Annotated in this window: 43 protein-coding genes and 1 pseudogene (1 of these 44 only partly in view); 20 read left to right on the top strand and 24 right to left on the bottom strand. The window is 69.9% G+C overall.

The window, feature by feature from the left end:
- Positions 1 to 149: 149 nt before the first annotated feature.
- Together ACZ5CR_RS01895 and ACZ5CR_RS01890 are read right to left on the bottom strand one after the other, a co-directional pair.
- Complete coding sequence (locus ACZ5CR_RS01895; RefSeq protein ID WP_468852583.1) at positions 150 to 362, bottom strand: DUF6243 family protein; 213 nt, start codon at positions 360 to 362, stop codon at positions 150 to 152.
- A gap of 476 nt (positions 363 to 838) precedes the next feature.
- Positions 839 to 1,732, bottom strand: coding sequence for a LysR family transcriptional regulator (locus ACZ5CR_RS01890; protein ID WP_468852580.1), 894 nt, complete (start codon positions 1,730 to 1,732; stop codon positions 839 to 841).
- A gap of 101 nt (positions 1,733 to 1,833) precedes the next feature.
- Here ACZ5CR_RS01890 and ACZ5CR_RS01885 point away from each other — a divergent pair, with 101 nt between their 5' ends.
- Both ACZ5CR_RS01885 and ACZ5CR_RS01880 read left to right on the top strand, forming a co-directional pair.
- Positions 1,834 to 2,922: an alcohol dehydrogenase catalytic domain-containing protein gene (locus ACZ5CR_RS01885; protein ID WP_468852578.1), complete on the top strand. Its 1,089-nt coding sequence runs from the start codon at positions 1,834 to 1,836 to the stop codon at positions 2,920 to 2,922.
- 470 nt (positions 2,923 to 3,392) lie between these two features.
- Positions 3,393 to 5,399: a GxGYxYP domain-containing protein gene (locus ACZ5CR_RS01880; RefSeq protein WP_468852576.1), complete on the top strand. Its 2,007-nt coding sequence runs from the start codon at positions 3,393 to 3,395 to the stop codon at positions 5,397 to 5,399.
- A 197-nt stretch (positions 5,400 to 5,596) separates the two neighbouring features.
- Here ACZ5CR_RS01880 and snpA read toward each other — a convergent pair whose 3' ends face one another.
- Positions 5,597 to 6,277, bottom strand: a complete 681-nt coding sequence (gene snpA / locus ACZ5CR_RS01875) for a snapalysin (protein ID WP_468852574.1) — start codon at positions 6,275 to 6,277, stop codon at positions 5,597 to 5,599.
- 650 nt (positions 6,278 to 6,927) lie between these two features.
- Here snpA and ACZ5CR_RS01870 point away from each other — a divergent pair.
- Positions 6,928 to 8,046, top strand: a pseudogene (locus ACZ5CR_RS01870) (pectate lyase family protein); the annotation flags it as partial.
- A gap of 249 nt (positions 8,047 to 8,295) precedes the next feature.
- Here ACZ5CR_RS01870 and ACZ5CR_RS01865 read toward each other — a convergent pair.
- Complete coding sequence (locus ACZ5CR_RS01865; protein ID WP_468852571.1) at positions 8,296 to 8,847, bottom strand: helix-turn-helix domain-containing protein; 552 nt, start codon at positions 8,845 to 8,847, stop codon at positions 8,296 to 8,298.
- A 73-nt stretch (positions 8,848 to 8,920) separates the two neighbouring features.
- Here ACZ5CR_RS01865 and ACZ5CR_RS01860 point away from each other — a divergent pair, with 73 nt between their 5' ends.
- The 7 genes from ACZ5CR_RS01860 (at position 8,921) to ACZ5CR_RS01830 (ending at position 16,475) form a co-directional block, all read left to right on the top strand.
- Positions 8,921 to 9,868, top strand: a complete 948-nt coding sequence (locus ACZ5CR_RS01860) for an alpha/beta hydrolase family protein (protein WP_468852569.1) — start codon at positions 8,921 to 8,923, stop codon at positions 9,866 to 9,868.
- 354 nt (positions 9,869 to 10,222) lie between these two features.
- Complete coding sequence (locus ACZ5CR_RS01855; RefSeq protein WP_468852567.1) at positions 10,223 to 11,221, top strand: RNA polymerase subunit sigma-70; 999 nt, start codon at positions 10,223 to 10,225, stop codon at positions 11,219 to 11,221.
- Positions 11,222 to 11,604: 383 nt separating this feature from the next.
- Positions 11,605 to 12,387, top strand: a complete 783-nt coding sequence (locus ACZ5CR_RS01850; protein ID WP_468852565.1) for an MHYT domain-containing protein — start codon at positions 11,605 to 11,607, stop codon at positions 12,385 to 12,387.
- Positions 12,388 to 12,531: 144 nt separating this feature from the next.
- Positions 12,532 to 15,006, top strand: coding sequence for a sensor histidine kinase (locus ACZ5CR_RS01845; protein ID WP_468852553.1), 2,475 nt, complete (start codon positions 12,532 to 12,534; stop codon positions 15,004 to 15,006).
- Positions 15,003 to 15,467, top strand: coding sequence for a roadblock/LC7 domain-containing protein (locus tag ACZ5CR_RS01840; protein WP_468852549.1), 465 nt, complete (start codon positions 15,003 to 15,005; stop codon positions 15,465 to 15,467). Before ACZ5CR_RS01845 ends, ACZ5CR_RS01840 begins: the two co-directional genes overlap by 4 nt.
- Positions 15,464 to 15,898 carry a DUF742 domain-containing protein gene (locus ACZ5CR_RS01835; protein WP_468852546.1) on the top strand — a complete coding sequence of 145 codons (435 nt, stop codon included), beginning with the start codon at positions 15,464 to 15,466 and terminating at the stop codon, positions 15,896 to 15,898. The genes ACZ5CR_RS01840 and ACZ5CR_RS01835 overlap by 4 nt, the downstream gene beginning before the upstream one ends.
- Entirely contained in the window at positions 15,879 to 16,475 is a 597-nt protein-coding gene (locus tag ACZ5CR_RS01830; protein WP_468852545.1) for a GTP-binding protein, read from the top strand. Before ACZ5CR_RS01835 ends, ACZ5CR_RS01830 begins: the two co-directional genes overlap by 20 nt.
- A gap of 124 nt (positions 16,476 to 16,599) precedes the next feature.
- Here the strand turns inward: ACZ5CR_RS01830 and ACZ5CR_RS01825 are convergent, their stop codons facing one another.
- The 5 genes from ACZ5CR_RS01825 to ACZ5CR_RS01805 all read right to left on the bottom strand — a co-directional run bounded on the left by ACZ5CR_RS01825 (position 16,600) and on the right by ACZ5CR_RS01805 (position 21,659).
- Positions 16,600 to 17,640 carry an MASE1 domain-containing protein gene (locus ACZ5CR_RS01825; protein WP_468852543.1) on the bottom strand — a complete coding sequence of 347 codons (1,041 nt, stop codon included), beginning with the start codon at positions 17,638 to 17,640 and terminating at the stop codon, positions 16,600 to 16,602.
- A 125-nt stretch (positions 17,641 to 17,765) separates the two neighbouring features.
- On the bottom strand, positions 17,766 to 18,590 hold the full coding sequence (locus ACZ5CR_RS01820; RefSeq protein ID WP_468852541.1) for a PP2C family protein-serine/threonine phosphatase: 825 nt from the start codon (positions 18,588 to 18,590) through the stop codon (positions 17,766 to 17,768).
- Positions 18,591 to 18,813: 223 nt separating this feature from the next.
- The gene (locus ACZ5CR_RS01815) at positions 18,814 to 19,716 is read right to left on the bottom strand and encodes an NAD-dependent protein deacetylase (RefSeq protein WP_468852539.1); all 903 of its coding nucleotides are present in this window, start codon (positions 19,714 to 19,716) and stop codon (positions 18,814 to 18,816) included.
- A 68-nt stretch (positions 19,717 to 19,784) separates the two neighbouring features.
- A complete protein-coding gene (locus ACZ5CR_RS01810; protein ID WP_468852536.1) occupies positions 19,785 to 20,462 on the bottom strand; it encodes a response regulator in 678 nt (225 codons plus the stop codon).
- Positions 20,463 to 21,659, bottom strand: a complete 1,197-nt coding sequence (locus tag ACZ5CR_RS01805; RefSeq protein WP_468852981.1) for a sensor histidine kinase — start codon at positions 21,657 to 21,659, stop codon at positions 20,463 to 20,465.
- A gap of 230 nt (positions 21,660 to 21,889) precedes the next feature.
- Between ACZ5CR_RS01805 and ACZ5CR_RS01800 the strand changes: the two genes are divergently transcribed.
- From ACZ5CR_RS01800 to ACZ5CR_RS01790, 3 genes are all read left to right on the top strand, one after another.
- Positions 21,890 to 22,129: a hypothetical protein gene (locus ACZ5CR_RS01800; protein WP_468852535.1), complete on the top strand. Its 240-nt coding sequence runs from the start codon at positions 21,890 to 21,892 to the stop codon at positions 22,127 to 22,129.
- A gap of 108 nt (positions 22,130 to 22,237) precedes the next feature.
- A complete protein-coding gene (locus ACZ5CR_RS01795; protein WP_468852533.1) occupies positions 22,238 to 23,692 on the top strand; it encodes an alpha/beta hydrolase in 1,455 nt (484 codons plus the stop codon).
- A gap of 14 nt (positions 23,693 to 23,706) precedes the next feature.
- Positions 23,707 to 24,360, top strand: a complete 654-nt coding sequence (locus tag ACZ5CR_RS01790; protein ID WP_468852530.1) for a hypothetical protein — start codon at positions 23,707 to 23,709, stop codon at positions 24,358 to 24,360.
- 15 nt (positions 24,361 to 24,375) lie between these two features.
- Here ACZ5CR_RS01790 and ACZ5CR_RS01785 read toward each other — a convergent pair whose 3' ends face one another.
- The 3 genes from ACZ5CR_RS01785 to ACZ5CR_RS01775 all read right to left on the bottom strand — a co-directional run bounded on the left by ACZ5CR_RS01785 (position 24,376) and on the right by ACZ5CR_RS01775 (position 27,542).
- Complete coding sequence (locus ACZ5CR_RS01785; protein ID WP_468852527.1) at positions 24,376 to 25,095, bottom strand: peptidoglycan-binding domain-containing protein; 720 nt, start codon at positions 25,093 to 25,095, stop codon at positions 24,376 to 24,378.
- Positions 25,096 to 25,572: 477 nt separating this feature from the next.
- On the bottom strand, positions 25,573 to 25,776 hold the full coding sequence (locus ACZ5CR_RS01780; RefSeq protein WP_468852526.1) for a hypothetical protein: 204 nt from the start codon (positions 25,774 to 25,776) through the stop codon (positions 25,573 to 25,575).
- A 491-nt stretch (positions 25,777 to 26,267) separates the two neighbouring features.
- Entirely contained in the window at positions 26,268 to 27,542 is a 1,275-nt protein-coding gene (locus ACZ5CR_RS01775) for an MFS transporter (protein WP_468852524.1), read from the bottom strand.
- Positions 27,543 to 27,903: 361 nt separating this feature from the next.
- Here ACZ5CR_RS01775 and ACZ5CR_RS01770 point away from each other — a divergent pair, with 361 nt between their 5' ends.
- Positions 27,904 to 29,862: an acyl-CoA dehydrogenase family protein gene (locus tag ACZ5CR_RS01770; protein ID WP_468852523.1), complete on the top strand. Its 1,959-nt coding sequence runs from the start codon at positions 27,904 to 27,906 to the stop codon at positions 29,860 to 29,862.
- A gap of 157 nt (positions 29,863 to 30,019) precedes the next feature.
- On the opposite strand, the gene ACZ5CR_RS01765 is transcribed toward ACZ5CR_RS01770, so the two are convergent.
- Positions 30,020 to 30,634 carry a class I SAM-dependent methyltransferase gene (locus ACZ5CR_RS01765; protein ID WP_468852521.1) on the bottom strand — a complete coding sequence of 205 codons (615 nt, stop codon included), beginning with the start codon at positions 30,632 to 30,634 and terminating at the stop codon, positions 30,020 to 30,022.
- Between the two features lie 109 nt (positions 30,635 to 30,743).
- On the opposite strand from ACZ5CR_RS01765, the gene ACZ5CR_RS01760 reads away from it, so the two are divergent.
- A complete protein-coding gene (locus tag ACZ5CR_RS01760) occupies positions 30,744 to 30,953 on the top strand; it encodes a hypothetical protein (protein ID WP_468852519.1) in 210 nt (69 codons plus the stop codon).
- Positions 30,954 to 31,105: 152 nt separating this feature from the next.
- On the opposite strand, the gene ACZ5CR_RS01755 is transcribed toward ACZ5CR_RS01760, so the two are convergent.
- The 9 genes from ACZ5CR_RS01755 to ACZ5CR_RS01715 form a co-directional block, all read right to left on the bottom strand.
- A complete protein-coding gene (locus ACZ5CR_RS01755) occupies positions 31,106 to 32,233 on the bottom strand; it encodes a peptidase C39 family protein (protein WP_468852518.1) in 1,128 nt (375 codons plus the stop codon).
- 57 nt (positions 32,234 to 32,290) lie between these two features.
- Positions 32,291 to 34,378 carry an iron ABC transporter permease gene (locus tag ACZ5CR_RS01750; RefSeq protein ID WP_468852516.1) on the bottom strand — a complete coding sequence of 696 codons (2,088 nt, stop codon included), beginning with the start codon at positions 34,376 to 34,378 and terminating at the stop codon, positions 32,291 to 32,293.
- 11 nt (positions 34,379 to 34,389) lie between these two features.
- The gene (locus ACZ5CR_RS01745; RefSeq protein ID WP_468852514.1) at positions 34,390 to 35,454 is read right to left on the bottom strand and encodes an ABC transporter substrate-binding protein; all 1,065 of its coding nucleotides are present in this window, start codon (positions 35,452 to 35,454) and stop codon (positions 34,390 to 34,392) included.
- A gap of 135 nt (positions 35,455 to 35,589) precedes the next feature.
- Positions 35,590 to 36,453 carry an ABC transporter ATP-binding protein gene (locus ACZ5CR_RS01740; RefSeq protein ID WP_468852513.1) on the bottom strand — a complete coding sequence of 288 codons (864 nt, stop codon included), beginning with the start codon at positions 36,451 to 36,453 and terminating at the stop codon, positions 35,590 to 35,592.
- Between the two features lie 164 nt (positions 36,454 to 36,617).
- Complete coding sequence (locus ACZ5CR_RS01735; RefSeq protein WP_468852978.1) at positions 36,618 to 37,463, bottom strand: helix-turn-helix domain-containing protein; 846 nt, start codon at positions 37,461 to 37,463, stop codon at positions 36,618 to 36,620.
- Positions 37,464 to 37,841: 378 nt separating this feature from the next.
- Positions 37,842 to 40,631 (bottom strand): glycosyl hydrolase, encoded by a 2,790-nt coding sequence (locus ACZ5CR_RS01730; RefSeq protein ID WP_468852511.1) that lies wholly within the window; start codon positions 40,629 to 40,631, stop codon positions 37,842 to 37,844.
- A 321-nt stretch (positions 40,632 to 40,952) separates the two neighbouring features.
- The gene (locus tag ACZ5CR_RS01725) at positions 40,953 to 42,104 is read right to left on the bottom strand and encodes a M20 family metallopeptidase (RefSeq protein ID WP_468852510.1); all 1,152 of its coding nucleotides are present in this window, start codon (positions 42,102 to 42,104) and stop codon (positions 40,953 to 40,955) included.
- A complete protein-coding gene (locus ACZ5CR_RS01720; RefSeq protein ID WP_468852509.1) occupies positions 42,101 to 43,549 on the bottom strand; it encodes an aldehyde dehydrogenase family protein in 1,449 nt (482 codons plus the stop codon). Before ACZ5CR_RS01720 ends, ACZ5CR_RS01725 begins: the two co-directional genes overlap by 4 nt.
- 83 nt (positions 43,550 to 43,632) lie before the next feature.
- On the bottom strand, positions 43,633 to 45,198 hold the full coding sequence (locus ACZ5CR_RS01715; RefSeq protein WP_468852508.1) for a GMC family oxidoreductase: 1,566 nt from the start codon (positions 45,196 to 45,198) through the stop codon (positions 43,633 to 43,635).
- Between the two features lie 175 nt (positions 45,199 to 45,373).
- On the opposite strand from ACZ5CR_RS01715, the gene ACZ5CR_RS01710 reads away from it, so the two are divergent.
- The 3 genes from ACZ5CR_RS01710 (at position 45,374) to ACZ5CR_RS01700 (ending at position 47,467) form a co-directional block, all read left to right on the top strand.
- A complete protein-coding gene (locus ACZ5CR_RS01710) occupies positions 45,374 to 45,847 on the top strand; it encodes a GbsR/MarR family transcriptional regulator (RefSeq protein WP_468852506.1) in 474 nt (157 codons plus the stop codon).
- Between the two features lie 86 nt (positions 45,848 to 45,933).
- Positions 45,934 to 46,578 (top strand): hypothetical protein, encoded by a 645-nt coding sequence (locus tag ACZ5CR_RS01705; protein WP_468852505.1) that lies wholly within the window; start codon positions 45,934 to 45,936, stop codon positions 46,576 to 46,578.
- A 253-nt stretch (positions 46,579 to 46,831) separates the two neighbouring features.
- Positions 46,832 to 47,467: an SUKH-4 family immunity protein gene (locus ACZ5CR_RS01700; RefSeq protein ID WP_468852976.1), complete on the top strand. Its 636-nt coding sequence runs from the start codon at positions 46,832 to 46,834 to the stop codon at positions 47,465 to 47,467.
- Positions 47,468 to 47,592: 125 nt separating this feature from the next.
- Here the strand turns inward: ACZ5CR_RS01700 and ACZ5CR_RS01695 are convergent, their stop codons facing one another.
- Positions 47,593 to 48,315 (bottom strand): DUF998 domain-containing protein, encoded by a 723-nt coding sequence (locus ACZ5CR_RS01695; protein WP_468852503.1) that lies wholly within the window; start codon positions 48,313 to 48,315, stop codon positions 47,593 to 47,595.
- Positions 48,316 to 48,420: 105 nt separating this feature from the next.
- On the bottom strand, positions 48,421 to 49,167 hold the full coding sequence (locus ACZ5CR_RS01690; protein ID WP_468852500.1) for an IclR family transcriptional regulator: 747 nt from the start codon (positions 49,165 to 49,167) through the stop codon (positions 48,421 to 48,423).
- Between the two features lie 167 nt (positions 49,168 to 49,334).
- On the opposite strand from ACZ5CR_RS01690, the gene ACZ5CR_RS01685 reads away from it, so the two are divergent.
- Together ACZ5CR_RS01685 and ACZ5CR_RS01680 are read left to right on the top strand one after the other, a co-directional pair.
- Positions 49,335 to 50,495, top strand: a complete 1,161-nt coding sequence (locus ACZ5CR_RS01685; protein WP_468852497.1) for an amidohydrolase/deacetylase family metallohydrolase — start codon at positions 49,335 to 49,337, stop codon at positions 50,493 to 50,495.
- 73 nt (positions 50,496 to 50,568) lie between these two features.
- A protein-coding gene (locus tag ACZ5CR_RS01680) for a hypothetical protein (RefSeq protein WP_468852495.1) crosses the window boundary here: on the top strand, positions 50,569 to 50,835 show its 5' portion. Its footprint extends 129 nt past the window's final position; only the first 267 of its 396 coding nucleotides appear in the window; it begins with the start codon at positions 50,569 to 50,571; its stop codon lies off the right edge, out of view.

Raw genomic sequence — 50,835 nt, 5'->3', positions numbered from 1 at the left:
AAACCACAAACGGAACCCAAGAGAGGGGTGGTTAGAAAGAAAAAAAAAAAAAAAGGGGTGGCGGGGGGGAAGGACCCCCCCCCCCCCCCCCCCCCCCCCCCCCCCCCCCCGGCCCTGCCCCGTGCAGTGTCGCCTGTGGCGGCGATGTATCAGCTCTGTGCTGTGGTGTCGTCGCTCGTCTGCTCGGCGCCCTGGGCTGCGCCTGTCTTCTCGCGCATCTTGCGCACCAGTTCCGCCTTCTGGTCGGCGGCACCCTGGCGGTCGAGGTTGCGGTGCGGACCGTTGTTCTGCCGTTCGGCGCGGGACAGCTTCTTGCGCTTGCCGCCGCCCATGCCCACGGGGTTGTTGATGTTCTTGCTCACGGGTTCTCCCGGATTGATGTGAAGTGATCTACGGATTCATCGGCAGAGGGGACAGGCGCGGCGTCGTCGTAGGACGTCAGCAGGCGCCCATCACGCCTCACTCGTAAATCGGCGTCTGGAAGAACATGCCCCAGACGTTACCCGGTTCCATGAGCCCCGCACACCAAATTATCGCCGCCCCGGGATCGGCCGGGCCTTCGACCGTGCCCCGGGGCCAGCCGATTCCTTCCCAGAATCCCAGCACCGCCAGGAGCCGGTGGGGCGGGCTACGGGCGGTGACCGCGGTGACGATCGATCGAGCGGCGCGTGCCGGGCCGCCGGGCCCGCCGCCGGTGTTCTCGCGGAAGGAAGCGCGTGGCGCCGGTGCGGTCTTCAGTCTGCGATTCCAGGGCCGCTTCGGCCCAGGGAAGTCGGTGCCCGCAGGGCACCAACCGGAGGAAAGCGGTACACGCGATGTGTGCGGCCTCGGCGGCGGTTCAGGCGGTCGAAGTGATCGCTTGGGTGACGGCCGTGATCGCCGGGGTGGGGTGGCCGCAGAGGCGTGCCACGAGCACCCGGCGAATTTCGGGGGGTGCGCCGTCAACGCGCAGCACGCTCACCCCGGGCGGCAGCATCGGTGAGAGCCCGGACGGCACCGTGGTCACGCCGAAGCCGCCGGCGACCAACTGGAGCTTGGTCAGCCAGTCGCGCGCGGAGTGGATGACGCTCGGCCGTCCGGGCAGGCCGGGCCAGACGCCGAGCAGCGGCTCGGAGTTCGACGACGGGGTGGCGATCCATGCGGCGTCGACCAGTTCGTCAACGTGCACGGTGGTGCGTCCGGCGAAGTCTCCGGTCGAGGACACGGCCACGACCAGTTCGGTGTCCGCGACGGTCTCGAGGTGCAGGCGCGGCAACTCACTGTCGAAGGGCCGGTGGGGTGGACGGGATGTCAGCACTGTCAGGTCGAGCGAGCCCGCGCGCAGGGCCCGGATCAGGGCGGGCGTGGTGCTCTCGCGGGTGGTGACCGTGATCTGCGGGGCGGCCTTCGCGAGGTGTGCGAGTGCGGCGGGCAGGATCGCCGCGCCCGCGCTCGGGACTGCCCCGAGCCGCACCAGTTCGGTCCGCGGGACGGTGCCGGTGAGTTCACGCTCGGCCGCTGCGAGCGAGGCGAGGATCGTGTGGGCGTGCCGCAGCAGGGTCAAGCCGGAGGGAGTGAGCCGCACCCCGTCTGGGCGGCGTTCGAACAGGGTGGTGCCGGCGCTGTGTTCGAGGGCGGCGGCCTGGCGTGAGACGGCCGACTGCGTGTAGCCGAGTCGGGTGGCCGCCGCGGTGAAGCTGCCGGACTCGGCGATCTGCCGCAAGACCCGCAGTCCCGTGCTGGAGATGTCCATGCGGCATACGCATACCACGAATGCTAGATCGTCGCTTCCCGCATGCTCGCCCAGCTCCTAGTGTCGCCCCCACGAGCACGGACAAACACGGAGGTCATCACGTGCGAGCAGCAGTTCTGACGCAGTTCGGCGCCCCACTCGCGGTGCGGGAGGTGCCCGACCCCGAGGCCGGTAGCGGTGAGGTGGTGGTCGAGGTCCTCGCCGCCAGCGTGGCGCCCTACGCGGCCGAAGTCTTCAGCGGCAAACGGAAGTACCCCCTTGTCCCTCCTGTCGTGCCCGGTGTCGGCGGCGTGGGGCGGATCGTCCACGTCGGCCCTGACGCCACCCGTCTGCGGGTCGGCGACCTGGTGTGGTGCGACTCGACGGTGCGCTCGCGGGACGACGCCCTGACGCCCGACATCACGCTCCAGGGCTGGAGTTCGCGTGGCGAGGGCGGCGCGCGGCTCGCCGAGTACATGCACGACGGTTCGTTCGCCGAGCTCATGCGGGTCCCGACGGAGAACGTCTTTCCGCTGCCGGCCGCGGCCGGGGAGGATCCGGCCCGCTGGGCCGCGCTCACCGTGCACGCCATCTCCTACGGCGGACTGCTGGCAGGCGGGCTCGCCGCCGGCGAGACGCTGCTCGTCAGCGGGGCCACCGGCAACCTCGGCAGCAGCGCGGTCGCGCTCGCGCTCGCGATGGGAGCGGGCCGCGTGGTCGCCCTGGGCCGCAACCAGGCCGCGCTCGACCTCCTCGCCGACCGGTTCGGTCCGCGTCTGCGCCCGGTCCCGCTGACCGGGGACGAGGCCACCGACCGCGCGGCGATGTCCGCGGCGGCCGACGGCCCGATCGACATGACGATCGACCTGCTCCCGCCGAGCGCACCCAGCTCGGCCTCGCGCGCGGCGGCCATGACCGTGCGCGAGTACGGCCGCGTCGTCCTCATGGGCGGCGTCGGCATGCTCGGTGGCGACGACCTCGCACTCCCGTACCCATGGATCATGCGCAACTCGATCACCGTGCGCGGGCAGTGGATGTACCCACGCACAGCCAATGTCGGCATCATCCGGCTCCTCACCGCGGGCACTCTGGATCTCGCCCCCGAACGAGTCCGGTCGTTCAGCCTCGATGCCGTCAACGACGCCATCGCGTACGCCGCCGCGCACGGTGGCCCGTTCGACCGAACCAGCCTCACCCCACCGGCTTGCTGACAAGGCCCGCTGATCCGCACCATCCGCACCATCCGAACGACCGCCATACTTACGAGCACAGGCGGCCATGCTGCTGCTGTTTGACGTGAACGAAGCCAATCGGGGCTCGGGCGGGTTCGGCCGGGTACTGCTTCCTGGCGAAGCTCCCAGTGTCGACCTCGGTGAGGAAGGCGTCGCAACGTTCCGCTTACGTAGTCACCCCGTCGAAAGGAGTTGACGCCTCGACGGATGGAGTGGACCTCGGTGAACCCGTCAACGCATCCACTCCATCGTGATCAGCCGTTCGCCTTGGCGTACTTCGCCCCTCCTCGCGCGCCCCTCCCCCGGTAGCGTCCGCCCGTGAGCTGACGCACCCTCGGGCGCAGAATTGTCTGTCCGCCCCATGGACAACTCCCCGTCACGCCGCTTAACTTCACCGATTGACAACGATGTCAGACGTTCTGGTCGGCTTTGAGGAGCAGTGATCGTCGATGGTGTCACGAAGAATCCTCCTGCAAGCAGGCGGCGCGGCCCTCGCGAGCGGGGGGCTGGGCCTGACGTCGCAGCAGCAGGCCGGTGCCGTCGAGTCCGGCGCCGCGGCCCGTCTCCTGCCGTCCTTCGGCCGCCCCACCCGTCTCGATGTCGCCGACGTCAGCACGCTGGACGGCCACGACCAACTGCTGTTGACAACTCTCCAGGGCGTCGTCAACCGGCGTGAGCCACGCCTCTACTTCAACTTCGACAAGAGCGAGGTCGACCTGCGGTGGCTCCCCGCCACCGGCGCAGCCGTCACCCGTCACGACGACGCCCTCGACCTGGTCCGCCGCTACCGCAAGCAGGTGCGCGGCGCGATCCTTGTCGACCCGGACGTGCCCGACTCGGTCAACATCGCCACCACACTCGCCGGCCTCAGAAACGCCGTCGCCGCCACCGCCGAGCAGGCGCACACGTACGGCCTGACGACTCTCGTGGATCTGCGCGGCCGGTTCGACGCCGACGATGTGCTGGCCACCTACCGCTGGCAACTCGGCCACCTCTTCCCGCAGTGCAGCCACGCCTTGCTCGCCGGTCTGCCGCCCACGCGGACCGTGGCCGTCGACAACGTGAGATGGCGGGAGGTGGCACGCGAGACCGAGCGCATCCGCGATGTGTCCAACCGGCAGGTGCGCACCTTCGACCTGAGCCCGGAAATGGGCGGCAACAGCGATGTCTACGTACGTTTCCAGGACTCTTTCGCAGACGACGGGTGGGGCGCGTCCGTCGCCTCCGTCGTGGTCAAGGCGGACGGCAAGGAGGTCGCCTCGTTCACTCCCGGCACGGACGCCGAGAAGCCTCACCTCTTCGACGGTCTCAACTCCTCACTCGGCGACCGTTCCAATCGATTCAGCGACGGTGGAGGCTACTTCGTCTACCGCTTCACCCCGCCCGCCGGAACACAGCACCTGGTGATCGAGGTCGACCTGTGGAACCAGTACCTGGTCACCGCCACGGGCACCGCACCCACCCGCGTCGAGCCCTTCCCCTATTTCCGGGACTACGTGGTGGCCAGCAAAGCCATGGTGCTGTGGCTGCCGCCGTCCGGCGAGACCGGGAAACTGCTGGACGAGACGTTCGCCCGGCTCGGGCCCACCACCCCGTACACCGGCTGGTTCTCCAACGACGTCGCAGGTGAGTGGGGCGGCGTGGACCGCGCCTCGCAGCACGGGATCGAGGTCGTGCCCGCTGACTTCTACATGAACGGCACCGTCCACGCGGGCGTCCCCGCGAAGGTCTCCGACAAGGTCCGACGCCGCCCGAAGGCCGGGCTGCGCAACCGCGTGTACCTCACGCTCACCGTCGGCGAGGGTGACAACGTGCAGTACTGCCAGCGCCGGATGCGGGACATCTGGGACGACCCCGAGCGCGGCAGCGTTCCCGTCAACTGGACGGTCAGCCCGCTGCTCGCCGACATCGGCCCCGCCCTCCTCGCCTACTACCAGAAGACCGCCACCAACAACGATCTGCTCATCTGCGGCCCCTCCGGCGCCGGATACACCTACCCCGGATCCTGGCCCGACAAGGCCCTGGACGCGTACACGGAACTCTCCGGCCGGTTCCTGCGCCGCACCGGCATGGACCTGGCCTACGCCTACAACCCCCGCAACTCCGCGAACGACGGCTGGCTCCCCTTCGATGAGCGCGTCGTGGGCTCGTACCGGAAGAACACCCCATTGCGCGGGATCATCCAGTCCTGGGAGACAGGCGACCTGCAGATCAGGCCGGCCGGGCTTCCGGTGATCGGCAACTTCTACCCGCAAGGAAAGGGCGAGGAGTTCCGCGACGGACTGCTCCGTCACATCGAAGGCAGGGACGAGTCGAAGCCCATGTTCATCGCCGCCGCGATCAACGCCTGGAGCTGGTCACCGAGCGACATCGCGGAGCTGGCCGAACTGCTCGATGCACCCTTCGAGGTGGTCCGCGGTGACGTGTTCTTCGCGTTGATGAATCTGAGCGCGTGAACGGACCGCTTCAGGGGGTGAATCGCACCGTCGTACCGGCGCACGGACAGTCCGCGGACCTCCGCCGACCGCGGCGGCGCGACTTCTCCCCCTCTGAGTATGAGTACCCCTGCAGGAGGAGAGCGCGCCGCACGCGACCGGGCCGGCACGGGTGCTGTTTTCGGTAGGCGGCAGTGCGCCCGGGGGTGGCGTGCGGGTCAGCGGACCTTCGTCAGCTGGCCCTTGTCCTTCAGGGTGGCGATCCCACTGAGCCAGAGGCTGTTGACCCGCTGGCGCTCCTGCGCGTTCGGGTAGGCGTTGGTGCAGGACGTGCCGGGGCCGCCGCCGGACATCAGCTCGCTGCACGGGCCCGAGTAGTGATCGGGCAGACCGAGCACGTGACCCGTCTCGTGGGCCGTCACCCGCGTGGAGTTGTACTGCTGGTTCTGCCGGTAGTCCAGGAAGATGTAGCCGTGGCCGCGCCCGTCGGTAGAGGCATACGAGCCGCGCGAGTCGTTGCCCTCGCGGTACTCGAAGTCGGCACTCGAGCTGGTCTGCTGGAGCTTCACGTTGCTGACGGAAGAGTTCCAGATCTGCGTGCTCTGGGCTATCTGGCTGCTGAAGCTCGGCGCCCGGGTCGTGCGGTAGCGGACGGTGACGACCTGGATGCCGGGCTGCGCCGCCTGCTTCTTCAGCGCCGACTTCATGACGGCGTCGAAGAACTGCCGGTTGGCGGCCTGCTCCTCGGCGGAGCCCGCGTACGCCGACGTGGCGTTCGTGGAGGCGGGCTTGACCGTGTCGGGCGCGGGCGCCGCGAACGCCGAAGGAGCGACGGCAAGCGAGCCGACGAGAGCGGCAGCGCCCAGGATGGCACGGAGGCTGGTACGGGATCTGTTCACGGGGGTGTGTCCCTTCACAATGTGCGGTGGCCTGGATGGCCGGGGCGGCCGGGAACCCCGGGCACGAGGGTGCCCGGCATCCCGGGACCGGGGCCCTGCGGGTACGGGCCTTTGGTCGGGACGAGTATCGGGAAGGCCGGGCTCGTTCGTACCGATACCATTCAGCGATAGCTGCAGAGCATCAACTGGTATGCGCCATAAGGGAGTTGCCACATCACACGCCCGGTCCTGCGCCTACTGGAAAGGCCCGATCCGGTGTATGACGCGCGCGCAGAGGTCCAGGAGCGTGGCGGCATCGACGCACGGCAGCTGGAGCGCACGGCCACCTGAACGAGGCCCTGCGGCCGTCGGGGACGGGGCAGGACCCGGCGGTACCGCTGCGCGTAGGGAACTCCACCGCGATGCTCACCCATCAGCGGGGTGAACACGCAGCGGCCATCGCGGCGGACAGGCGGCGCGGTCCACCGGACCCGGGAACGAGGCGCACCCCCCCCCGGCCCTGCCCCGCACAGCCGCACCGAGGGTCTCACCGCCCGACGGCGCAACGTCGAAGACCACGGCGACAGGGCGGCAACCTCCGGGGCCACCGCGACGACTACGGCACACGGGACAACGACACCCGGGTTTCAACGATGAACAGGGAGCCGACCATGAGCCGAGCACGTACACGAAAACTGCACGCCACGCTGGCCGCGCTGGCCGTCACTGCCGCGACTGGTGCGGCGCTCACGCTGCCGGAGGCGTCGGCGCAGCCCACGGCAGCGGCCGCGGCCGGCAGCGCCACCGGGTTCGCGACGCAGAACGGCGGGACCACCGGCGGCGCGGGCGGCAAGACGGTGCGGGCCACGACGGGCACCGCGATCCACACGGCCCTGTGCAGCCGCGCCGCCGACGACACCCCGATCACCATCGAGGTGGAGGGGACGATCAACCACGCCAACACCGCGAAGGTGTCGGGCGACAGCTGCAACACCGCCGCCGGTGTGATCGAGCTCAAGCAGATCAGCAACGTCACGCTCATCGGCGTCGGCAGCGGCGCCGTCTTCGACCAACTGGGCATCCACATACGCGATTCCAGCAACATCATCGTCCGGAACGTGACCGTCAAGAACGTCAAGAAGTCCGGCTCCCCCACCTCCAACGGTGGCGACGCCATCGGCATGGAGAGCGACGTCCGCAACGTCTGGGTCGACCACACGACCCTGGAGGCCTCGGGCGGGGAATCGGAGGGCTACGACGGCCTCTTCGACATGAAGAACAACACGCAGTACGTGACGCTGTCGTACAGCATCCTGCGCAACTCCGGGCGCGGCGGCCTCGTCGGGTCCAGCGAGAGCGACGTCTCCAACAGCTACATCACCTACGACCACAACAAGTACGAGAACATCGACTCCCGCACGCCCCTGCTCCGCGGCGGCACGGCCCACATCTACAACAACTACTACACCGGCCTGAACGAGTCCGGCATCAACTCCCGCGCCGGAGCCAAGGCCAGGGTGGACAACAACTACTTCAAGAACTCCAAGGACGTCCTGGGCACCTTCTACACCGACGCGGCCGGCTACTGGCAGGTCAGCGGCAACACCTTCGACACGGTGACCTGGTCCCCCGCCGACGACGAATACAACCCGGCAGGCCCCAATCCGACGTCCAACACCACGGTGAGCATCCCCTACTCCCACTCCCTCGACAGCGCCGCCTGTGTGCCGGCCATCGTGGGCAGAACGGCGGGAGCGGGCACGGGCCTCAAGGTGTCGGACGGCACCTGCTGAGAGCGGCGGCCGTTCTGACGGTACGGCAGCGGGAAACCGCCGTACCACCAGAACGGCACCACCATGACAACCGTCCACCCCCGCGGTTCGCGACACCGGCGCATACGCCATCAGAACCCGTTCGTGAACCCCGTTCATGGCGCCGATGGGACAGTTCGTCATGCGGGCTGGGCCAGGTCCGATCGGAGCCAGACAGCGGGGGCCATGGGTCTCACGCCTCTCCGTCCCATGCCGTCGGCGGTGAGCTCAGGGGGCCTGGCCATCCTCCCCTGTTGCCCTGTCGGGTACCAGGGCGAGGCTGATGATGTGGCGGATGCGCTCGTCTCCGGGGGCTCGTCGCGTGAACCGGGCGACCAGTGCCTCCAGTTCCTCCACCAGTTCGGTGAATTCTTCGGGGGTCGCCCACACCGCTCCCTGCCGGTAGAGGACGCCCTCGCGCGAGGGGTCGGCGTCGTCGCGGGAGAGGTAGCGGTCGAAATCGGCCATCATCGCCCCGGTGAAGACGGTGAAGGCCTGCCGGTGGTCGTCCTTGGTCATTCCGGCGCGGGCTTCCTCGTCGACGAGGGCCTTGTCCTGCCGGACCCGATAGCTGCGTTCGATCGTCCCGCGTACAGGTCTCTCCTGGACCACTTCCAGGATGCCGGCCTGGGTGAGTGTCGCGACGTGCCGGTACATGCTGGCCGGTGAGACGTCCGGGAGACGTTCCCGGAGCTGCGCGGTGGTCAGTTCACCGGCGCCGACCAGGGTCTGGAGGATGCGCATCCGGACCGGGTGGAGGAGGAGATTCGCGGTTGCCATGATTCACTTTCTCACATCTGATAATGTTCTCGCACTTGAGAACGAACGAGCGCGAAACGAAAGAGGCGGGGTCTTGCCCGACATCGACATGACGGTCACCGCAGACAACGGGACGTCGCTGGCCGGCACCCTGACACTGCCCGTCGGCCCCGGCCCGCACCCGGCCGTCCTGTTGCTGCACGGCTCCGGCCCGCTGGACCGTGACGGCAACAGTCCAAAGCTCCCGATGAACCTGGGGCGGCCGGTGGCCGAGGCCCTCGCCGCACGGGGGATCGCCACCCTGCGCTACGACCGTCGCGGCAGCGGCGCCAATCCCGGCGACTGGCGGGCCGCCGGCTTCACCGACAACCGCGAGGACGCCGCCGCGGCCGTGCGCGCCTTGGCGGGCAGGGCCGACGTCCGCGCGGACGCGATCGGCGTGATCGGCCACAGTGAGGGCTCGCTGCACGCCATGGCCCTGGCGGCCCGCACGGACGTGCGTGCCGTGGTGCTGCTGGCCGGCTTCGCCAACCTGGGCGAGGAGGCCTTCCGCTGGCAGGGCCGCTCGGTCGTCGCGAGCATGCCCGCCCCCGTCCGGCTGCTGCGCCGGCCGCTGGCGGGACTGGGCAGCCGGGCCCTCGCCCGGGTGAAGAAGACCCGGACGGACGTGGCGCGCGTGGCCGGTGCCAAGGTCAACGCCCGCTGGATGCGCGAGATGCTCGTCCATGACACCCGCGACGACCTCGTCGTCAGCGGTGCCGCGATCCTCGCCATCACCGGCGACAAGGACCTCCAAGTCAACCCGGACGACTTGAAGGAGATCGCCCAGCTGGTGCCCGGCGGCGCGGAGACCCACCGCGTCGACGATCTCACCCACATCCTGCGGCGCGACTCCGGACGCCCCGCTCTGAACTCCTACCGCCGCCTGCTGCGCGAGCCGGTCGACCCCGGCCTGCTCGACCTCGTCGCCGAGTGGCTCGCCCGTCACCTGGCCGCGGCCACCGGCGAGGCGCCCGCCGAGGGGCGGTCCGCCTCTGCCTGACCTTCCGGTCCCCCGGCGGTCCGGGCGCACACCCCGCCCGGACCGTACGAACGCCACGGCCGACATACAGCTTGCGGCCCGGTCGCGCGCCCCGAGCCGCGCACGCCCCAGGGGGTAAGACGGCTGAGGCGATTGACGGCATTCGATTCGGCTGGGCAGCCCGAGCAGGCCGGACACCGAGGGGCCGGCTCGCGCCCGCCCTTCACCGTGCACGCCATCTTGGAACAACCCAGCGGACGATGACGTCGTGCCACGACCCGGCACACCACCGTGCCGAGCGACCCTGGTGATGAGTTATCGCGCCCGTACCCGTCACACGTACGACAGGACACCACCAGACGGAGGGACTACGTGATGAGTGCCAACACGCGACCGAGGGAGCAGGACGTGAGCGGGCTGGGCGAAGCCGATGAGCCGGCGTTCTCCGGGCTGGCCGAGCGGCACCGGCGGGAGCTGCACGTGCACTGCTACCGGATGCTCGGCTCGTTCGAGGACGCCGAGGACACCGTGCAGGAAACTTTCCTGCGGGCCTGGCGCCGGCGCGAGACCTTCGAAGGGCGCTCGACGTTCAGGGCCTGGCTCTACCGGATCGCCACCAACGCATGCCTGGACCTGCTGGCCAAACACCGCCCGGAACCCGCGACCGGCGGCGAAGTGCTCTGGCTGCAGCCCTACCCCGACCGGCTCCTCGACGAACTGCCCGCCGCCGGCGCCGACGAGCCGGAGACCCTCGCCCTCGCGCGCGAGACCATCGAACTGGCTTACATGGTCGCCCTCCAGCACCTCGCACCCCGCCCTCGGGCCGTACTGATCCTGCGGGACGTCCTCGGCTGGCCCGCCAAGGACGTCGCCGGTCTCCTCGGCGACTCCGTCAACTCCGTGAACAGCGCCCTGCAGCGCGCCCGCGCCGGCATGCGCGAGCATCTGCCCGCCGAACGGCAGGACTGGACCGGCAGCCAGGAGAACGCCGGGACGCGCGAGATCGTGCGCCGCTACACCGACGCCAGCCTGGCCACCGACATCGACACGCTCGCCGCACTACTGCACGACGACATCCGCTCCTCGATGCCGCCCACCCCAGGCCTGCAAATCGGCCGCGACATGGTCGTCAACTACTGGACCGAGAGCGGCTTCGACGGCATGAAACACCTGCGCGCCGTCCAGACCTCCGTCAACCGGCAGCCCGCCCTCGCCTTCTACCACCGGCAAGAGCCGGAGGGCGCATTCCTGCCGCTGACCATCGACGTTCTGCGCATCAGCGGCGGTTCGATCACCGAGATCACCACCTTCCACGACGACCGGTTCGCCCTGCTCGGGCTGCCCGAAAGCCTGTCGGCAGACGGCACCGAGTAGACCCGGCGCACATGCCCGCGCCGCACGGTGCGCGTACCGCGGCGATCCCGGCGCCGCGGTGCGACGCGTACGGCGCGGAGGGGCTGACGGTCTTGAGGTGGGCGGCGAGGCGGCACCGGGCGGAGACTGCACCGCCATGTCCCGGATATCCGGAACTGGGCGTCTCGCCCCCGGTGTCGCAAGCGGTTCGATACGCGGCGTGACAAGAGTCGCACCCATGTGCGCGATCGGTGACGGACCTATGGGCGTGCGGCCGGTGAACTCGGGCCTTACTGTTCGGTAACCCTCACAAGAAGGCGTTTTCGTGCCCCCTGGCGGGAGATCCACTGCGTGCTAGCGTCCCGGGTCGCCGGGGGGCCGACACATCAAGTGAGAGGAATCCCGTGGGTCACATGCACCACATGGCAGGAGGCTGGGCCACTCCGGTCCTGTCGTACGCCATGGCCGTCGTCGGCGCCGCGCTGGGACTGCGCTGCACCGTGCGCGCTCTGGCAGCCGGGGGGCGGTCCAAGAGGAACTGGCTGATCAGCGCCTCCGTCGCCATCGGCGCCGGCATCTGGACCATGCACTTCATCGCGATGCTCGGCTACACCGTCGACGGCACCGCGATCCGCTACGACATCCCGCTGACCCTGCTCAGCCTGGTCGTCGCCATCGCCGTCGTCGGTGCGGGCGTCTTCACCGCCGGCTACGGCAACTCCCGGGTGCGCTCCATCGTGCTCGGCGGCGTCGGCACCGGACTCGGCGTCGCCGCGATGCACTACATCGGCATGGCCGCCGTCCAGCTCAACGGCTCGATCTCGTACGACCCCGCGCTCGTCGCGCTCTCCGTCTTCATTGCGATCGCCGCCGCCTCCGCCGCCCTGTGGGCCGCGTTGTCCGTGCGGGGACCAGCTGTCGCGGCCGTCGCCTCGCTCGTGATGGGCCTGGCGGTGAGCAGCATGCACTACACGGGCATGGCCGCCGTCACGGTGGACGTGCACGCCGGCACCGCGCCCCTGCAGGGCGCGAGCGCCACCGCCTTCATCCTGCCGCTCGCCGTGGTGCTCGGCTCCTTCCTCTTCCTGACCTGTGCGTTCGTCGCGCTGTCCCCCACGGCGCGCGAGCGCGCCGAGAGCGAGGCCGCGGCCCGCCCGCTGCACGAGGTCGAACTCCCGCTCGCCTGACCGCAGCCGGGCCGTCCCGGCCCGCCCCGTACCTCTCTCCGCCGCGGCAGGCGCTGCGTCACGCACGTGGGCGCCCCGCGTTCCCCGGGCCCGACGCACTGCGCGCGCCCCCACACTCCTGCACCGCCAAGGAGCCCCTTCGTCATGCCCGCACGCCCTCTGGTGCCCCAACGCTGGCGCCCCAAATCGATCCGCGCGAAAGTCGTCACCCTGCTGACCGTGCCGGTCCTCTCCCTGATGGCCTTGTGGGGACACGCGGCCGTCACCACCGCCTCCCAGGTCTCGGCCACCGAGCAGCTGCGCCAGATCGACTCGACCCTGGTGCGGCCCGTCGCCCAGTTCACCTCCGCGGTGCAGGATGAGCGGGCCGTAGCCCTGAAGTACCGTGCCGCGCCCGGCGGCACCGCCCGCCGCGACTTCGACGCCGCGCAGGCCCGTACGGACAGATCCGTCACGGCGCTGCGCGCGGGCGTCCGCTCCAGCAGCACCGACCTCGCGGCCCTCGACGCCGCGCTGCCCGGCCGGGTCCGCTCCCTGCTCGCGAGCGCCGGGGCGCTCGGTGAGCGGCGCGAGAGCACCCGCGGCGCCTCCGCCGTGCTCTCCGACTACGGAACGGCCGTCGACCGGGCCTTCGCGGTCCGCTCCGGGCTCGCGGGCGCCGACCAGCCCGACCGTGCCTCCGACACCCGAACCGTGCTCGAACTGGCCCGCTCCCGGGACGCGTTGAGCCGCCAGGACGCCGTGCTCGGCGCCGCGCAGGCAAGCGGGACCATGTCCGCGGCCCAGCACCGTACGTTCGTCGGCGACGTCGCCGAGGAGCGTGCCTTCGCCCACGCGGCGGTGTCCGACCTGCGGGCCCAGGACGCCGCCGCCTACCGCAAAGTGCTCGGCTCCCGCGCCGCCGCCGGCCTCGCCACCGCCCAGGACGACGTCCTCGCTGCCGCCCCCTCCGGCGCCGCCACCGCGGTGACCGCAGCGCACTGGCGCTCTGTCGCCGGTCCCACCCTGTCCGGACTCGCCGCCGCCGAGCGGAGCGCGATCGACACGGGCGCCGACGCCAAGCCGTACTCCCTGTCGAACCTGGGCGGTTCCGGCCTCGCCGTACTCCTCGGCCTGCTCGGTGTGATCCTCGCGCTCCTGCTCTCCGTACGCATCGGTCGCGGCCTCGTCGACGATCTGACCGGACTGCGCAACTCCGCGTTGGAACTCGCCGCCCATCGGCTCCCGGCCGCCATCCGCCGCATCCACGGCGGCGACGGCCTCGACCTGGAGAAGGAAGCGCCGCTCTCCCACGAGCCTGTCCGGGACGAGGTCGGCCAGGTCGGCGCGGCACTGACCACGGTGCAGCGCGCCGCGCTGCGCGCCGTCGAGGGCCGCGCCGCCGTGCTCACAGGTGTCTCGGGCGTGTACGTCAGCCTCGCCCGCCGCAGCCAACTGTTGCTGCACCGGCAGCTGGAACTTCTCGACACCATGGAGCGCCGTACCGAGAACCCCACGGATCTGGAGGATCTCTTCCGCCTGGACCATCTGACGACGCGGATGCGCCGCCACGCCGAGTCCCTGCTGATCCTCTCCGGCTCCGCTCCCGGCCGCGCCTGGCGCAATCCGGTCCCACTGATCGATGCCGTGCGCGCGGGCATCGCGGAGACGGCGGATATCGAGCGGGTCCAACTGCACGACATCCCCGACCTGCGTCTGGCAGGCACGGCGGTCGCCGACCTCATCCACCTCGTCGCCGAGCTCACCGAGAACGCCGCCTCCTACTCGCCGCCGCACACCCCCGTGGTGGTGCGCGGCCAGGAAGTCGGGGCGGGCGCCGTCCTTGAGATCGAGGACCGCGGTCTCGGCATGAGCGACGAGGCGCTCGCCGCGGCCAACGAGAAGATCCAGGCCGCGGACGTCGACCTGCTCGACTCGCGCCAGCTGGGCCTGTTCGTGGTCAACCGCCTCGCCGAGCGACAGCACCTCGATGTGACCCTGCGCCGCTCGGTCTACGGCGGCATCACCGCCCTCGTCTTCCTCCCGCAGCAGCTCTTGGAGGCCCCGCACCCGGGCCTGCGCCCCCTGCCCGAGCCGGAGCCGCCACGGGCGATGGAGCCCCGCACCGCACCAGACCTCGCACCGGCTCTCGAGCGCATCCCCGCCCAGCGGCACCACCGCCAGGAACCGAAGGCCGCACCCCGGACGGAGCCCCACCTCCCGCACGGTGAGCCGGCGCCCCGCCAACTCCCCGGCCGCGCCCGGCACGCCGCACCCCAGCAGCCCCAGACCCCGCCCGCCCCCACCGCGCGGCCCGCTCGCGAGCCGAACGAGCCGGACGGACCAGACCGACCGGACAGACCTGACGCAGAGGAGGGACTGCCGCGCCGGGTGCGCCAGGCCAGCCTCGCCCCCGAACTGCGCAAGGACCTCGCGAAGGACGAGGACGCGAGCGCGAGCCCGCACCCTGCCCAGAGCCCGGCCGTCCGTTCACCGGAAGCCGCCCGCGCCACGATGGCGTCGCTGCGCTCCGGCCGGCGCCGTGCCTCCGCCACCCGCGACGAACCGGCCGGACCCGGCGCCCCGGGCCCCTCGCCCGACCACCACGCAGCGAACGACGAAGGGTTCACCGACCGATGACGCCGACCTACTCCGTCACCTCCCTGGGCGACCAGAGCGACGACCACGGCGAGGGCGGCATCGACTGGCTCCTCGACGACTTCGTCGACCGCGTCACGGAGGTGCGCTACGCGGTCATGCTGTCCACCGACGGCCTGTGCGTCGGCGCCTCGCACGGCATGGGCCGCGACGAGTCCGAGCGCTTCGCCGCCATCGCCTCCGGCTTCCACTCCCTCGCCAAGGGAGCGGGCCGGCACTTCGACGCGGGCGGCGTCGTCCAGACGATGGTCGAGCTGCAGGGAGGGTTCCTCTTCGTGATCGCCGCCGGGGACGGCTCCTGCATCGCCGTGTTCACCGACGGGCACGCCGACATCGGCCTGGTGGCGTACGAGATGGCCCTGCTGGTCGATCGGGTGCGCGAACATCTCACCGTCCCCCTGCGGACCAACGACACGCCGACGCCGGACGGCGAGGCCTCATGACGGACCAGTCCCCCCACCGCCGCCGGGACGGTCCGGGCGACCGCTTCGGCGAAGCCTGGACCGACCGGTACGACGACGAGGCAGGCCCCTTGGTCAGGCTCTACGCCATGACCGCCGGTCGCGCCCGCACGGACAACGGCGCGGAGCGCGTCGACCTGATGGCGATCGTCCGGCCCACCGCCTCCACCCCGCGCGGCCCGCTCCCGCCCGAGCAGCGCGCGCTGTTGGCCCGGTGCGCCCGCGGTCCGCACCCTGTCGCGGACCTCGCGTCCGACTCGGGGCTGCCCCTCGGTGTGGTCCGAGTCCTCCTCGGCGACCTCACGGCGCAGGGCCTGATCCACATCACCCCGCCCGATTCCACCGCCACCGGGAACGAACGTCCCCACGCCCACCTCCTGCGAGAAGTGATCAATGGCCTCCGCGCACTCTGACCGCACCCGTCATTCGGCGCCCGCCGACTTCACCGCGCTCAAGCTCCTGATCGCCGGCGGCTTCGGCGTCGGGAAGACCACGCTGGTGGAATCGGTCAGCGAAATCCGTCCCCTGCGTACCGAGGAACCCCTCACCGAAGCGTCGCGCCCGGTGGACAGCCTCAAGGGGGTGGCCACAAAGACCACGACCACGGTCGCCATGGACTTCGGCCGCATCTCCCTGCGGGACAACCTCGCCCTGTACCTGTTCGGCACACCCGGCCAGGACCGATTCTGGTTCGTCTGGGACGAGCTGGCCACGGGCAGCCTCGGCGCGGTCGTCCTCGCCGACACTCGCCGCCTCGCGGACTGCTTCCCCGCCGTGGACTACTTCGAGAGCCGCGGCATCCCCTTCATCGTCGCGGTGAACTGCTTCGACGGGATCCGCAGCCACACCCCGGACGCGGTGGCACGCGCGCTCGACCTGAACCCCGACACGCCCGTCCTGCTCTGCGACGTGCGCGACCGGGAGTCCGGCAAGGAGGTCCTGATCTCCCTGGTCGAACACGTCCTGAGCCGGGAGCTGGCGATCCACTGAACGCCGGGCGCGTTGGGGGATGTGGACGGACCGCTGAACCCGTATGCGGCGAAGCCGTACCGGATTGCCCTGGGGCTTCACTCCCGCGTCTTGAGTGCCTCGGCGCCCGGCGCGGAGGGGGCGCTCACATCTCCCGGTGGCTGTCCGTCTCCGACACCGAGTCGTCGGTACGGAGACTGGCGGTGTGACTGTCAGCGCGCCCGTCGGACAGGTCGGGCGGGGTCTCCCCCGCGGCGAGGTGCTCCAGCACCTCCGCGAGTTCCCGACAGGCATTCTGCACCGATCGTCGGGTGGCGCGCTGTTCGGCGACCATGGCGGACAACAAGAGCGCCGTCAGTGCGGTGGCACCGTTGAACGCCTGAAGTTTGGTCATGATCTCGATGGCCGAAAGGTTGAGGAAGGCGCCTTGCTGCGTACTCGCCTCGAAGGTGGTCAGCACCGACGCGAACAGCGCGCACACCATGCTCCCTGCCAGCTGGAAGCGCAACGCCACCCAGATGATCAGCGGGAAGACGAGGAAGAGCAGGCTCAATTCGCCGACCACGGCCAGAGGTACGACGATCAAGGCCGCGAGGCCCAGGAACAGCATCTCCTTCCACCGCTTCAGTCGCACTGGGCCGGCCGCTCCCACCAGCACGAGCAGGAGGGGCGTGACCAGCAGGACGCCCATCGCATCGCCCACCCACCAGGCCAGCCACACGGCCCAGAACTCCCCCGTGTCCAGTCGACCGGTCAGCACCTGCAGCCCGACCCCCGCCGTGGCGCTGATCAGCATGGCTCCGAGCCCGCCGAGGAAGACCAGGGCCAGACCGTCCCGCAGACGTGAGATCCCGACCCGGAAACCGGCCCGCCGCAGCATCAGATAGGCGCAGAGCGGTGCGACGGTGTTGCCCGCCACGGTGATCAGTGTGGTGAGCTGCGGGGTGGTGAGGGACGCGATGGTGAGGAAGGAACCGACGGCGATCCCGGGCCAGACCGAAACGCCGTAGACAAGCAGTGCGGCGACGGCGACCCCGGTGGGCGGCCAAATGGGTGTGACGACCACGCCTTCGACGGTGAGTCGACCCAGCAGACCCAGACGCCCGGCCACGTAGTAGCAGGCGGCCACGGCCAGTGTCTTGAGGACCACCTCCAAGGACAGCCGGAACCGCCGAGTCACCAACACAGAGCCATCAGACACCGAGCGGACCACTTCGGCCATGCGAGGGCCCCGGCCCCTGTCCGAGCGCGGCCGTGACCTGCGGGACCTCTTTCCCCTCGCCTACATCCGCGGGCATGCGGTGGCCCCCTCTAGAGGGCGCCTCCGTCGTGGCCGACGACAAGGACGGCGGCATCGTCCTCATGCCCCACTGTGTCCGCCAGCCGCATCACACCGCCCACAAGAGTGTCGATCCCAAGACCGGCAGCGGTAGTGATCTCGGCCAGGCGCATCACCCGCCGCAGGCCTTCGTCGAGACTCAGTGACGGCCCCTCCACCACCCCGTCGGTCAGCAGCACGACGACGCCGTCCGTGCTGAGCCGGTGGCACACCACGGGGTACTCGGCGCCTTCGAGCACCCCGAGCGGCGGGCCGCACTCACCTTCGTCGACACCGGACCGGCCGTCGGCCGTGGCCCAGATGTGGGGAATGTGGCCGGCCCGAGCGCACTCCAGGACGCCCGTAGCCGGATCAAGCCGAAGGAAAGTACACGTGGCGAAGAGGTCCGCGCCCAGGGAGACCAGGAGATCGTTGGTACGCGTGAGCAGTTCCCCCGGGTCGCCCGTGACGGACGCCAGCGCACGCAATCCCACACGGACCTGCCCCATGAACGCGGCGGCCTTGATGTTGTGCCCCTGCACGTCACCGATGGACAGGCCGATACGGCCGTCGGGCATGGTGAAGGCGTCATACCAGTCTCCCCCGACGTTGAGCCCGTGATTGGCGGGCATGTAGCCCACGGCCAGCCGGACGCCCGGAGGCTGCGGAAGGTCGTGGGGCAGCATGCCGCGCTGCAGCGCCACTGCCAGCTCCACCCGGGAACGCTGCATCTCCGCGAGCTCCCGGGCCCGGGCGGTCAGCGCCCCGAGCCTGGCAAGCAGCTCGTCACCGTCGTCGGCCGCCTGCGTACGGAACATTGATCGCCCCGGTTCCGCGAGAGCACCCCGCGTCAGTTCAGCTGTCTTCCGCCACCTGCACCACTGGCACAACGTCCTGATCAAGTCTGCCCGCAGATGGCGGAGGTCGCACCCTGTCACGTCTCCGCCGGAGGCCCACGCCGCTCCCTGAGCTGTCGGAGTGACCACCGTCGTGCCGGACGCCAGATGACGTCACAGCCCGGCCGTCACAGCCGGGCCCGGCCTATCGCCCTCCGGAACACACCCGCGCCACCAGGGCGGGCAGCGCCTCCCCCAGCGGCAGTTCGACTCGCTGGGTGGCCCAGCGGTCACCTCGGGTCGGGCCCTGATTGACGATCAGGACCGGCGTGCCGGACTGCGCCGCCTGGCGCACGAAGCGCAGCCCGGACATGACCGTGAGGGAAGAGCCGAGCACGAGCAGGACGGCAGCCTCCTCGACAAGGTGCCGACACGCCGCGACCCGCTCCGGGGGCACGTTCTCACCGAAGAAGACCACGTCCGGCTTGAGCACGCCGTTGCCACAGGCCGCACACGCCACCACCCGGAACTCACGAACCGCCTCGTCGGGCAGTTCCACGTCACCGTCCGGATTGACCCGCGCCGCACGGTAGCGCTCGGCGGCGGCCTCGAACCCCGGATTGGCTTCACGCAGCCGTTGGTCGAGCTCCGAACGGGCGCTGGCTCGCCCACAGGCCAGACAGACCACCCGGCTCAGGCTCCCGTGGAGGTCGATGACGTCGCGGGCCCCGGCGGACTGCTGCAGCCCGTCGACGTTCTGTGTGATCACACCGGTGACCAGGCCTGCTTCGGCCAAGGTGGTGACGGCCCGATGACCGGCATTCGGACGGGCCCGTGTCATGGCCCGCCACCCCAGCTGACTGCGAGCCCAGTACCGCTGCCGGGCCTGCTCGGCGCCGACGAACTCCTGATACGTCATGGGAGTGTGCCGCCGCAGGGAGCCGTGCTCCCCGCGGTAGTCCGGGATACCTGACTCGGTGGAAAGACCGGCCCCGCTCAGCACCACGACCCCGCCTGCGCGCACCGCCTCGACGACAGCCGTGAGGTCGGTCGAGGCCGGGAGCAAGCCGCCAGAAGGCTCCCAGGTCAGCGTGGGTCGCGTCCGCATAGCTGCCAGCTTACGTTTCGGGCGCGCCACGCGTGACTCGGTACGGCCGTCAGCCTTCTGCCTCGGGCTCATTCCTCCGCGTCGCGCACCAGGAGTGCGATCTGTACCCGGTTCTCCACCGCCAGCTTGGCGAACAGGTTGCCGGTGTGTGCCTTGACGGTCGCGATGCTGATGTGCAGCCGCCGGGCGATCTCCGGGTTGCCGAGGCCGTCCGCGATGGCCTCGGCGGTTTCGCGTTCTCGTTCGGTGAGGGTGGACAGCTTTTTCCGTGCGGCGCCGCGCGACGGTTCACGGACGTGAGCGGACTGCGGGCCGGTGGCCGCAGCGATCACTCGCGCGGCGGCCGCCGGGGACAGCACGGGCTCGCCTTCCGCGACGGTCCGCACCGCGTCGAGAATCTGTGCCGGCCGGGTGTCCTTGAGGACGAACCCCAGTGCTCCGGCGCGCAGTGCGCCGAGCACCAGGTCGTCGGAGTCGAATGTCGTCAGCATGAGCACCCGGGGTGGCACCGCTCGGGTGAGCAGCTCCCGGGTCGCGCTGAGACCGTCGCGTCCCGGCATCCGCACGTCCATCAGCACGACGTCCGGTTGCTGCTCGTCCACCACGGTGATCGCGGCGTTGCCGTCGGCCGCCTCCGCGACGACGGTCAGATCCGGTTCGCCGTCGATGACCAGTCGCAGCGCCATGCGCACCAGCTCTTCGTCGTCGACGATGACGACACGCACCGGCTGCCGCTCGCTGTCCACTCAAGTTCTCTTTTCGTGGGTGGGGTTCGGCCAGGGTAGTCGCGCGGTGAGGAGGTAGCCGCGGTCGCGTGTGGGGTGATGGTCGAGTCTTCCGCCCGCGAGGCCCACTCGTTCGGTCAGGCCCAGGAGTCCGAACCCCGATGCCGGTCGTTGCGCGGCTCTTGTGGCGGCCGCCGAGGAAGTGGTGGCCGGGGAGTTGCGGACGCTGACGTCGAGTTGGTCGCCCGCCGATCCTTCGAGGGTGACGTGCACGGGTGCGCCTGGGGCGTGTTTGGCGGCGTTGGTCAGTCCTTCCTGGACGACCCGGTAGCAGGTGCGTCCGACGACGTCGGACGGTGTTCCGTCCACGGTGGTGGTGAGCGTGGCGTCCAGGCCGGATGAGCGGGCGTCGGCCACCAGGTCGGGGATCCCGTCGAGGGAGGGTTGTGGTGGTTCCGGGTGCTCCGGGTCTGCCCGGAGCACACCGAGGACGTCCCGTAGTTCTTCCAGGGCTTGGTGGGAGCCCTCGGCGATGCCGCGGACCAGCACACGGTTCTCCTCGGTGCTGAGACCGCTTCGGTGATCGAGCACTCCGGCCTGCATGGCCACCAGGGAGATCCGGTGCGCGAGCACGTCGTGCATCTCGCGGGCGATCCGGTTGCGTTCCTGGGCCCGTGTCTGCGCCGCTCGTGCGGTCTGTTCCCGTTCGGCGCTCTCCGCCCGGTCCCGCAAGGACCGTACTTCGACACGGCGCGCGCCGATGGCCATGCCCACGGCCACCGCGATGCCCGCCGTCAGTGCGGGCATCGTGAGCTGGATCCACCACGTACCGGGCGGGCTCTGGACCGGGTAGACCTCGACGGCGAACTGCGCCGCGGTCACGTAGGCCAGCACGACGACCGCGATCTCCACCGGTCGGCGGCGGGTGGAGATCGAGCCAAGTGCCACCAGCGCGGCACCTGCGGCCAACGCCGAGGCCGTCGAACCGATCGCGACCGCCATGGCGACAGCGAGCGGGAAACGCCGCCGCCACACGAGCGCCGTCAGGCAGCCGAGAGCGACCAGCGGGTCACCGATGTGGAACCAGGTGCCCGTTTCATCTCCCTGCCAGTGCAGCAGCACACCGGTGTAGAGCCAGGCCGGGATACCCACTGCTACGGCTGCCGCCAGCCGCCAGGTCTGCTGCCACCACCCGAGCCGTGGCGCCGCGTCGTCGATGTTCACCCGGCCATTGTCGCCAACCTGGATGGCCTGTGAGTCAGACCAGGGGCTGATCCGCCCTGGACCAGAGTCCAATGACCGCCTCGCCCGGAGTCGGAGGCGTTCTGGCCCGGGGTCGAAGACGTCGCGGGCCGCCGGGTTGATGTGCCGTACATGCCGCACGGACAGACTCGTTCACGTGCCGAGACAGCGGGACGCGGAAACGGGATACGAGACGGAGAGACACGATGCGCAAGGCCGGGTTCAAGGACGGTCTCACTGCCCTTGAGGCGGTCGGGATGGCGATGACGGCCCTGGCCTCCCAGGCGGTGATCCGCGGTCTGCTCGACCAGGAAACCGAACTGCTGTGGGGGGCCTTCGACTGGGTTCCCGGCGGTCGCACCGGCCAGCTGGTCCTCCTCGGATTCATCGCGCTCGTCGCAGTGGTGTCCGGTGGCTGGGCACACACCCGCCGGGAAACGGCCTGACGCGATCCGGGACGACGGACTCGCTCCCGATACCGGCGTTCGGGCCGCGTCCCGGCACCCCCTCACACCCCCTAACACCCCCTGCACGCTCATTCAGGAGGACATCAGATGCGCAGATCCCTGTCCCTTGCCCTCGCCACCACCACGATGGCGGCCGCGACCGCTGTGCCGGCCGTGTCATCGGCGGCGACGCCGGACACCGTACGCTGGGGCCCCTGTCCGCAGGACGTCGCCGCACCCCGTCTCGAGTGCTCGACGCTCCAAGTCCCCCTGGACTACCGGGATCCGGACGGTCGGCAGATAGAGATCGTGATCTCTCGGCTGGCCTCCGAGAAGCCCTCGCAGCGCCGCGGCGTACTGCTGACCGATCCGGGCGGTCCCGGCGGCGCGGGACTTGACTACCCGGCCGTTCTCGCCCGCTCAGGGCTGCCGCAGAAAGTGCTCGACTCCTACGACGTGGTCGGCTTCGACCCGCGCGGGGTCGGCCGCAGCACACCGGTGACCTGCGATCTGACGTCCGAGCAGCAGGCGCGCGGCAATTTCGCTCCGTACGCGCACACCGATGCCGATGTCGCCCGGGAGGCGGGGAACGCGCGGACCATCGCCGAGCAGTGCGCCACCTCGCGGACGGCGTCGATGCTGCCCCACACCACCACAGCGAACACGGCGCGGGACATGGACCGGATCCGGGCGGCGCTCGGCGCGCCGAAGATGTCGTACCTCGGACACTCCTACGGCACCTACCTCGGTGCGGTGTACACGACGATGTTCCCGAAGCGCAGCGACCGGATCGTGCTCGACAGCAATCTGGGCCCGGGTGGTTACGACGTCACGGCCATGCGGCGGTTCGCCCGTGGAATGGACGACCGGTTCCCGGACTTCGCGGCGTTCGCGGCCGCGCATCCCGAGTACGGTCTGGGCGCCACACCGCGGCAGGTGACCGCGAAGTTCTTCGATCTCGCGGAGCGGTTGGACGCGAAGCCGGTCCAGGGAATCGACGGGACGCTGTTCCGCGGGTTCACGTTCGACCGTCTCTACTCCGACGCGCTCATGCCTCAGCTGGCCGAGTTCTGGCAGGCGCTCGACACGGACAAGCCGCTGCCGCCCGTGCCGCCGCTGCCGAACATGGAGAACCTCATGTCCGCACGTTTCCATGTCATCTGCGGTGATACGCGCTGGCCGGGAACGGTCAAGGAGTACCAGCGCAATGTCGCGGTCGACCGCGTGGCCCACCCGATGCTTGGCGGGTCCACGGCCGGCGTCGGGCCGTGCGCGTTCTGGCCGGGCAAGCGGGTCGAGCCGCCGGTCCGCATCGGTGACCGGGGCCCGTCGAACGTGCTCATGGTGCAGAACGAACGCGATCCGGGAACGCCGCTCGTCGGGGCCGAGGAGTTGCGGCGCGCGTTCGGGAAGAGGGCCACGATGGTGACCGCCGACCAGGGCGGTCACGGTGTCTACCCCTTCGGCCGCAACACGTGCGCGAACGACGCGGTGACGGCGTTCCTGACCGGCGGGCAGCGCCCGGCGCGAGACCTCGCCTGCGCGGCCGAGCCGAACGAATAGCGGGAGGGGGAGACATGTTGAAGGAGTTGCGGCGCCGTCGGGCCGCGCAGCGGGTCAAGCCCGGGGACGGGCGAGCACTGAAGCGCTTCCGCTGGTGGCAGATGACCTTCCGCGCACTGTTCCATCTGCGGCTCACCGACGAAAACGGCCGGCAGACGGTCTACGCCGTCGACGTCAAGCATTCGGGGAACAAGTCGACCGGCGTAGTCGAAGCCCACCTGTACCGCGACGGCAGGCAGCACGCCCAGTCCAGACTCCCTGCCTTCTTCCCCGTCCCGGGCGGCACCGTCGAAGTGAGAGGGAGCGGCTTCGGCCTCAAGCGCTGCCACTACGTCACCGCCAAGGGGGCTGAGCACCAACTCACCCCGGATCGTGACTCCGCCGAAGGCCGCCGCGCGCACTTCGACGCCGCGCACCCCGCGCTGAGCCGCGCGATCGGATTCCTCTCGTCGATCATGCTTGTCGTCGCCCTGGCACTCCTCCTCTGCCAGTTCGTCGAGCCGGTATCAGAGGTGGAGCCCATTGCCCGACGCATCGGGACGTTCACTTCTCCCGTCAGTCCGCCGACCTGGCTCAACATCCTGATCGGGCTCGGTGCCGCAGCGGCCAGCACCGAGCGGGCACTGCGGCTGCGCTACCACTGGCTGCTCGACGGCGGGGTGGGCTGACCGGTGCCCGTCCGGTCACATGGCCGCAGTGCTGATGGCGTTGCGGGTGCCCGGGCCGTAGACGCCGAGGGGTTCGTCGATGGCGCGTGACTGTTGCATGCGCGCGACCGCGGCTGCGACGTCCTGGTTGTAGTAGCCGTCCACGGGGCCGGTGTAGAGACGTAGTTGTCCCAGCTGCTCCTGCAACTGCCGTACAGAGGTGCCCGTGCTGCCCACCCGCAGCACACTCGATGCGTGCTCGGTGTTCGCCGGAGGGCTCGGGTGCGGTGTGGGCTTGCTGGGCGGGGCGGGCGCGGAGGGTGTCTTGTCGGGTACGGGCGGAGTCTCGTGGCGGGGAGCGTCCGGTTGCTGGGCGGGCGGCGCGGCGTGCGGAGCGGTGGGGGCCGGGCGGCTGTGGGACTGGGCCAGGAGCCCGGCGGTGAGGACGAGCAGGGCTGCGGACGCATAGCCGTACGAGAGCGGTGGGAAGCCCCGTCTGGGCTTGATCGCGCCATGGCGGGCATGAGTGTGGGCTTGGGCGTGGAGGCGACGCTGTCCTCGCAGGGAGGCGCGGTGGCGGCCCTTTCCCTCTCTGCCGGAGGTGGGCGCCGCGCTAGCGGGTATCGCCTGCGTCGGCCCGTCCACCGGGCGCGAGACCCCGAACGCCGTACGCAGGCATCGGTCTGGTGTCCGCGTCAGGTAGGAGGAAAGCGCTGGGTACATGGACGGGTCTGGGACGGCTGCTTCGAAACTCACATGATCGAACGTAGACGTCCGTGCGGCACCGATCCCCCGTCGTCGGCCCCGAACCGCGATCCTTAAGGCTGCCTTGACGGTCGACTCAGGGCCAGCTAAGCCCCGTGACACCGCGGGCGGTTCTGTACCCAGCGGGTATCAGGGAGCGCTTGGTCGGTCGTCGGTTCGGGCGGTGCGGTTGTTGCACCGCCAGGTGGGGTCCACGGGCCCTTCTGACCGACGGTGATCTGGTAGGTCGGGGGCTGCCGGTGCGGGCGCTGCCACGCTGAGCAGGACGGCGGCGCGCCCGCGAGGCGGTGGTGCACCATGCGAAGACCGCCCAGCCGCGGTGCGGCAGCGCGGTCCCCAGTTCCAGGGCGGTACGCCGGCCCACGCACCGGCTGCACACTCGAAGGCTGAAGCTGAAGTCGACGCTGACACTGAAGCTAAAGTTGAGGTTGAGGGCTCGGTGGCGATCACTCGATGTGACCATCGCTCTCAGCGGCGAGACCGGTGCGTGGAGCCGAGGGCCTTGAGGCCGTTCAGGAGGGTGAGCAGGACCGCGATGCGGTGGGCGCGGAGCCGCTCCGCCGCCGCTTCCGACTCGCCCTGGGGCACGTCCGACTGGCTGAGAGCCTTGCGGGTCGGCGTGCACGGCGAGCAGCCCGCGAACCACCGTGTGACGGCGTCCCTCCTGGCCACCGGAATGCGGCTGCCCGAGCAGCACTTCGGGCCGTGCGCCGAGCGGGCCGGTCACCAGCAAGAGCCTGCTTCTCGGCCGGTTGCCGCAGCCCAGCGTGGGCGAGGCGTTCGGCCACAACCCCGAGCCCTTCGGATGCCACGGCGACGGCGCGGGGCTGCTGCGGGACCGCTCGACGCCGTACTCGAATTTCGTCGTCGATCTGATCAACTTCGCGGTGTGGAAGGAGAACTACCGACCGGAGTTCCGCACCCAACGTGCCGCGAGCACCAGGCGGCTGACAAGTACGTCCAACCGGAGGCTGCTTCCCCCCCCCCACCCGCCCTACTGGGTGGAGCCAGGACGCCGACCACATCCAGGCGAAGATCGGGCGGACATGTCGCCCCGCTGGATTGCCGACCCCGGACGACTCCGCCCTGGTTCGAATCCCCATGCCGTTGCTGCCCTGGTGACAGTGGTCGCGGAAGTCTGTACGCCAGAACCCAGGCCGTGGCTATGCGCGCGCCTCGTCTGGTTCTCCGCTGGATTGCGCAGTTGCGACTCCGTGTCGCGATCGAGTTCGCGTGCCCCAGCGTTCAATCGTCGGGCCGACGGCGCCCACCGCGGCGAAGAATGCGCCCAGGAGCAGCCAGCCGCTCGTGCCCAGTCCGAGCACGACGGTGGTGAGGATGGCCGGGGCGAGCGCCTGGCCCGCGCTGAAGCCGAGCCCGAGAAGCCCTTGGTACTGGCCTTGGGCATGGTCTGGTGCCAGGCCGAAGCCAAGGGCGAAGCCGGCCGAGGACTCCCATATCTCCCCGAGGCTGTGGACGAAGATCGCTGCGACCACAAGGCCTGCGGCCGCCCACACGGGAGCGTGCGCGGTCAGGGCCATCATCGGACAGCTGAGGAGGAAGAGCAGTCCTGCCGTGCGGAACGCTTTGCCGCCATCGCGCGGCGTCTCGATGCGGGATCCGATTCTGGTCTGCAACAGAACGCAGACTCCAGCATTGATCGCGGATACCGCGGCCACGGTCCAGCGCGGTGCGGTCGTGTGCTCGGAGATCCATATCGGCAGGAGCAGGGACACCACTGGATATTGCAGCCCCATCGCGCCGTAGAGAGCTGTGAAGGTCACGAACGGCCGGTCGGTGAGAGCGATCCAGCGGCGCTGCTGCGACGGTGGCGCCAATGCCCTGTAGTTGGGGAGCAGGAAGAGGAGGAGGGCGCACAGTGCAAAGCTGGTCGCGTTGCCGAGAATCAGCACGCTGTAGGCAGTACGAGTATTCACTGTCACCGCGAATCCGGCACCCACGGTCCCCAGGACGACGCCCAAATTGACGTAAGTGCGGAGCTTCGCCCTGAACAGCGCTGGGCGGTCAGTACCGACCCGGACCACGAGAGCTCCCCAGGCTGCCCCGGCGACGGCTGCGGCAAGCTGATCAACGGTAGCGATGACCGCGAGCGCAGCCCAGCTCTCGACAAGCACGAGAGCGGACATCGCCACTGCCTGAACCGTCAGAGCGAGCATCATGATCGTGCGCGGCCCACGTCGATCGGCCAGGTGACCTCCCGGTATCCCCGCGAGCAGGCCGATCAGACCGGCGACGGTGAGAGCGGCACCCACCTGCACTGCCGGTAGATCCACGACCAACGTGAAGTAGAGCGCCGCCGCCGTGTTGAACAGCCCATTGCCGACTCGGTTCACGAAGCTGGCCAGGATCAGTACACGCTCTGACCTGTTGGCCCCAGCTATGTCAGCTATTCGGCCGGGTGATCCTCCCTTGATCATGGGCGCAGGCTAACAGCGGGAGGGCGAAGCGAGGAGATAGCAGTCAGGGCGACATGGCCGTCTGTGACGGAGGTCCCTGATCTGAAGACGGCATCGCCCACTGCCGCCTGCCCATGTACACGCGTTGGCGCCCGTCACCATCGTCGGCCCGCACTCACTCACCCCCGCCCCGCAGAGCCCTGCCCTGCCCTGCCCTGCCCTGCCCTGCCACGAGCGCCTCGCCCCTCACCTGGATCCACACGCCACGCCCACCACCGCTGCTGCTGCCACCACGACCGCACCAGCCGCCGACGATGCCTGCTCGCCGCCGGATGGACCAAGCAACCGATTTGATCGTCTTACCGCCGGGTAGCAGGGCGACATGGTCACCGACAGCGCCACCTCCCCGAGCGGCTACACGCAGCCCGCCATCGACGTCCAGGCTCTCGCCGATCTGCTCGACGGCGAATACGCCGAGGTCCGCAGTTTGGTCCGCGCCAATCTGACGACGTACGCAGGCGTCCTTGACGAAGCGGAACAGCTCGGCTTCGACGAGTTCCGCGAGCGCGTGCGTGAGCTCGTCGTCGAGATGGCGGCAACCGGTCAGACCGGCATGGGATTCCCGAAGGAGTACGGCGGGGGCGGCGACATCGGCGCATCGATCGCCGCGTTCGAGACGCTCGCCTTCGGCGATCTGTCAGTACTGGTGAAGGTCGGCGTGCAGTTCGGACTCTTCGGTGGCGCCATCCTGCACCTGGGCACCGAACGCCACCACGAGGCCTACCTGCCGCGTCTGATCACCGGAGAGCTGATGGGCTGCTTCGCGATGACCGAGACCGGACACGGTTCCAACGTCCAGGCGCTGGGCACCGTGGCTCGGTACGACGCCGACAGCCAGGAGTTCGTCATCACCACCGGCTCAGACCAGGCGCGCAAGGACTACATCGGCAACGCGGCCCGGCACGCCGAGCTTGCGGTCGTCTTCGCCCAGCTGGAGGTGGGCGAAGAGCACCAAGGGGTGCACGCGTTCGTGGTGCCGATTCGCGTCGACGGTGAGGTGGCCCCCGGCGTCCGGATCGAGGACGACGGGCGCAAGATGGGCCTCAACGGCGTGGACAACGGCCGGATCTGGTTCGACGGCGTACGCGTGCCGCGCGAGGCGCTGCTCAACAAGTTCGCCGACGTCACTCCCGAGGGCGCCTACCAGAGCCCGATCGACAACCCCGACCGCCGCTTCTTCACCATGCTCGGCACTCTGGTGCAGGGGCGGGTCAGCGTCGGCGGAGGCGCCATCAACGCCAGCAAGGTCGCGCTGGCCATCGCCACCAAGTACGCCGATCGCCGGAGGCAGTTCAAGGCCGCCTCGGACAACGAGGAGCAGGTGCTCCTCGACTACGGCATGCACCAGCGCCGGCTGCTCCCGCTCGTCGCGCGCACCTACGCGCTGCACTTCGCCCAGGACGTCGTGCGCACGCAACTGCACGAGGTCTTCTCGGGGTCCACGGACGACGAACGCGCACGGCGTGAGCTGGAGGCACGGGCCGCAGGAACCAAGGCGCTCGGCACCTGGCACGCCACGCGCACGATTCAGGAGTGCCGCGAGGCGTGCGGGGGCGCAGGCTATCTGGCCGTCAACCGGTTCGCCGCCCTGAAGGCCGACAGTGACGTCTTCGCGACGTTCGAGGGCGACAACCACGTGCTGCTCCAACTGGTGGCGAAGGGCCTGCTCACCCACTACGCAAGCGAGTTCGAGAGCATGGACCAGCGCGGCATGGTCCGGTACGTCACGAACCTCGCCGTCGAGACGGTCATCGAGAAGACCTCGGCCCACAAACTGCTGGAGCGGGTACGTGACCTGCTGCCCGGCGGCGATGAGTGGGATCAGGAAGCGGGCCTCCTCGATTCGGAGTATCAGCTCGCCATGCTCCGATTCCGCGAGGAACACATGCTCGCCGGTGTGGCGCGCCGGCTCAAGCGTGGGATGGACCAGAAGACCCATCCCGGCGTCGTCTTCTCACAGGTGCAGGACCATGTCATCGCGGTGGCCCACGCACATGTCGAGCGGCTGGTGCTCGAAGCGTTCGTCGACAAGATGCGCCGACTCCCCGATGGTGACAACAAGGTCGCACTGGGGCTCCTGTGCGACCTCTTCGCCCTTTCCACGATCGAGGCTGACCGCGCCTGGTTCATGGAGCACGGCCGGCTGACGGTGCAGCGTTCCAAGGCGATCCGCCGTGAGGTGAACGACCTGTGCCGCAAGATCCGGCCGCTCGCCACCGACCTCGTCGACGCCTGGAACATCCCGCCCCAGATGCTGCGCTCCCCCGATCTTGTGGGGTGAGCATCCACGTCCGGCGTGTGAAGCTTGCTCCGACGAGCTTCGCTGCATGCCGGATGCGGTGAGCGGCAGACCTGCACGGTGATTCACCGGAGTCAGTGTCGAGGGTCCATCTGGTTCAGTCCACCGTCGGCGTACAGGCTCGAACAGGACGAACTCATCAGCCGCCTTGCGCCCGATGGACACTGACGGCGTAGCCTCCGCCGTCGTAGGGGTGGGTGTCCCACGTCGCGAAACGGTCGACGGAGGTGAGGCCCGCCGCGGCGCAGTAGGCGTCGTACTCCGGCAAGGTGATGGCGGGCGACACCGGCAGGTGAGCTTCGTCCAGGCCGAATCCGGCGACCATGAGGCCGCCAGGACGCAAGGCCGCGGCCAAGCGGCTGATCACCGCGGCCTCAGTTCCGGCAGCAAGGAGCGGGAAGATGTTGCCGGCAGCGACCACGAGGTCGAAGTCCGCGGCAAGACGAAGTGCGGCCGGATCGAACGTGGCCAGGTCGGCCTGGATCCAGGGCAGTTCCGGCGCCTGCCTGCGCGCCACGGCCAACATGGAAGCATCCAGGTCGACCCCCACACAGTCGTACCCCAGCTCAGCCAACCGGATCATGACCCGGCCGGTGCCGCACCCGGCATCCAGCACCCGCGCCCCGGCAGGCACCAGCGCGGCGCACAACTGTGCCTCACCGTGCATGTCCTTGCCGCTGCCGGCCAGGGCCGCGAACCGGGCGGCGTAGTCCTCTCCCGACACTCCACCGGTCAGCTCTTCCCAACGACTCATGTCGGACAGGATAGGTGAGCAGCATGTGTCCATGGTCATCACGCGGGTCTGCTGACGAGAATGGTGAGCCACCTCTTCGCCCTCCCTCGGCGCCCAGGATCCGCAGAACGTGACCGCGTACTTCCCCCGTGACGCCGACGCCACGGCCCGGGAGGCCGGGGTGCGGCACATCATGCCCATCTCGGTGATCGGCGCGGACCGGATGCCGATGGTCTGGTTCGCTACGCAACGCGCGGCGGAGGAAGCGATCACCGGTTCCGGTATCGCCTGGACGATGCTGCGCGCACGGCGCCCGGACCTGGGAAGCATTCCTCGCTGACCAGGTCGCCTGAAGACCCCCTGGAGGAAGGGTTTGCCGGAGTCTCGCCGAGCATCTCTTTGGTCAGCACGTCGCGGATGCGCACCAGCAGCCTCGCGAGGCAGACACGCCCCAGGCTCGGACCTCCTGTCGGAGGCGTGATCTGGGGGGTGTCACTGCCCCGTGACGACCGGTTCGGGAGAGGACGCGTCGTGCTGCCTCGGGTGGCCGATGGCCACGGCGCCGCGGAAGTTGTCTGCCGAGATGCTCGACATGGTGTCGAGCGACGGGTCGGGAACGGGCAGCAGATGGGCGTCGACCCAGGTGTCCCCCGCTGCCGCGTTGGCCCACGGGTCCTCGATCACGATGGCGCCGGGTACGGCGCCGTGGCAGAGCACCCAGTGCGGTACGTCGAAGCCTTGCATCCCGACGAGCGAGACCAGGAGCAGCACCTGTTCGCGTCGGTCGATCGCGCTCCGGATCGCCGCCATGGGGAGGTGGCACGAGTCGATCGGGACACCGATCCGTACGGCGTCCGTACGCGATGTGCGCTGGAGCAGGGCACGCCACTCCTGCTCGTTGTCCGGGTAGTGGTCGAGCAGGACGGCCCGGTCCGTATCTAGGTGGATGGTGACGGGGGACGACGGCCAGGCCCGGCGCACGGCGACGCCAAGGCCGACGGGCTCGCACGCGGGGAAGTTGGTCGCGTCGCGCCACAGTGTCAGCTCGGACTGGCGGTCGAGTGCCTTGTCCGGCAGCGCCCCGGACAGGGTCTGCGCGACCAAGGCGGTGACGGCACCGCACGTGAAGTGCGTGGTCTGCCCGTAGTACGGGGGCTCGGTCACCACGCCGTCGCGCAGCCAGCGAACGTAACCGGCCTCAGGCCCTTCCCCGTGCCCCGCCGGTGTGAGCGGAGGACGCAGCAGAGTGAAGCCGGCGGCAGCGGCGGCCTCCGGGCTCGCCGTCCAGCCTTCCCACTTGACCTGTGCGAGCCCCCGGCCGCGTGCGTGGGCGACGACGGCCTGGACGGCTGCCTGTACGTCGCCGACGGCGTCGACGATCTTCAAGTAGGCCGTGCCGGGGCGTGCCGTCACGAGCGCGGCAGCGACCCAGTCCACACCGTCGTCACCTGGAACGGCCACGATGTGCGGAGCGTGAGCGGAACGGTCGACCGTGTGCCAACGCTCCGGCACCTCGTGGTGCCCGAGCCGCCTCAGCTCGGTCGGCGAGGTGCCGTCGGGCTCGAACGGGACAACGACGACCTTCGCGGACTGTTCCTGCTGTTCCTGCTGAGGCGGCATACCGGCACTCCTGGCGGATCGGAAGGTGCGAGGGACGGGGGGCACCGGCGGGCGGGCTCACGCTCGGGAGCGCCGGAGCACCCAGATGAAGTACGGACCGCCGACCAGGGCGATCATGAGGCCCGCCGGCACCTGGGCGGGTGCGACGACCGTGCGGCCGAGGGCGTCGGCGACGCAGACCAGCAGTGCGCCGAACAGCATCGCGACCGGGATCGCGCGGCCGTGCCGGGCGCCCACCAGTGACCGGGCGAGGTGCGGGGCGACGAGCCCCACGAAACCGACGACACCGACGGCGATCACGCTGAGCGCCGCGAGCACCGCGGCGATCGTCAGCGCGGCGATGCGCACGCGTACCGGCCTCACCCCGACGATGCGCGGGGTGTCCTCGTCGACGGCGAGCAGGTCGAGCCGGCCGCGCATGGCGAGCAGCACGGGGAGCGCGAGCGCCAGGGCCACCGCGACCGGTACGACGTCGGGCAGCGTGCGCCCGTAGGTCGTGCCGGAGAGCCAGGTGAAGATCCGGGGCGTGTTGTACGGGTCGGCACGCAGCAGGAGGAAGGTGGTGAGGGAACTGAGGCCGTACCCGCAGCCGATGCCGATCAGTACGAACCGGTCGGGCAGGAATCCGCCGCGCCAGGACAGCACGGCGATCAGCGCGAACGTGGCGAGCCCCGTGGCGACCGCGGCCACGATGAGCAGCGGTCGTCCGCCGGACAGGCCCGATGTGGCGACGGCCGCCGCACCCAGTCCCGCGCCCGCCGTGATGCCGAGCACGCCCGGCTCCGCCAGCGGGTTACGCACCGTGCCCTGTACGACGCATCCGGCAAGACCGAGTGCGGCACCGGCGAGGATCGCGGCGATCACGCGCGGGACCCGGTCGTCTAGCGCCTGGCCGATCAGATCGGGGGCGGTGCCCTGAACCCAGAGGGCGATGTCGCCCGTCCGCAGCCAGAGGCTTCCCGCCAGGACCGCCACTAGCGCCGCCCCGACCAGGAGTGTCACCGCGCCGAGCACGACGAGGAGGAACGCGCGGCGCGAGCGTGCGGCGACCCGCGCGTGCGGTGGTTGCCGGAGCCCGCCCGTGTCACGGAGGCGGAGCGCGAGGACCACGATGACGACGGCGCCGAGCAGTGCGGTCGGTACGCCGGTGGGAATGGAGGCGGCCCCGTCCGCACCCTGCACCGCGCGCAGCGACGCGTCCGCGAGCAGGATGAGCAGCGCGCCGAACAGCCCCGCCGCGGGCACCAGGAGGAGGTGGGGGCGCAGTGCCCGGACCCGTCCCGCGATCAGACGGGCCAGGACGGGGGCGCCGAGGCCGACGAAGGCGATCGGGCCCGCGAGCGTCACCGCCGTACTGGTCAGGATCACCGCGCAGATCACGGCGGTCACACGGGTGGTCCGGATCGGCACGCCGAGGGTGGACGCGGCGTCGTCGCCGAGGTTCATCACGTCCAGCCGCCGGGACAGCGCCAGAGCCACGCACAGCACCACGGCCATGACGGGGAGGGCGCGTATCGACGCGTCGATGTTCAGTTGAGCGAGCGAGCCGCTCCCCCAGGCGAAGAGACCGGTCGTGTTCTGGTTGAACAGGATGAGAAGCATCGCGGTCGCCGCGTCCAGGGCCATCGCCATGGCCGATCCGGCGAGGATGAGGCGGGTGCCCGCTGTGCCCGCTGCCCGGCCCGCGAGGAGCAGCACCAGCGTCGCCGCGACCAGGCCGCCTGCGAAGGCGACGGCGCCCGACGCCCAGAGCGGGACGGCGAGGCCGAAGGCCGTGACGAGCGAGAGCGTGAAGTAGGCCCCGGCCGTGACCGCGAGGGTGTCGGGCGAGGCGAGCGCGTTGTTCGTGACGGACTGCAGCAGCGCGCCGGCGCAGCCGAGGGCGAAGCCCACCGCCACACCCGCGAGCAGGCGCGGCAGACGCGAGCCGGTGAGGATCTCACCGACCGGCGCCCCGCCGGTGCTGTCCCGCTCCCCGCCGAGGTACCGCACCAGGTCGCCGACGCCGACGCCCGATGTCCCCTGCGTCAGGTGCCACATGCCCACCAGGGCGGTCGCTGCGAGAAGGAGTGCCAGGACGGCCACCCCGGTGGGGGCGCCGCCGCGCTCGGCGCGCCGCAGCGCTTCCCCTCCGGATGCCGTCATCTGAGGTGTGCTCACTTCTTGTCGAGTACGTCGACGTACGCGTCGATCGCCTGCTCGCAGGAGCGCGGACCGCCGGCGCCCCACACCCGCGCGGGGAACGAGTGTGCGCGGCCTTCCTTCACGGCCGGGATGGTCTTCCAGATCGGGTTCTTCTTCAGCGCGGCGACGTACCCCCCGGCCCCTTCGTCGTTGGCGTAGAACAGGTTGGCCTTGCCCACCGAGGTGAGTCCCTCGACGTCGGTCTGCGCGAGGCCGTAGGACTTGTCTACGCCCCCGTCTCCGTGGGCCTTGTTGATGTCCTTGGTCCACGCGGGGTTCATGCCGAGCTCCTTGCCTATCTCGGTGAACAGGGCGCCGTCGCTGTAGGGGCGGACGGTGAGGTTGCCTCCCTGCAGCCATCCGTCGAAGAACAGGAAGTCCTTCGTCGGCAGATCGGCGTCGGTGACCTGCTTCTTCGCCGTCGCAAGGTGGTCGTCGAACTCCTTGAGCACCTGGTCGGCGCGCTCGGTGCGGCCCGTCGCCTCGCCGATCATGCTGAACACCTCCCGCATGTTCCCGATGGGGTCCTTCGGGTTCGCTCCCCGGGTGGCCATCACGGGGACGCCGCGCTTCTCCAGCTTCTTGAGGGTCTCGTCGTCGGCGTCGAACGCCTCCACCACGATGAGGTCGGGCTTCGCCGCGTAGAGGGTGTCGAGGTCGGGCTCCTCACGGGTGCCGATGTCGGTCACCTTGCCGGGCAGCTTCTCCGCGCTGACCCAGGTGCTGTATCCCTTCCCGTCGGAGACCGCGGTGGGGGTGACGCACAGGGTCAGTGCGTCCTCGACCTGCTGCCATTCCAGGACCGCGATCCGTTCGGCGGGCTTGTCGAGCTTCACCTGCCGGCCGACGCCGTCCTTGAAGGAGACCGGCTTCGTCGAGGTGGTCGTGGTGTCCTTGGCGCAGTCCTTCGACGCGGGCGACGCGCTGGCACTGCTGCCGGCGTCGGCCTTGTCGACGGTGGTCGTGCCGCAAGCCGTTGCGGCGAGGACGATGAGCCCTGTGGAGGCTGACGCCGCCAGGCGACGGGCACGGTTCATGAACGTTCCTCTTTCTTGTTCTTTGCTACGCGTCGTTCATACGACGCGTCGTTCGTTACGACTCGCCTCTCGTGCAGCTCGCCGCTCTTGCAGCTCGCCGCTCTTGCGAGCCACTGCGGTGGCGGATGTGCCGCTTCAGGCGGGGTGCCGACCGATGGGGTCGATACGGAGACGGCCCGTGCGCGGGTCGACGCCGACCTCGACCCGGATGTCGTAGACCTCGCCGATGTTCTCCTCGGTGAGGACGTCGACGGGTGCGCCGACCGCGTGCACACGGCCGGCGCGCATCAGGACCAGCGTGTCCGCGACGCGGGACGCCTGGTCGAGGTCGTGCAGGACGATCCCGACCGCGATGCCGTGCTCCTCGACGAGATCGCGCACCAGGTCGAGCGTCTCGATCTGGTAGCGCAGGTCCAGGTGATTGGTCGGTTCGTCCAGGAGTACGACGCCGGTGTCCTGGGCCAGGCAGGCCGCGAGCCATACACGCTGTATCTCCCCGCCGGAGAGTTCCCCGACCGGCCGGTCGGCCATGTCCCGTACGCCGGTGACGCCCATGGCGTGCTCGATGGCGCTCCGGTCCTCAGTGGTCAGGCCGGCGAAGCCACGCCGGTACGGGTGGCGTCCGAACGCCACGACCTCCTTGACCGTCAGACCTTGGGGCGCGGGCCTCGACTGGGAGAACAGTGTGATCTCGCGGGCGAACTGGCGGGCACTGAGCAGAGCCGCGTCGCGCTCGGGCCCTCCGTCGGCGGAGCCGAGCGTCACCCGGCCGCCGTCCACCCGGTGCAGCCGGGAGAGCGCGCGCAGCAGCGTGGATTTCCCGCTGCCGTTCGGTCCCACCAGGGCGGTCGCACGGCCGGGTTCCAGAGTCAGCGAGACGCCGTGGACGACCGGTGTGCCGCCGTACCGCAGCACCAAGTCGTGCCCATTGAGGGCACCCGCTGGTGTGGCGGGGTGGGCCACAGGGCGAACGGCGTGCCGGGAGGGGCTTGTGAGCATCAGTAGGTCCGGGGGATCGGAGGGGCGAGGAATGCGGCACCCTCCGTCCGGCCTTGCCGACCGGGCAGCGGACTCTCCACGCACGGAAAGCAACGTTCGCGGCGAGCAACAACTAAGGGTTACCTAACTCCGAGGAGCTTATATATCGCTCGCCATGTCGACAATCAGGAGTTCTGGACACCCGATACGGGATTCCGGACACCCTCGGGGGCGCCGTCAGCGGCGGCGAAGAACGCGCCCGGGGTGGTTCCGGTGATCCGCCGGAAGGCGGCGATGAAGGTGCTGGGCTGCGCGTAGCCCAGCACCTCGGAGACGGTCGTCACGTCGAACCCCTCGGAGAGGAGCGTCAGCGCCCGGTGCACACGCAGCGCCTGCCGCCACTGTGCGAAGGACAGGCCCGTGGCGTGGCGGAACGCGCGAGTGATCGTGCGGTCGCTGATACCCAGCCACCGCGCCCACTCCTCCAGCGAGCGGGAGTCGGCGGGATCGTCGAGCAGGGCTTCGGCGATCGCGTCGACCCGGGAGTCGCCGGGCAGCTGCAACGCGAACTGGCGCTGTGACGGCTGGAGCACGTCGAACACGACCGACTCCGCCCGCGCTCTGGCCGCCGCGTCGAGATCCGTGTCGGAAAGATGAGTCAGGAGTGACTCCAGCAAGGGCGTCATCGCGATCGCTCTCGGCTCTTCGAACGCGAACGCGGACGGTGTGCGGTCGGGGGCGAAGAAGGCCTCGTGGAACTGTGCGCCCGCCGTCGCCCGGCCTCCGTGCACCACTCCGGCGGGCATCCACAGCCCGTACCCCTCGGACACGGTGAAGACGCGGTCCGCCACCCGGGACGTCAGTGTTCCGTCGCGGACCCAGACGAGTTCGTGCCGGGGGTGCGAGTGCGGCGACCACTCCGTGGGGACAGGAGGTATCTGCAGCCCGGCGAAAATGGCGAAAGGGGCTATTGCCTGCTCCGGGAACGGCGCGACCCGGCGCACCACAGCGCCCGCCTCCTGCCGCCACATCCCGGGGCTCGCGTCACCACGGGACGATCGGACCATACGGGCGAGTCTAGACGGGGCCCGCGGCGGCACCGCGAGCCCCCTGGCCTGCGGCGAACCGGCGAACCGGCGGGCGGCTCGGTGGCAGGGCGCAACCCTGGGTCCAGAGGTGAGCGGGCTCCGACTCCGGATCCGGTATCCCTCCCCAGGACGAAGACGAGACCATCACCACCCCGACCCCGACCCTGGCCCCGACCCCAACCCCGACCGCAACAGACATCACCGCCCGGACACGCTCGGCTGGACTACGGCATCTCCGGCCGCGAGCGCGTCCGCTGCCGCTCCCCGCCCGGTCCTGGCGGAAAGCGGTAGCGGACGCGCCACCCAGAGACTGATCTGCGGTCAGCCGAACGGGATCGTCAGTGTCGAATCGGCCGTCCCGGTCCGGAGCTTTGCCGGGGCGTTGCCGATCGCCGACCACACCTCCAGGCGCACCGTCCCGCCCTTCAGGTTCCCGAGCGCGCCCGTCGCCGATTTGAGGCCACTGCCCTCGCTGTAGGCCTCCCAGCCGGTCACCGGATCAGTCGCGAAGTACCGGTAGGTCTCGGTCCGTTCGAAGGTGCCGTCGCCCGTGAGGTCGTAGCTGATCCTGGCCTGATGGCCCAGGCCGACCGCGGTCCCCGCGTCCAGTTGGAGGCGGAAGGCCGTGGACTTGCTCGCCGTGAGGGTGCCGTTCACCTTCTTCGCCTCGTAGACCAGTGGCTGGTACGGCGTGCCGTCGTGGTTCGCGCCGCCCGCCGACGCGAGGGTGTCGCTGCCGGCCGTGGCCCCGGTCGCCGTGGTGAGTGTGCCTCCCGCACGAAGCTGGAAGACGTTCCCCGTGGGCGGGTCGGGGTCCGGGTCGCCACCACCCGTTCCGGTGCCCGTCGCCGTGGAGCGGGCCGGGACCGTGAGGGTCGCGCCGTCGGAGAAAGTGACCGTGCGGGGTGAGGCGCCGAAGTTGTGCGCCGCGTAGGTGCGCACCGTCCCCTTGGTGAAGACCGCCGATGTCGGGATGTCGCCCGTGATCGTCGTGTCGGGGGCGCCGAGCGCGTCCAGAGTGCCGATCCAGTGGTAGGTGTGCGCCTTGGACTCCCCCTGCTCGGGCGTGTAACCGGCGTTGCCCGCGTCCCACTTGGTCTTGGCCGCGGCGGGGTCGGCGAGCGATTCGAATTCCCAGAGGATGTCGCGCCACTCGACGGCCGGGCCGCCGTTCTCCCGTACCATCTCTGCGAGGTTGCGCCGGATCGCGGACTTGTGTCCGGCCAGGTGGAGTGAGCCGCCGGTGACCGGCAGGACGTTGATGCCGTGGATCTCCTCCGGGTTCGCCGTCCACCACGTGGCGTACGCCGCTCCGCTCCCCCACACCATCCCGGCCGTGTCATGGCCGAAGCCGGAGGGGAACACCTGCTCGTCGGCGTCGAACCAGTACTGGGCGATCGCCTCCGACTCGGTGGTCAGCAAGTAGGCACCCAGGTCGCGGAGTTCGGCGTTGTCGGTGGCCGACCCCCAGAGCACCAGGGCCGCGCTGAGGTTCGTCGACTCGGACGACGACTCCTGATTGTTGCCCGCGGCGAAACCCTGGTGCCCTGAGGCCCAGCTGTGGCCCGCGTACACGTCGAAGCCGCGGAGGAAGGGGAAGGCCGTGTCGCCGCGGGCCGGGTTGGCCGCGTCCTTGATGAGGGTCTTCACCATGCCGCCCCACGCCGAGTCGGCGGCCCAGGCCTGGTCGTACTGGGCGACGATCGCCGCCGCGTAGACGTAGTAGCTGTAGTGGAAGTGGTGGTCATTGAGTTCCGTGTCGCTGCCGTACGACGCCGGGTAGCCGGTCAGGGTCTTCCAGTCCTTGTCGTACGAGAACTCACTCGCACCGCCGGCGGTGAACCACTCCTGGAGCCGCCCCTTGAGCAGGCCGAGGAGTTTGTCGCGGGTGGCGGTCTCACCGATCTGGTCGGCGACCGGGACGAGTTGGGCGAGTCTGCCGAGCGCCTTGCCCGTCCAGTAGGTGTCGGTGGCGCCCGAGAACGGGTCGGCCGCGTTCGCCACGTCGTCGAGGTACACCTTCAGGCGCGCCCGGTCGACGCCCGAGGACTTCGGGAGTGCGGGCAGGACTGACGACGACTTCTGGTTGGTGGTGAAGGACGTTCCCTCGCGGACCTTCATCGTGCCGCGCGGCGACACATAGGTGTAGGAGGTCAGCGGATCGGTCGAGTGCAGCCACTGGTGGCGGTAGAGCGCCTGGAGCGTTCCGGTCTCGCTGCCCTCCTGCGCCTGCGTGGTGAGGGTGTAGCCCGCCTTCACCGAGCCCGCCGTGGAGGACCAGGTCGCCTTGGATCCGGTGACGAAACTGAAGGCGTACTTCTTGTACGTGGCGAGCGCGTCGGTCGACGGGAGGACGGCGAGGGAGAAGTAGTCCTTGGCGCCCAGACCGGCCGTGACCGTGGAGCCCGAGACGGTCCAGTCGCTGCCGCTCGGAGCGAAGAGGGCGTAGTGGTGGCCCGCGACCGTGATCCCGAGGACGTTTCCTTGGTCCGCGAAGACGGTCGGCGCGGCGGCGGTGGTGATCTGGGCGTTGCCGCCCGAGCCCTTGGCGTACACGAAGGGCAGGCCGTGGCCGATGGTGGTGCGCAGGGTGCGGGTGCCGTCCGACCAGTAGGGGGTGACGGTCCAGTCGGACCAGGCGTCGGCCTTGGTGTCCGGGGAGTTGAGGCCGCTCAGGCCGAGGGTGAGGTCGCGCTTGTGCGCGTACTCGTACTGGCGGCCATCGCCGACGACCGCGGGGGTGGTGGGGTAGCCGACCTCCAGGCCACCGGCGGTGGCCTGGTAGGTGAGCGGGTGTCCGTACATCGGGGTGGAGTACGGGTTGTCGCCGTACCGCTGGAAGGCCAGGGAGGACCACCAGTCGTTGGTGGGGACCGGCTTGCCCTTGGCGGCCGGGGTGACCTTGGGGGTCGCCGGGGTGCCGGTGTTGGTGGTGGGTCCTGAGGTTCCCGCTGGGCGGGTGTCGGAATAACTGCCGGAGCCTACCGGGATGTTGGCTGCCGCCGCGGGAGTGGCGGCGGGGCCGAGACCGATGGCGGCCAGCGCGGCGACCAGCACCAGGGCGGCGGCCGGTCTGTGTCGAGGGACGAGTCGTAAGCGGGGGTCTGGCATGGACGGCACCTCGAAGTCATGACAGTGAGGGCGTCTTGAGAGCGCTCTCAGATGCCGAGGAACGTAAAGCCAGTGCAAACAAGCGTCAATAGCTGGTGCAGACGTGAGTTGAGCGCCCGACGCCAAGCCGCCGCGCCTTCGAGTCTTGGCGAGACGCTCCTCTGGCGGGGCACGCTTCAACCGCACCACTCCCCCGCCGCCGCCCGGCGCGCACGCCGGGGGCGACGGGGACCACGGGGACGCCGGGGACGCCGGGGACGGCGGGGACGACATCGTCGAAGTCGCCCTCCCGTCTTCGGGCTCCGGCTACCTTGCGCGTGGCTACGTGCGCGGCTTGTCCGCACCTCGTTCGGCCGCGAGAGCGACGTCGATGGCCGTCCAGGCCATGCCGGTCGCTCCGTCGAGTACGGCCCGGTCCGCTGTCTGTGTGCGGCACGCGGCGGTGAATTCCGGTTGGTGGTTGACCGCGGGTCGGCAGTCGAGGCCGAGCATGGGGTGGATGGTGGGGACGACATGGGAGACGTTTCCCATGTCGGTGGCGGCGCCCGCGACGCTCTTCGGCAGTTCGGGGAAGCTGCGGCCGAGTGCCGAGGCGTTGGCGACCCACAGGTCCAGCAGCTCCTGGTCCGGCCGCAGGTCGGCGTAGTCGGGGCCGACCTTCGTGGTGGACAGGTCGCAACCGGTGGCCAGTGCGCCCGCTTCGAAGCAGCGGTGCACCCGCCCGGACAACGGCTCCAGGGCGTCCAGGGTGTCGCTGCGCACGATCCAGCGGCCGCGACTGACGTCGGGGATGACATTGGCGGCGGAGCCTGCCTGGGTGACGATCCCGTGTATGCGGTCGGAGGCGGTGGTCTGCTGGCGCAGCAGTCCGATGCCCACCTGCGCGACGGTCATCGCATCCGCCGCGTTGACGCCCAGCTCGGGATAGGCACCGGCATGTGCCGCCTTGCCTCTGTAGGACACGTCGAACTGGGTGACGGCCAGGCCGGGCATCGCCGCCATCTCGACCGCCGCCGGATGAACCATCATCGCCGCGTGTACGCCGTCGAAGGCGCCCTGTTCCAGCATCAGCACCTTGCCGCCGCCGCCTTCCTCGGCGGGAGTGCCGAGGATCCGCACCGTCAGGCCGAGTTCGTCCGCCAAGGGAGCAAGACCGATTCCGGCGCCGACAGCCGCGGCGGCGATGATGTTGTGGCCGCAGGCGTGTCCGATGTCGGGCAGGGCGTCGTACTCCGCGCAGATCGCGATGTGGGTCGGCCCGGTGCCGACCGTCGCCTCCACCGCGGTCGGCAGCCCGCAGTATCCGTGCTTGACCTCGAACCCCGCGTCGCTCAGGGCGTCGGCGACCCATCGGCTTGCGAGATACTCCTCGAAGGCCAGTTCGGGGTTGGCGTGGATCCGGTGGGACAGGGCGATCAGGTCGTCCGCCGCGGCGCGGACGTGCCGTGCCGCGGCCTCCTTGGCGGCGCTCACAGGGCGGCCGCCGGGGCGGTGGCGGCGATGTGCACGGCGGCGGGCCGGGTCGCCGCGTCGTACGCGGCACGGGCTCCGGTGGCCCCCATGCCGCTGTCGCGGGCGGGTTCGTAGAGCCGCTCGGGGCCGCCGCCCTGCCACTGGTTGACCCATACGACGCCCACGGGCAGCTGCGCGGCTGCCGCGATGTGATCGGGGTCGTCGGTGTACACGGTGGCGGCGAGGCCGTAGCGGGAGGCAGCCGCGAGGGTGAGGCCCTCCTCGAAGCCCGCCACGACGGTGACGGGCGCTACGGGGCCGAATGTCTCCTCGGTCATCACGAGCATGGTGTCGTCGACTCCGGTGAGCACGGTCGCCGGGTAGAAGTAGCCGGGACGTTCCGGTACGGCTCCGCCCGCGCGCACGGTGGCGCCCTTGTGGACGGCGTCCTCGACGTGGCGTCGTACGGTGTCGCGTTGCCGCGCGTCCACGAGCGGCCCGAGCACCGTGGCGGGGTCAAGACCGTCGCCGATGGTGAAGGTCCGCGCCGCCGCGACGAGCGCCTCGACGAACTCGTCCGCGATCCGCTCATGAACGTAGATCCGTTCCATCGAGGTGCAGATCTGGCCGGTGTTGATGAACGCGCCGAACGCGACGGCCTGCGCGGTGGCCACCGGATCGACTCCGGCGTCGATCACGACGGCGTCCTTTCCGCCGAGTTCGAGCACGGAGCGGCTCAGGCGGTGTCCGGTCGCCGTCCCCACGGCACGGCCCGCCCCGACCGAGCCGGTGAAGTGGACGAGCTGCACTCCTTCGTGTTCCGTCAGCGCGGCGCCGGTACGGCCGTCACCGAGGACCAGGTTCAGCACCCCCGGGGGCAGTCCGACGGAGGCGGCGAGATCGAGCAGCCGCACCGTGGAGACCGGGGATCGCTCGGAGGGCTTGACCACCACGGTGTTCCCGGCGGCGAGCAGCGGGCCGAGTGCGCCGAGGACCATGACCACGGGAAAGTTCCACGGAGTGATCACTGCGGTGACGCCGAGCGGGTGGCGGACGATGTCGGTCCGCTCTCCCGCCGGACCCGGACCGGTCACCGTTTCGCTGAACGGGTAGGTGAGCGCCTGGTCCGCGGCGGCCTTCAGCCCGGCCACGGCCCCCGCTATGAAGGAGCCCCCGATGCCGACCGGTTTGCCCATCTCCCGGCATTCCAGTTCGGCCAGTTCGTCGGCGTGTGCCGCGATCGTGTCGGCCCAGGCGTGCATCAGTTCCACGCGCCGCGCCACGGTGAGCGCGGCCCACTCGGGTTGCGCCACGACGGCCGCGGACACGGCGCGGTCGACGTCGTCGGCACTGCCCGCGCGGAACTGCGCGAAGGCTTCCTCCGTGGCGGGGTTGACCACGGCGACGACATCCTCGCCGACCGGTTCTTCCCACCGGCCGCCGATGAAGTTCTGCAGGGTTTCCATGGTTGTGGCCGTTTCTGTTCGGTACGGGGGCGGATCAGGGGGCGCGGGACGAGGCGGGAGCACGGAGCTCGGTACGGGCGGGATCAGGCGTCGAGCCGGTCGGCCATGAGCTCGCCGGTCATGATGGCGGCGAGATTGGTGTTGGCCCGGGGCACGGAAGGGAAGACCGAAGCGTCCACGACCCGCAGACCCCGCACCCCCTGCACTCGGCACGCCGGGTCGACGACCGCCTCGGTGTCCCCGGGGGCGCCCATCCGGCAGGTGCTCGTGCCGTGCTGGGCGTCGATGACCGTGGACAGCAGGTGGTCGTCGAGGTGGCTGTCGTTCACCAGGGCCTCGAACAGCAGACGGTTCGCCTCTTCGACCGATCCGCCGAGGACGGCTGCCGTCTCGGGGCTGCCGCTCAACTCGACGAGGGCGCGCACGCCTTCCCTCATCGTGGCGAGATCGCGCTCGTCGGAGAGCATCCGCTGGGCGACGTACGGGTGCGCCGAAGGGTCGGTGGAGACCAGGGTGAGCTCACCGCGCGAGTGGGCCCGGTTCAGCCAGACTCCGAAGGCACCGGCGTGCGACTGGGTGTTCGCCGTGGCCATGGCAAGGACGTTCTGGTTGAGCGAGACGAACATGAGGTCGTCGGAGTGCGTACCCGCCCCGCTGGACCAGCGCACGCAGACGTTGGTGTGCCGATCGTGCGGTGACTTGATGGCGGCTTCGGCCCGCAACGGCAGCGAGAGCACCGTCATCGCGTGGTCCTGCATACCGCGACCGACCGGCAGGTCCTGGCGGACCTCGATCCCCAGCGCCCGCAAGTGACCGGCGGGGCCGATGCCCGAGCGCAGCAGGATCGCCGGCGAGTGGATCACTCCCGCGCTGAGGATCACCTCGTCCGCGTACTCGGTGACGACGGATCCGTCGATCACCGCACGGACACCGATCGCGCGGTCGTTCTCGAAGATGACGCTGTCCACCAGCGCGTCGCCGCGGATGGTGAGGCCGGCCAGTTCACGTGCGGGTTCGAGGTAGGCGTCGTTGACGCTGACGCGGCGGGCGTCACGGGAATTGATCGGGTAGGGCGAGGCTCCGGTGGCGCCGGGTGCGTTGACGTCGGGGGCCCAGCCGAACCCTGCCGCCAGGGCCGAGTCGGCCAGGGCCCGGTCGATGCTTCCCCAGGAGTTCTTCGGGGTCCGGTGGATCGGGGTCGGTCCGCCGCGGCCGTGGTAGGTCTTGTCGCCGAACTCGTCGTCGTCCTCCAGCTTGGCGAAGTACGGCAGCACGTCCTCGGGCGCCCATCCGGTGCAGCCGAGCCGGGCCCATTCCTCGAAGTCCTCCATCGGCGGCCGGATCGCGATCTGGCCGTTGACGGACGAACTGCCGCCCACTCCCCGGCCGCGCCAGTACGGGGCCTGCGGCTGCTTCTCGGTGCGCGAGGAGTTCAGGCCGGTCCACACAAGATGTTCCGAGGCCGCGGGGTCCATGAGGGCCACCACGGGATTGGGCGAGCGCCACGCCTCCGGCATCTGCGCCGAGCGGTAGTCGGGGCCCGCCTCCAGAAGGAGGACCCGTCGGCCACGAGCGGCGGCGCGAGCGGCGATTGCCGCACCCGCGGAGCCCGCGCCGACGACGATCAGGTCGCGATCGTGCTTTGCCATCTCTACTCCTTGATACGGGAGCGTGTTCCGCGCCGGTGACTCCTGCACGGATGCTGGTAATCTGACGTACCAGGAATGTTCAGTCAAGAATGAATTTTCATTTTTTTCCGTACGGGGAGGATGAGTGTCGCCAGCCGCCGACAACAGGTCAGCCATGAGCGAAGGGAGTTCGGTCATGGCTGACGGGAGTTCGGCCATGACCGACGGGCCGCTGGTCGAGGACTTCGGTCAGCGGATCGGGCGCGCGATGGGATGGCCGCCCATGGCCGGACGGCTGGCGGGCGTCCTGATGCTCAGCCCAACCCCCATGACGTTGTCGGAACTACAGACAGCCCTGGGGGCGAGCAAAGGTTCGGTGTCGGAGACGACCCGTCTGCTCATCACGAACGGCACGGTCGAACGGGTCAAGGTGCCCGGCGTACGCCAGGCCGGTTACGTGTGGCGCGACGACGCGTGGAGCGGCTGCCTCCAGCATCAGCTCAGCCAGACCGAGCAGTTGCTCGAACTCGCGCAGACCGCGCAGGAACGGGGCCTTGGCATGCCAGAGGCTCAGCAGGCGCGATTGCGTGACATGCACGCCTACTACGACTTCATGGTGGGACATCTACGACGCCTGCTCGACGAGTACCAGCGACTGCACGCCGGATAGCGGCACGAGATCCTGTGTCGACAGCCGTCATCTCTCCTGGTGATGCCGGACGCGGGCACGGCAGGTGGTCTGTCTATGCTGCCCTGATGACTGAGGTGGACACGAAGAAGTCGCAAGGTTCGACCGTGAGTCGGGGGAGATACTTCGTGTCGACCCTCGTCGTGATGGGACTTGGCTGGGCCATCGCGGCGGCCAACACCGGGATCTCGTACCTCGCGGTGGGCACAGATGTGATTCCGATCATCACCGGCCTCATCGGGTGCTTCGCCTTCGCGATTCTCCTGGCCTTCCTCCACAACGCGGTGTGGCTCGCCGTCGTCTCCTTCCTTCCGGCGATATTCGTCCTCGTGGGCTCGGTGCAGATCGCCCCCGAGGCCGCTCTGGATGTCCGGGGGGTGCGTGAAAGCGTCCGCATCACAGCCGACAGCGCCGATGAGGACGGCTCGAACAGCCACCGCTTCACCCTCATCGGCCCCGGAGGCGAACTCGACGAGCCGCTGACCTATGACGGGAACAACCCGGAGTGGGAGGTGGGTGACCGACTCGACGTCATCAGCGACCCGGAGGGCGTCGTCCCGATGGAAGCCGCCGCCGACGTCGACCCCGCGGGCCAAATCGGCACTCTGGCCATGGGCCTCGTCGGATGGACGGGGATCACGCTGCTGGCAGGCCGCCGCGGTTTCATACGGCGCAGGGCAGGGCATCGCCTCACGCTCGGCGACCTCGCTTGAGGGCGGGCCCCGTAGAAGTTCCCACAGACACCGCAGCGGCGCCGGGATGGGATGAGCGAAGGCGTTCCGGGAGACGCCGTTTCTGCTGGCGGCACACCGCACAAGACCGACTGGTTCGTTCAGGGGGTCACGCTGCCGGTGCGGAATCGGATTCGCCGGAAGCGCCTCGATCCGCCTCGCTGTTGTTGTGATCGCTTCCATCCACCAAGAGACGTACGGCGTCCGTGCCGCCGCCGAGTTCGGAGTTCCGGCAGTGCTTTTCCACGTCACCCGCAGCGAACTCGCCGACGTCTTCGGCGAGGACCAGCTCACGACCCTGCCCGCCACCGCCTTCCCGCCCTCCCTCGCGGGCGCCGAGGGCGCCTTGGGGGCTGAGGGCGCCCGGCTCCTGCAGACCGTCGGCGTCCCCAACAGGACACTCCATCTGCGTGAGCCCGACGAACACTCCGGTCGGCTGCCGCTCGTCCAGGACGTCGTCTACGCCGAGGACTTCGAGGAGGCCCCGGCGGACGCGGGCGAATGGCCTGTCATCGGCTGGCTGCTCAACGCCCACCTCGCCCTCGACCCCGGTTCCGGCAAGGTGCACGCCTTCGACGCCGACGAGGAGACCGTCCAGGAACTCCACACGGACGTCTCCTCCCTCGTCCAGGTCACCCTCCGGTTCCAACGTCTGCTCGAGGAGTTCACCTTCAGCGGCGACGACGGCGACGAGGAAGCGGACTTCGAGCGCCTGGAGCGCGAGGTCGAGCGCATCCGTCAGGAGACGAGCAGCGTCGACCCGCTCCCTTTCCAGGACGACGAGACCGTCTGGTCGGTGGTCGGTGACGAGATCGCCGCCGGCCAGCGATTCAGGGGCGACAGCCCGGGAGCCCGCTCGCTCTACGGGTGATCGCGGGCCGATGTCGCCCACGTACCGCGCGGCCTGTGCGGTACGTGGGCCGGGTCCGCAGCCAGGCGGCCAGCGGCCGGGCGAGGTGAAGGCAGAAGCAACAGCGGGGCGTACCCCGGGCCGTATCAACTGTGGGTTGTCTGCGGCATGTTCCCCGAAGACATCACCTGTTGTCTCCGTGGTGTCGAGCGGATCAGACCGAGGATGCCGACACCCAGCGCCCACGCCAGGAGAGGAAATGCGGCCACCCTTTCCATGCCTCCCATACCGAGCCCGAGATAGTGGCGGGCGAGAAAGAGCCCCAAGGCCACTAGCGCAGTGATACCCATCAACAGGGTCGCCCGGCGCAGCGAACGGGGAGCACCGACCGAGGAGTCAAGTCCCGCCACGACAAGGCCGATGTTTCCAAGCGCCATGATGAACAGGGCCCCCAGGACGTGCTGATTCTCGTTCACGTCCGCAGGCGCCAGCCCGGCCAGCACGAATCCCACTCCACCGGCGGCCAGCAGCAACCGGGCGACGATCGCTGACCGACCTCTGCGCCATAGCCCAGCACCGGTCAGGGCTACACCTACGACAAGCAGAGTCCCCAGGGCGATGAACGCCCCGTTCATCAGGCCGTGTTCGGGAGAGCACACGTATCGCGGCTCGGGCTCAGCCTGCAGGGCGCAGTGAGCGTTGCCCAAGTCGCTGATGTTGAACCGCGCCCAGCTGTACGGTTCCACCCAGGCCGCCTCAGCGATGCCATGGATGACGAAGAACTGCACGACACCCACAATCCACGCCGCATACCCGATCCGAGCCTTCAGCTTTGCGCCTGCTGAACCTTCTGTGCGCTCAATTTCCATGCGTACAGCGGATCATGAAGCGCTCTCCTCCAGCACTCCGACGACCCCCCGAACCGGGGTGGGGGAAGCCCCCCCATATGGTTCAGCCCTCCTCCCAACCGGTGTTCACAGTCTGCGTGAGACATCGAGCGCCGCTTGCTGCACGGCCGGCGCGAAACTGCTGAGCTGTTCCTCCGTCACGAGGAAGGTGAGGGCGGAGACCGAGACCGCCCCGACCGGGGTTCCATCGGCGTCGAGCACCGGAGCGGCGACCGAGCAGATGGAGTCGTCCGATTCCTCGTAGTCGGTGGCATAGCCATCGGCTCGGATGCGGGCCAACTCCTCGGCCAGAGACGCCCGGTCGGTGTGGGTGCGGGGTGTGCGGGCGGGCAGTCCGGTGCGGTCCAGGATGTCGTCCGCCTCGCTCTGCGACAGATGCGCGAGCAGCGCCTTGCCCGCGGCCGTGGTGTGCAGCGGCAGCGGAGTACCGACGTCGCTGGCGATGCGGTAGGCGTGGCCCGGGTCGACCTTGTGGGTGTACGTGGCGTAGTCACCGCTGAGCACGGCCAAGTGGACGGTCTGCCCGAGGCGTTGCTGGAGCGCGCGCAGTACCGCGTCGATGCCGACGCCGTCGTCGGCCAGCACCAGCGCGGACAGGGCCCGGAGTTGATTGCCGCTGCCGTAGCGGCCCTCACCGTCGGCCGCCGCGTACCCCTCCTCGATCAGGATGGCGAGGACCCGGTGAGTGCTGGCCTTGGGCACGCCCGAGTGCTCGGCGATCTCGCCGAGACGGTGCGGTCCGTCCGGGCGGGCCAGTGCGTGCAGGACCCGTAGCGCCTTCGCGACGGAATTAACGGGCTTGCTGCGATCCATTGACCCTCCGAGAACACGCGGGCTATGTTGCCAACCGGTCCGTACAGCGGAACGCCAATCTACTCTACGGAACGCCCGCTTGTCCTCCGGCCGCGGCGCACCCCTGGGTCGCCCCGCGCACCGGACGCTCCACGCACCCATCTCACGCTCGGGAAAGGCGGCCGTCCATGGCTGTACACGGGGCAACTGCCCCGCACCGACAACGATTCGATCTCGTGGTGTCGGGCGGGCTCCTGGCCGACCCGCTGCGCGAGGCCCCCGAACCGGGTGACGTCGCCGTGCACGACGGTCGCATCGCGGAGATCGGTGCACCCGGCACCCTCGTCGGCGAGGAACGGCTCGACGCCGACGGACTTCTCGTCGCGCCGGGCCTGATCGACCTGCACACGCACGTCTACGCTTCCCGGACCTACCTCGGCGCCCCCGCCGACACGATCGGGGTGCGCCAGGGCGTCACCACCGTGGTGGACGCGGGCAGCTGCGGCAGCGACGACTTCTCCGACTTCACGGACAACGTTGTCCGCCCTGCCACCACCCGGGTGCTGAGCTGGCTGAACATCTCCCGCCACGGCCTGGTCCACGGGCCCAGGGAGCTCTCGCACGGGCCCGGGGACGTGGACGAGGCGGCCACCGAGAAGGCGCTGCGCGACCACCCCGATCAGATCCGCGGAATCAAGGTCCGAATGAGCGCGTCGGTGCTCGGCGACAGCGGGCTGGCCCCGCTGCGGTCCGCCAAGCGGGTCGCCGAGCGGGTGGGCCGACCTGTCATGGTCCATGTGGGCAACGAACCCCCGGTCCTTGGCGACGTCCTTGACCTGCTCGGCGAGGGTGACGTCGTCACGCACGCCTTCCACGGCAAGCCCGGCGGTCTCTTCGGCAGCGAGCGGCAGGCACGTGCGGCCGTCGCGCGCGGCGTCCGTCTCGACATCGGGCACGGCAGCGCGAGCCTGTGCTTCGGCACCGCGGAACGGGCACTGGCCGCCGGATTCACCCCGTACACGATCAGTACGGATCTGCACGCGCGCAGCATCGAGGGGCCGGTGCACTCGCTGGCCACGACCCTGGACAAACTCCTCGCCCTGGGCATGATGCCGCAGCAGGTGATTCGCTGCGTCACCCTGAACGCCGCTGAAGTGCTGGGCCTGGAGAGCGACTTGGGCACCCTGCGTCCAGGTTCCGCGGCGGACCTGACCTTGCTGCGGCGGGAGCAGGGTCCGGTGACGCTGACCGACGCCGAGGGCGCCACGCGCACCGGCGACACCCGCCTGGAGCCGGTCGCGGTCGTCCGCGCGGGCCGCGTCCATCCGGTGGGGACCGGATCCCCCTGAACCACCGGCACCAGCCGCTTCCCCGGCCGAGCCCGCACCACCGACCGGAACGCACCACCGAGAGGCCCATGAATTGAGCACCCCCCTGATCGAGCGGTTGGCAGAGGCGGTACGGGACACCGGCCATCCCGTCACCGAAACGGACCGTACCGACCTGCAAGCGTTCCTCCCGCTCACCCGCCTCTACTCGCAGTCAAGCGGCATCGTCTTCGACGACATCCGCGCGCTCGCCCTGGCCGTGCACGCGCTGGCGTTCGTCCGCAGGGTCCGCACCGCCGAGCACCTGGACACACTCGACCCCCAGCTCGCCGCCGAAGTCGCCCCCGGGCGCATGTCGGCC

This window comes from Streptomyces sp. NPDC031274 (assembly GCF_055570235.1).
This window is presented reverse-complemented; position numbering and strand designations above follow the sequence as displayed.

What these genes read in the sequence shown, in the direction of transcription:
- ACZ5CR_RS01890 (WP_468852580.1), bottom strand. Translation starts at nt 1,732, where the DNA reads ATGGACATCTCCAGCACGGGACTGCGGGTCTTGCGGCAGATCGCCGAG.
- ACZ5CR_RS01880 (WP_468852576.1), top strand. Translation starts at nt 3,393, where the DNA reads ATGGTGTCACGAAGAATCCTCCTGCAAGCAGGCGGCGCGGCCCTCGCG.
- ACZ5CR_RS01865 (WP_468852571.1), bottom strand. Translation starts at nt 8,847, where the DNA reads ATGGCAACCGCGAATCTCCTCCTCCACCCGGTCCGGATGCGCATCCTC.
- ACZ5CR_RS01855 (WP_468852567.1), top strand. Translation starts at nt 10,223, where the DNA reads ATGAGTGCCAACACGCGACCGAGGGAGCAGGACGTGAGCGGGCTGGGC.
- ACZ5CR_RS01845 (WP_468852553.1), top strand. Translation starts at nt 12,532, where the DNA reads ATGCCCGCACGCCCTCTGGTGCCCCAACGCTGGCGCCCCAAATCGATC.
- ACZ5CR_RS01840 (WP_468852549.1), top strand. Translation starts at nt 15,003, where the DNA reads ATGACGCCGACCTACTCCGTCACCTCCCTGGGCGACCAGAGCGACGAC.
- ACZ5CR_RS01835 (WP_468852546.1), top strand. Translation starts at nt 15,464, where the DNA reads ATGACGGACCAGTCCCCCCACCGCCGCCGGGACGGTCCGGGCGACCGC.
- ACZ5CR_RS01830 (WP_468852545.1), top strand. Translation starts at nt 15,879, where the DNA reads ATGGCCTCCGCGCACTCTGACCGCACCCGTCATTCGGCGCCCGCCGAC.
- ACZ5CR_RS01820 (WP_468852541.1), bottom strand. Translation starts at nt 18,590, where the DNA reads ATGTTCCGTACGCAGGCGGCCGACGACGGTGACGAGCTGCTTGCCAGG.
- ACZ5CR_RS01815 (WP_468852539.1), bottom strand. Translation starts at nt 19,716, where the DNA reads ATGCGGACGCGACCCACGCTGACCTGGGAGCCTTCTGGCGGCTTGCTC.
- ACZ5CR_RS01800 (WP_468852535.1), top strand. Translation starts at nt 21,890, where the DNA reads ATGCGCAAGGCCGGGTTCAAGGACGGTCTCACTGCCCTTGAGGCGGTC.
- ACZ5CR_RS01795 (WP_468852533.1), top strand. Translation starts at nt 22,238, where the DNA reads ATGCGCAGATCCCTGTCCCTTGCCCTCGCCACCACCACGATGGCGGCC.
- ACZ5CR_RS01790 (WP_468852530.1), top strand. Translation starts at nt 23,707, where the DNA reads ATGTTGAAGGAGTTGCGGCGCCGTCGGGCCGCGCAGCGGGTCAAGCCC.
- ACZ5CR_RS01775 (WP_468852524.1), bottom strand. Translation starts at nt 27,542, where the DNA reads ATGATCAAGGGAGGATCACCCGGCCGAATAGCTGACATAGCTGGGGCC.
- ACZ5CR_RS01770 (WP_468852523.1), top strand. Translation starts at nt 27,904, where the DNA reads ATGGTCACCGACAGCGCCACCTCCCCGAGCGGCTACACGCAGCCCGCC.
- ACZ5CR_RS01765 (WP_468852521.1), bottom strand. Translation starts at nt 30,634, where the DNA reads ATGAGTCGTTGGGAAGAGCTGACCGGTGGAGTGTCGGGAGAGGACTAC.
- ACZ5CR_RS01755 (WP_468852518.1), bottom strand. Translation starts at nt 32,233, where the DNA reads ATGCCGCCTCAGCAGGAACAGCAGGAACAGTCCGCGAAGGTCGTCGTT.
- ACZ5CR_RS01750 (WP_468852516.1), bottom strand. Translation starts at nt 34,378, where the DNA reads ATGACGGCATCCGGAGGGGAAGCGCTGCGGCGCGCCGAGCGCGGCGGC.
- ACZ5CR_RS01745 (WP_468852514.1), bottom strand. Translation starts at nt 35,454, where the DNA reads ATGAACCGTGCCCGTCGCCTGGCGGCGTCAGCCTCCACAGGGCTCATC.
- ACZ5CR_RS01740 (WP_468852513.1), bottom strand. Translation starts at nt 36,453, where the DNA reads ATGCTCACAAGCCCCTCCCGGCACGCCGTTCGCCCTGTGGCCCACCCC.
- ACZ5CR_RS01735 (WP_468852978.1), bottom strand. Translation starts at nt 37,463, where the DNA reads ATGTGGCGGCAGGAGGCGGGCGCTGTGGTGCGCCGGGTCGCGCCGTTC.
- ACZ5CR_RS01730 (WP_468852511.1), bottom strand. Translation starts at nt 40,631, where the DNA reads ATGCCAGACCCCCGCTTACGACTCGTCCCTCGACACAGACCGGCCGCC.
- ACZ5CR_RS01720 (WP_468852509.1), bottom strand. Translation starts at nt 43,549, where the DNA reads ATGGAAACCCTGCAGAACTTCATCGGCGGCCGGTGGGAAGAACCGGTC.
- ACZ5CR_RS01715 (WP_468852508.1), bottom strand. Translation starts at nt 45,198, where the DNA reads ATGGCAAAGCACGATCGCGACCTGATCGTCGTCGGCGCGGGCTCCGCG.
- ACZ5CR_RS01710 (WP_468852506.1), top strand. Translation starts at nt 45,374, where the DNA reads ATGGCTGACGGGAGTTCGGCCATGACCGACGGGCCGCTGGTCGAGGAC.
- ACZ5CR_RS01705 (WP_468852505.1), top strand. Translation starts at nt 45,934, where the DNA reads ATGACTGAGGTGGACACGAAGAAGTCGCAAGGTTCGACCGTGAGTCGG.
- ACZ5CR_RS01695 (WP_468852503.1), bottom strand. Translation starts at nt 48,315, where the DNA reads ATGGAAATTGAGCGCACAGAAGGTTCAGCAGGCGCAAAGCTGAAGGCT.
- ACZ5CR_RS01690 (WP_468852500.1), bottom strand. Translation starts at nt 49,167, where the DNA reads ATGGATCGCAGCAAGCCCGTTAATTCCGTCGCGAAGGCGCTACGGGTC.
- ACZ5CR_RS01685 (WP_468852497.1), top strand. Translation starts at nt 49,335, where the DNA reads ATGGCTGTACACGGGGCAACTGCCCCGCACCGACAACGATTCGATCTC.